Here is a 55470-nt window from a genome sequence, read left to right on the forward strand (position 1 = left end):
CTCCACCGTCACCGCCGGTGCCCTGGTGATCGGGGTCGCGGCGTCGATCCAGGTCATCCTCAAGGACGCCCAGATCATCGATACCATCGTCCACGCCCTGAGCGGCCTGGTGGGCGACATGCCGACCGCCCTGGCGGCGGTGGCCGCCAGCGTCATCCAGGGCATCATCAACCTGTTCGTGCCCAGCGGCTCGGGCCAGGCGCTGGTGACCATGCCGATCCTGATTCCGCTGGCCGACCTGATCGACATGAGCCGCCAGCTGATGATCACCGCATTCCAGGTGGGCGACGGCCTGACCAACCTCATCGTGCCCACCTCGGGCGGCACCCTGGCCATGCTGGCCCTGGGCCGGGTCTCCTATGCCCAGTGGCTGCGCGTGATCATGCCGCTGATGGTGCTGGTCTATGCCATGTGCTGGATCGCGCTGATCGCCGGTCACTATCTCGGCTACTGAACTCGGCGGCCGAGCCGGAGGAACTCCCGGCCCGGCGTTACCGGGTATCACGAACGGGGCGAGCGTCCGCATCAGCGGATGCTCGCCCCGTTCGTTTCCGCGCCGTCCAGGGTGATCGGGCGGGGGCACGGGAGCGCTGCCGACGAGCGATCCGCCGCGTCAGCGGCGGCCATTCCCCCGAGTTCGTTCAGTCCGTGGCGTCAGTTGGCGTCGCCGGCTCGGTCGCCATCAGCGCCCGCGAGGCCGCCAGCAGCTCGCCGTTGGCCAGGGTCTCCATCACCGAGAAGTGGTGGGTGCCGGGCACGCTCGAGACCACGATGCCGTCGAGGGCATCGCCCCAGCGCTCGGCCAGCCCCCGGGACTGCCAGTGGAATTCCTCGCTCTCCCGCTCGCCGACGGCCAGGTGCAGACGCAGGCCGGGGTTGGGGGTGGCATGCAGCGGGCTCAGCGTCCGCGCCGTCTCGGCGTCCGGCAGGCCAAGCAGCGGGCCGAAGCTCATGTGGCGCATCGGTTCGAGCTCGTACAGCCCACTGACCAGCAGCGCGGAATGGATGGGATCCCCCGGCATGGCCGGGTCCATGGCAGGCCAGTCGGTGCTGGCCAGGCAGGCCCCCAGATGCCCTCCGGCGCTGTGCCCGCAGACCTGGATCCGCGACCGGTCGAAGCCGTAGCGCTCGGCCCGGTGCCAGAGGTGGCGAAGCGCCAGGTGCACGTCGTCGACCTGGTCGGCGATCGTCGCCTCGGGGCACAGCCGGTAGTTGAGCAGCGCCACCGCCCAGCCGGCGTCGAGATGGCCCTCGATCAGCTGCGCGTGCTCGGCCTTGTCCATGGCCTGCCAGTAGCCGCCGTGGAGGAACACCAGCAGCGGCGCGTTCGGCCGAGGCGCGGGAAAGAAGTCGAAGCGCTGCAGCGGCGCCTCGCCGTAGGCCAGCTCCCGCTGCACGTCTCGCGAGGCCAGGACACGCTGCCCCGCGTCCCGCCAGCGCTCGAAGATCTCCAGGTGCTCCGGCACGGCCGCCCGGGCGCTGTAGGCCGCGTCGATCTCGGCCGGGGTCAGGCCATGCCAGACCGGAGCCGCCTCGGAGGCGGGAGGCGACGCCGTCGCCAGGGTGACCGCCAGGCCGATGGTCGGCGCCTCCCCCGCCCGAACCTCAACGCTTGCCGGCTGGAAGCCGCCGAAGACCTCGCGCCAGAGCCGGTCGCAGGCCGGGTCTCGGGGATCCAGCCAGGCGCCCGGCGAGGTCACGGTCAGCCGCTGCATCCCGGCCGTCGAGCAGTGGGCGGCCTTGAGGCGGCCGAGCAGCGCCACCGCCGCCTCGCGATAGGCGGCCACCATGGCCGCGGCAGCGTCGTCGTCCAGGGCCGCCTCGGCCCTGAGGGTCGTCATCGTCATGGCGGTCATCCGATCAGCACCAGGGTCAGCCAGGGCTGCCAGGCCAGCAGCACCAGGGCCACCAGGCTCATCAGCAGGAAGGGCCAGAGCGCGCGGAAGATCCGCCCCGGCGGCACCCCGGTCATCGACGAGCCGATGAACAGGCCCGCCCCCACCGGCGGCGTCAGCAATCCCAGCACCAGAGTCAGGCAGACCACCACACCGAACTGGTAGGCACTGATGTCGAACTGGTTCTGGGCGATCGGCAGCAGGATCGGCACCACCAGGATCAGCGCGGCGATACCGTCGACGATCATGCCCACCAGCAGCAGGATGCCGACCACCAGCATCAGGAAGGCGAAGGGATCCTCGGTCAGCCCGGCGATCCAGGCCGCGGCCATCTGCGGCAGTTCCTCGTAGACGATCACCCAGCCGAACACCCCGGCGGCGGCGATCAGCATGATCACCAGGCCGGCATTGAAGGCCGTGCGCCTGAGGATCTCGGGTAGCCGGGCGAAGCTCAGGTCGCGGTAGACATAACGGCCGATCAGCAGCGCCGCCAGCGAGGCCAGGGCCGCCGACTCGGTGGGCGTGGCCAGGCCGGCGAGGATGCCGCCGATGATGATCAGCGGGATGCTCATGGCCGGCAGGCCCATCAGCAGGAAGCGCCGGGCCTGCGCGCGGGTCGGCCACTGGCCCTGGGGATACTGCTGGACCAGCCCCACCGCGGCGATGGCCAGGAAGAACAGTCCTCCCATCAGCAGCCCCGGGAGGATGCCGGCGATGAACATGTCGGCGATCGGCACCTGGGCCATCACTCCGTAGAGCACGAACAGCATCGACGGCGGGATGATCGGCGACAGCAGCCCGCCGGCGGCGGTGATGGCCGCGGCGAACGGCTTGTCGTAGCCGTCCTCTTCCATGGCCGGGACCATGGCCCGCGACATGATGGCGATCTGCGAGGCCGCCGAGCCGACGATCGCGGCCATCATCATGTTGGCGACGAGGTTGATGTAGACCAGCCCGCCACGGAAGCCGCCGACCAGGATCCGCGCCAGGTCGATCAGCCGCCGGGTCAGCCCGCCCTCGTTCATCAGCTCGCCGGCGAGCATGAACAGCGGGATGGCCAGCAGGCCGTAGTTCTCTATGGCCCCATACAGCTGTTGGGGATAGGAGGCGAACAGCAGGATGTTGCCGGAATCGGCGATGTACCAGGCGGCGGTGAGCGCCAGCACCAGGGCGATGGGCACCGCGCCCAACAGCAGGACGGCGAAGACGACGAGAGTCATGCGAGCCTCCTTTCCGCGCCCACCAGGCCCTTCACGCCGTCGATCAGGTTGACGACGGCATGCAGGGCGAGCGAGACGGCGAAGATCGGCAGGCACAGCCAGGCCCAGAACTTGGGAATGCCCAGCGTGCGCGAGGTTTCGGAGTAGATGAAGTTGAAGGTCTCCCCCTGGAAGGCCTGGAGATCGAAGCCGGTGGCCCACAGGGTCGCCGGGTCGTACCAGCGCCAGCACAGCACGGCCAGGAAGAGCGCGAAGAACAGCACCATGGCGTCGACGAAGAGGTGCAGCCCTTGGCGCATGCCATCCGGCAGGGCATCGACCAGCAGGGTCACGGCGACCCCTTCGCGGCGCTTGAGCACCGCCGAGGTGGTGAAGAAGGTCATCCAGATCATGGCGTGGATGGCCAGTTCGTCGGTCCAGTAGAGGGCATGGCCGAGCGAGCGGGTGGCGATATTGAGCAGGATCAGCAGGCTGATCAGCGCGGCCAGTCCCGCCGCGATCGCCCCTTCACAGCGGGCGATGCCGGACGAGAGTCGTTTGAACATGACGGCCTCCAGGGGCCCCTGCGCATGGCCGGGGCGGTGACGGGTCAGGCGGGAATCACTCGGCGAGTTCGGCAGCCGTGTCGCGCAGGGCGGCCAGCGACGGGGCCTTGGGCGCCCAGACGCCTTCCCACTTCTCGATGGCGTCGGCGAAGAACTCGGGACCGATATCGGTGACGGTGATGTCCTGGCGGCGCAGGTCCTCGCCCCAGGCCTCGTGGTTCTCCTGGAAACGGGTCATGACGTTGTCGGCATGCTCGGCCATGGCGGTGCGGATCAGTTCGCGATCCTCGCCATCGAGCTGGGCCCAGACGCGACCGGAGACCACCGCCACCATGGGAAACATCATGTGGTTGGAGACCACCAGGTTGTCGGCCTGCTCGTAGAATTTGAGCAGCCGGATGGCGTCGTAATCCATGTCGATGGCATCGACCTGACCGTTGGCCAGGGCGTCATAGACGGCGGGCAATGGCAGCGGTGTGGGGGCGGCACCGGCGGCGGCGTAGAAGTCGCGGATCGGGTCGAAGGGCGTGATGCGCACCTTGAGCCCGCTCAGGTCCTCGGCGGACTCGATGGGCTCGCGGCTGAGGATCTGGCGCATGCCGGCCATGCCGTAGCCCACCCCGACCAGCCCGACCTGGGCCGGCATCTTGTCGAGCAGGCCCTCGGCGGTGTCCGAGTGCAGCAGGGTCACGGCATGATCGATGTCCTCCACCAGGAAGGGCGCGTAGAGGGCGCCGAAGTCCGGGATGCGGTTGGAGATCTCGGCCAGGGTCAGGAAGGCCATGTCCAGGGAGCCCGCCTGGAGCTGCTGGACCATCTGCGCCTCGGTGCCCAGCTGCTGGGCGGGGAAGATGCTGACGCTGTGTTCGCCGCCGGAGCGCTCGGCCAGGGTTTCGGCGAAGCCCTCGGCCTCCTGGGTCCAGATGTGCGGCTGGGGGGTGATCAGGCCCAGCCGGAAGTCACGGGCCTGGGCGCTGAAGGCGGTGACGGAAAGCGACGCCGCCACGGCAGCGGTCATCAGGGTCTTGAGCGTGTTCATGGGGTTGGTCTCTCTTGTTGTAGTCTTCGCTGGTGGCACCGGCCCCGGAGGGCCGGCTATCGACGCGGGGCGCGTTACACCTTGGCGGTAGCGGCCTGCTGGCTGGCCTGATCCTGCTCGTCTTCCTTGGCCCGCGGGCGGTTGTGGCGATGCTGAAGCTCGGGATTCGCGGTCGCCGACAGCTCGATGTCGAACACCACCTCGGTGAAGGGTCCCTCGAGGCCGCGCTTGTCGGCCTCGGCGGCGTCCTCGATCCGCTGGCCCGGCACCACCAGCTCCTCGCGGGTGGCGAAGGCGAAGTCGTCGTAGGTGTAGGGATCGCCGGCCAGATTGATCTGGGTGGTCAGGTGCTGGTGCCCCGGCGCCGAGATGAAGTAGTGGATGTGCGCCGGCCGCTGGCCGTGACGGCCGAGCAGGTCGAGCACCTGCTGGGTCGGGCTGTCCGGCGGGCAGCCGTAGCCGGAGGGAATGATGCTGCGCACCGCGTAGCGGCCCTCGGCGTCGGTGATGATGGTGCGGCGCAGGTTGTACTCGCTCTGCGAAGGATCGAAGAAGGAGTAACCGCCCTTGGAGTCGGCGTGCCAGATCTCGACCCTCGCGCCGGCGACCGGGTTGCCGTCGGTGTCACGCACCTGGCCGGTCAGCCACATTGCCTCGGCGTCGGTGTCGGTGCCATCGTCCATGCGTCCGGAGCCCTGAAGCTCGGGGGCGCCGGCCACGTACAACGGGCCCTCGATGGTGCGCGGGGTGCCGCCGGTGCGACCGGCCTCGGCGTCGGCGGCGTCCATGCGCATGTCCAGGTAGTGATCGAAGCCGAGCCCCGGGGCCAGCAGGCCATACTGGGTGCCCTGGCCAAGCGCGTTGAGCACGCTGACGGCGGACCAGAACTCCTCGGGGGTGACGTCGAAGTCGTCGATCAGCTTGAACAGGTCACCGACCAGGCGATGCAGGATCCGCTTGGCGCGCTCGCTGCCACCGTCCTGGTCGAAGCCGGCGACGGCCTTCAGGAAGTCCTGCACCTCGGGGGTATCGAAGATCTTCACGGTCATGGTCGTTTCCTCGGTTGTTGTCGTCTGTTGGACGGCCGGCGACGCTGGCCGGCGTGCCCGTGATTCAGGAATCGTCGTCGCGGATCGCGGACGGGTGACGGCACAGCGGCGTGACGCGGATCTCCATGTAGGGGAACAGCGGCAGGTTGCCGACCAGCTCCTGCAGTTCGGCGTTGTCCTCGACGTCGAAGATGCTGACGTTGGCGTAGCTGCCGGCGACCCGCCACAGGTGCCGCCACTTGCCGGCATGCTGCAGCTCCTGGGCGTAGGCCTTCTCGCGCGCCTTGATCTCGGCGGCCCGCTCGGCCGGCATGTCCGGCGGCAGCTTCACGGTCATTTCCACCTGGAAGAGCATGGGCGTCTCCTTGGGATGCAGGGCGCGGCTCAGGCGCGGCGCCGATAATGGTTGAGCTTGTCCTCGTCGAGGCTGATGCCGAGGCCGGGGCCGGCCGGCAGGTCGACGCCGAACTCGTGGTAACGCAGCGGCTCGGCGACGATGTCGTCCTTGAGCAGCAGCGGGCCGAACATCTCGGTGCCCCAGGTCAGCTCGCCGAGCGTCGCCCAGGCATGCAGGGAGGCGGCGGTGCCGATGGTGCCCTCGAGCATGGTGCCGCCGTAGAGGCTCACGCCGGCCGCCTGGGCGACGTGAGCCAGCTCGAGGACGCTGCGCGGCCCGCCGGCCTTGGCGATCTTCAGGGCGAAGGCATCGCCGAAGCCGCCGGCGGCCAGGGTGAAGCCGTCGCGAGCGTCGTGGACCGCCTCGTCGGCCAGCATCGGCACCACGAAGCGCTGGGCCAGCCGGGTCAGGCCGGCGAACTCCCGGGCCGGGATCGGCTGCTCGATGAGATCGATGCCGGCGGCCTCCAGGGCGTCGATGCCGCGGGCCGCGGTGGCCTCGTCCCAGGCCTGGTTGACGTCGACCCGCACGCTCGCCCTATCCCCCAGCGCCGCCTTGATGGCGCCGACGTGACGCACGTCCTGGTCCACCGGGTTGGCGCCGATCTTCAGCTTGAAGTCGCAGTGACGGCGCTCCTCGAGGCGCTGGAAGGCCTCGTCGATGTCCTTGCGGGTGTCGCCGCTGGCCAGCGTCCAGAGCACCGGCAGGTGAGCGCACTGGGCGCCGCCCAACAGTGCCGCCACCGACAGGCCGCGGCGCTTGCCCTCGGCGTCGAGCAGCGCGGTCTCGAGGCCCGACTTGGCGAAGCTGTTGCCGCGCACCTGGCGGGCCATGCGGGCCCGCAGGGCGTTGAGGTTGTGGGCCGGCTGGCCGACCAGCAGCGGCGCCAGGTAGGTGTCGATGGTCTGCTTGATGCCCTCGGGGCTCTCCGGGCCGTAGGCCAGGCCACCGATGGTGGTGGCCTCGCCCAGGCCCTCGGTGCCGTCGGACAACCTCAGGCGGATGATGACCAGCGTCTGGCAGGCCATGGTGGTCATCGAGAGCTTGTGCGGCCGGATGGTCGGCAGGTCGACCAGCAGGGTCTCGATCTCGTGGATCAGGATGTCGGACATCGGGGTCTCCAGGCGGCGCGCCGAGGGCCACCGCTCACGGGGTCAGGGTCGGGTGGACTCCGGCCGGCGGCGAGTCGCCCACCGGCCGCAGAGCGATCAGCTCGAGACGAACTTCTCGAAGAACAGCCGGTGTTCGCCGACCTCGCGCTCCTCGAGCCACTGCTTCGAGGCCTCGATCATCGGCGGCGGCCCGCACAGGTAGGCGTCGAAGGGCCGGGCCAGGAAGTCCAGGTCGAAGAGGTCGCAGACGACCCCCTTCCTGCCCTGCCAGGCCTCCGAGGGATTCATCACCACGGTCTCGTAGGCGAAGTCCGGCAGGGTCTCGGTGAAGGCGTCCAGGCGGTCGAGCTCGCTGAGGTCGGCCTCCTGGGTCACGCCGTAGCACAGCCGGATCGGCTGGGCGCAGTCGCCCGCCTCCTCGAGCCGCTCGAGCATGCCGAGGAAGGCCGAGAGACCGGTGCCCCCCGCCACCATCAGCAGCGGGCTCTGCACCTCGCGCAGGTAGAAGGCGCCCAGCGGGGCCTCCAGGGAGATGGCGTCGCCCGGCCGGGCGCGATCGCGCAGGTAATCGCTCATCACCCCGCTGGGCAGCAGGCGAATCAGGAAGCGCAGCCGGCCCTCCTTCACCGAGGCGGTGGCGAAGGAGTAGGCCCGCCAGGCGTCGGTGCCCGGGATCTCGAGGCGCGCATACTGCCCGGGCAGGAACTGCAGCGCCTGGGCGGGATCGTCGAGGGTGATCTCGAGGATGGCGGCCGCATCGGAGACCTGCTTCACGGCGCTGACGGTGGCCTCGTGCACCTCGGTGGCCACGCTGCACACGTCGGAGTCCACGTCGAAGTAGAAGGAACCGTGGGCGGAACGTAGTCGCGTCTGGCAGGCCAGCACGTGGCCCTCGGCGATCTCCTCCTCAGTCAGCGCCTCCTCGTCGATGTACTCGACATCGACCTCTCCGGCCTCGCGCAAGCAACGGCAGGTCCCGCAGACACCCTCCCGGCAGTCCACCGGCAGGTTGACCCCGTGACGCTGGGCGGCGTCCATCAGCAGCTCGTTGTCGTCGACCTTGACGAAGCGCGTGGTGCCGTCCCGAAAGACGATGGCGGCTGTTTTATGCATGACTCGCCCTCCAGCGAAACTCAGACGTGGTAGAAATCCAGCACGGAATCGATCTTGTCGTTGAGCAGCACGCTGTGCTTGCGCAGGACCTTCCAGCTGTCGCCCTCGCCACGCAGGGTGTAGTCGGCGGTGCCGAAGAAGTGGCCGCTCTCGCCGAAGCGATAGAAGTGGGTCACCCAGTTGACCCGCACCTGGACGATGCCATCGCCCTGCTCCGTGCAGCGCACGTTGTCGATCAGGTGCAGGGTCCGCGGCAGCGGCGTGGAGGCCGCGGACTTGCCGGTGCGCAGGCGGAAGACGCGGTCCTCGATGCCGGTGCGGTCGGCGTAGTACATCAGCGACATCTCGCGCTTGGGATCGCGGGTGAGCTCGTCCTCGTTCTTCCACTGCGGGATGTGGAACTCGCACTCCGGCGCGAACTGGTCGAGATAGCCGTCCCAGTCGCGGTCATCGCAGAGCTCGGCCAGGCGGTACATGAACTGCTCGACGGATTGCTGAAGATTCATGGCTTACACCTCCTGGAGCTTGAGTGCTTTCTTCTCGAGGCCCTCGAGCAGCAGCCGCTGCCAGGTGCCGTGCTGGTTGACGTAGAGGCCCTCGTGGGTGAACTCGGTGCCGGTGATCACCGGCTTGATGCCGAGCACCCGGCTGTTGTGGGTCTCGCCGTACTGCCAGTCCTGATGCCCCCGGGAGATGTCGCTCCAGCGGGAGGCGCGCGCCTGGAAGCCGCGCTGCTGCTCGCGGAACTCCACCAGATCGTCGGGTGTGCCCATGCCGGAGACGTTGAAGAAGTCCTCGAACTGGCGGATGCGGTTTTCGCGGTCGGCATCGGACTCGCCCTTCACGCCCAGGCACAGGCTGATGACCTCGGTCTTGTTCCAGGCCACCGGGCGCACGATGCGCAGCTGCGAGCTGATCTGGTCCATGAAGAACAGGCTCGGGTAGATGTTCAGGTTGCGCAGGCGATGCATGGTCCACTCGGCGCGCTCCCGGGGGTGCTGCTCGAGCATGCGCGGCATCACGGTGGCGTAGCCGGGCCGCACCTGGGGGTTGGGCATGTCGCTGAACAGCAGGCTGTGGCCGTTGGCGAAGGAGAACCAGCCGTCGTCGGTGTCCTTGTCGCCGGCACCGAGCTTGCTGTAGTCGAGGGTGTCACCGTTGTCGCCGTGCTTCTGCGCCTCGAGTTCGCGGCGATGCTTCACGGTGGAGACGTAGTTGTAGTGCACGGTGCTGACGTGATAGCCGTCCAGGCCGTTCTCGTTCTGCAGCTTCCAGTTGCCGTTGAAGGTATAGGTGGACTTGCCCGGCAGCACTTCCAGTTCGCCGTCCTCGGCCTGCTCGACCATCATGTCGAAGAACAGCCGGGTGTCGCCGAGGAAGTCCTCGAGGCTATCGGTGCCCTCGGTGTCCAGGCTGATGAACACGAAGCCACGGTAGCTCTCGATGCGTGCCTGCTTGAGGCCGCGACTCGACTTGTCGAAGTCCGCCGGGTACTCGCTCGGCGCCTTGACCTTCACCAGGCGGCCGTCGGACTTGTAGCACCAGGCGTGGAAGGGGCAGGTGTAGGTGGACTGGTTGCCGCACTCGGTGCGCACCAGGGTCGCGCCACGGTGCTGGCAGGTGTTGGCCAGGGCCCGCAGCTGCCCCTTGCCGTCGCGCGCGATGATCATCGGCTGGCGACCGGCCTGCATGGTGATGAAGTCGTTGTTGTTCGGGACCTGACTCTCGTGGCAGGCGAAGATCCACTGCTTCTCGAAGATCAGTTCCATCTCCAGGTCGAACAGGGCCTCGTCGGTGAACATCTCCCGGGCCATCTGGTAGACGCCGTCATCGGGGCGGAAATCGAGACAGTTCTCGACGAATTGCTGCCACTCGGGGATAGAGCGTTGTGCTGTCATCGGTCATCACCGTCTTGTTGCTTGTCGTGGTGTGACCCAAGTTAGGCAGGCCTTCGCCTCGCCACTATTCGCTTCTTCGGCCAAGGCTATGCACTTTTTCGGCGTCGCGCAGGAACCCGCCTGCCAGGCCGACTCAAAACGCCTAGACTTTAGTCGCGACCCCAGCAAAAAGCCGTCCTGGCCTTGGCCCAAGCCAATGGAGATGTGGCATAAAGGTGCTATAATTCGCACAATAAAGTTCGCAATGCGCACAATACGCCGACATGCGAACAACAAAGACCTCTGACAACGGGTTTCGACGCCCCCACAAGAAGCCGTAACCAGCGGCCAGCGCCGAGAGGCGAGGAGACCGCATGACACTCGCGCCCCACGCATCACCCCGCCGCAGGATTGCCACCCTGATCCACGAGCCCGACGACGCTTGCCGCTGGATGCGCGGCATCAATGGCCCCCATCGGCTCGAGGTGCCCCGGCCCCGCGACCTGGCCTTCCGCCACGAGGGCACGGCGCTCGGCAACGTGGCCATCGGCATCATCGAGTACGCGACCCGGGTCACCATCAAGGTCGACGACCTGGCCCAGAGCTACAGCATCAGCCTGCCGCTGTCCGGCGAGCAGCACATCGAATACGCGCGACAGGAGTTCGCCTCGGATGCCCGGGTGGGAGCCATCATCTCCCCCCACCAGCCGCTGCACCTGAACATCGGCGAGGACTGCCGCAAGCAGCTGGTGCGCCTGTCCCGGGAGGCCGTGCATCACCGCCTCGGCCAGTTGCTCGGGCGGAAGGTGACGGCACCGGTGATCTTCGACCCGCGGATGCCCCTCGAGGGCCATCTCGGCGACTGGTGGAAGACCGTCGCCCACCTGCAGGACCTGCTCGGCGCGGAGGGCTCGCTGTGCGACCTTCCCGAGGTGTGGGGCAACTTCGAGAGCGGCCTGATCACCAGCCTGCTCTATGCCCAGCCCCACAACTATTCGGGAGAGCTGCTCGGCCGCCAGCAGGAACGCCCCGGCTACCTCGACCAGCTCGACGCCATGATGCGCGAGTCCCTCGACCAGCCGCTCACGCTGGAAGATCTCGAGAAGCTCTCCGGCGTCTCCCGGGAGCGCCTCTACCAGGACTTCCACGCCCACTTCGGCGCCGCGCCCATCGCCCACTTCCGCAACCTGCGCTTCGAGTGGGTGAAACGCCGCCTGGAGCACGCCGGTCCGCGAGAGAGCGTCTCCAGCATCGCCATGGACTGCGGCTTCCTGCAGCTCGGCCGCTTCTCCAGGGACTACCAGAAGCGCTTCGGCGAGCGGCCCTCCCAGGCCATCGGCCGCCACGCCGGGAGCGGGGTGCCTGCCGTCCATCACTGACGGCCTGTCGAAGGCGCCGCCGAGGGAAGCGCCGCCCCCGGCCATCCAACGGAAAGGGCACGGACCATCAGCGATGGCCCGTGCCCTTTTCGGTTTCTTCTACGATGCCGCCTAGAGCGGCCAGGCGGCCTTGATCCACCAGGCGTCGCCGTCCGGCCGGTTCTCGACGAAGAACTCCCGCTCGTACTTCAGCGCCACGAAGGCCCCCTCGCCGGCATCCCACTTGATGGACGGCCCGATGGAGAAGGCCTGCCCCTCGTTGCCGATATCCACGCCGTTGAGCCGGTCACCGGTGACCTGCTTGTAGGCATAGCCGCCGATACCGACCACCCAGTTCGGATGGATGCCATAGCCCAGGGCATAGTCCGCATGCAGCTCCTGGCCGGAACGGTAGTCGGTATCCTCGTTCTCGAAGTTGTAGTCGTACATCAGCTTGATGTCCCAGTTGAGGCCGGCCGGGTCGACACGGGAAGCGGCATACACCCCCTGTACCGTCCAGTAGTTGCGGCCGATATTGGCCAGCTCCCCGGCGTCAAAGCTGCCGGTTGGGGCGATCACGTCGAAGCCGAAGGCACTGTGCTGCTCGGGACTGTGGTGATAGGCCAGGGCCGCGGTAAGGTCGATATCGCCGATGCCCCGGTCGCTGTCGCTCAAGCCATTGACCGAGACATCCAGGTCCACCAGCGGCAGCAGCGCCGCGAAGGCCAGCTGGCCGCCCAGCAGGCGCCGTTCGGTCACCCAGAGCAGCCTCGGCGCCAGCACGTCGGCGCGCAGGCGGAAGTCCACCGGCAGACTGTCGCCCGCGTCGTCCCGGAAGTCGTCGGCGGCATAATGGTTGGCATAGAGCAGCGAATAGAACCCCGGCGGCGGCAGCGCCCCCATCAGGTAGTTTTCCGCGCCCATGGGGTAGTTCGAGCCGCCCCCCTCGGTTGCCTGTGCGGCCGTCGCCAGCGACAGCGCCAGCCCGGCGATGCCGGCCGCAACGCCTTTCTGAACATGTGTCATGAGGATCATCCGATCGTTGTTGTTGTGATGCGGGCTCCGACGAGGCGGAGCCCGTTGATGCTCAAGCGCTGAGGCGCTGAAACCCGCCCTGATAGAACAGCAGGGGCTCGCCCTCCTCGGCCGAGATGGCCTGCACCCGGCCGACGATCAGCAGGTGATCCCCGGCGATACGGGTGAACTCCACCCGACATTCGAGCCGGGCCAGCGCCCCTTCCAGCAGCGGCACGCCCGCCGCATTGTCGTGATGAGCCACGCCATCGAACTTGTCATCCGACGGCCGGGCGAACTGCATGGCCAGGGCATCCTGATGATGGCCGAGGATATTGACCACGAAGGCACGCCCCTCGGCGAAGGCCGCCAGGTTGGGGGACTTGAGGGCCAGGCTCCAGAGGATCAGCGGCGGATCGAGCGACAGCGACGAGAAGGAGTTGGCGGTGATGCCGACCGGCGCCCCCTCCCCGGTCCTGGTGGTGACGATCGTCACGCCGGTGGCGAAGCGGCCCAGGGTGTCGCGCAGGGCACGGCCATCGATCGCCGGAGTTGCCTCGGCGCGAGGCGAAGCCGTCAGGATCGTCATGTCAGGCCCCCTTCTTCATGTGGTCGTTGACGAAGTGATCGCAGGCTCGGGCCTCCAGCCACCAGGGCAGGAAGTCGGGTGGGTTGTCGAAACCGTTGGCGAGCACCGCGGCCAGGGATGGGGACTCCTGCGCCGCCCCGAGCAGGTTGAGGATGTGCTCCTCGGGGGGCAGCAGCAGGCTGTTGGTCCAGCTGACCACGTCCTTGGCATAGTCCCAGTACGCCTCGAAGGTGGCACGCATCCAGTCGGCATCGAAGGCCGCCTCCCCCCGCGCCAGGATGGCGTCCAGATAGACGCGGCTGCACTTGGCGCCGTTGTTGGAGCCCTGGCCGGTGATCGGGTCGTTGACCACCAGCGCATCGGCGATGCCCAGGACCTTCCGCCCAGAGGGCAGGGTCGCGACCGGCTGGCGCACGGTCGGCGGGAAGCGCCCGGCGAGGATGCCCTGGTCGTCGGCGAGCTGGACGTCCCGGCAGCGCTCGGCTTCCCAGGGCGCGAAGGTACGCAGCAGCTCCACGCTCCTGGCCAGGTGCTGCCCGGGGGTCGCGACGTCCTGCCAGCAGTCCAGGGGGCCACCGGGAATCCCCTCGAACACCATGATCTCGCAGGGGCCGTTCAGGGTCAGGGCCGGGAAGGCGAAGTACTCGCCGACGCCGGGGATCAGGTTGAAGGCCACCCGCGAGAAGGGCTCCCGGGGCGCCATGCCCTGCACATAGGTCAGCGCCAGGGCCCGCTGGGGCTTGTCGAAGCGGGAGCGCTGGGCGTCGCGCTCGAACAGGCGCACGATGTCACCCTTGCCGGCGGCCACCAGTACCAGGTCGTAGGCAGCGGCCAGCTCCTCCAGGTCGTCGATTCCGGCATCCTGGATCACCAGTTCGCCGCCGAGGCGGACGAACTCGTCCATCCAGACCGGCATCTTGAGACGCTGGTCGACCGATTGCGCCGGGCGGTCGAGGCGCGCGGCCCAGTCGATGGCCTTGGCCCCTTCCCGGTCGGGATCGGGCACCGTCATGCCGATGCCCTCGACCGGCGGGCAATCCTGCTCCCAGAAGTTCAGGCCCAGATCGCGCTCGGTCTGCAGCGCCCGGTCGAACATGCACTGGCTGGACATCACCCGCCCGCCGCGGATCTGCTCGGCGGTGCGGTTGGACAGCAGGGTCACCTGATAGCCGTGCTTGAGCAGGCCGATCCCTGTCTGCAGGCCGGACTGGCCGGCCCCTACGATGGCAATGCGTCGGGTCATCATCATCTCCACGATCGTTTGTTGTTGTTCCAGCCGGGGGCTGGGGTAGTCGGACTCAGCCGGCCAGTCGGGGAATCGCCGGCACGCGCTGCTCGGGCCCCAGGGCCGAGTAGCCGCCGTCGACGGCGTAGTCGGCGCCGGTGACGAAGCTGGCGCGCTCGGAGCACAGGAAGAGCACCACCTGGGCGACCTCCTCCGGGTCGCCGGCGCGGCCGAGCATGTGGAAGTCCCCCGCCACCCGGTCGGTGCGCTCGCGGTCGCCACCGCTGACCTCCTCGATCAGCCGCGACCAGGTCCAGCCGGGGGAGACCGCGTTGACGCGAATGCCTTCCTCGGCGAAGTCGAGGGCCATGCTGCGCGTCAGCTGGCGGATGGCGGCCTTGCTGGCCGGATACAGCCAGCGGCCGGTCTGGGCGGCCTGGGCCGAGATGCTGCTGAAATTGACGATGGCGCCGCCTCCGCGCCGCCGCATCGCCGGCAGCACGGCCTTGGACGCCATCACGGCGCTGACGAGGTTGATGTCGAGGGCCTTGAGCCAATCGGCGCGCGAGGAGGCGACGCCCTCGTCCAGATAGCTGCAGGCCAGGTTGATCAGGGCATCGATGCCGCCGAAGCGCGCCTCGACCTCCTCGACGGCTTGCTGCAGCCGGGCATCGTCGGTGATGTCGGTGGCCAGGAAGCAGGCCCCGGGCCCCAGGCGATCCGCCAGGGCAGCCCCGGCCTCCGCATCGATATCCAGGATGGCGACACCGGCCCCGGCGGCGACGAAGGCCTCGGCTACCGCCTGGCCGATCAGGGTGGCGCCACCGGTGATGATCACGGTGCGTGCGTGAAAGTCTTCCATCTCGGTTTCCTCCCCGTTCAGCGCTCGGCGCTCTCGGCCCACTTGGCCATGAGCTCGTTGGACGGCAGCGTCTCGTCCAGCAGCTTGGCGGCGGTGGCATACCCGGCCACCGGCAGCCCTTCGGGATCGAGCACCCCGATCTGCACCAGCACCGAGGCCTGATCCCAGTAGATGTGCTCGTGGTAGAGCTTGTCGCCGCGGAACTTGACGATCGCCACCAGGGGGATCTCGACGTGCTTGCCGGTGGGGGCGATGCCCGGCAGCAGCCAGTCGATCTCGCGGTCATGGGTGAAGCAGAACAGCAGCTCGTCGACGATCTGGGTCTCGCCGATGGTCCGCGAGATCGGGATCAGCTGGGTGTCGGCCGGATTGCTGTCGACGAAGTGGTGCTTGTAGAAGCGGTACAGGTCCCGGTAGCCGACGCCGCCGGTGAGGGTCGGGATGTGGTTGACGTAGGGCTCGCCGACCATGGTCGCCATGGTGTCGTCGACGTTACGGGTGGAAAACTCGTATTCGCAGTGCTTGTCCCACAGCGCGGAGAGGTCATAGTGGGGCCCCATGGCCTTGCGGAACGCCGCCACGGAGCGCTGGTGCGCCATCAGCGCCGACGGCTTGTGATGGTGCTCGGAGGCCGGACGGGCAAAGGCGTGATCCACGCCGGGGTAGAGATACAGCTCGACGTTGTCGCGGCTCTCCAGGGTGGCCTGGATGTCCTGACGCGCCGCCGCCGGACAGTACTCGTCGTTCTCGGCGAAGTGCAGCACCAGCCGACCCCGGATGTTCTCCGCCTCGTCCAGGTGATGCTCGATGCCCATGCCGTAGTAGCCCACGGCGGCCTCGACGTCGCAGCGGCAGGCGGTGAGATAGGCCAGCCGCGCACCGAGGCAGAAGCCCAGCGCCCCGACCGGGCCGCTGCACTCGGGGCGGGCCCTCAGCGTCTCGATGGCCGCGCCGATGTCCGCCACGCCCAGGTCCTGGTCGAAGCCCTGGTAGAAGCCAAAGGCCTTCTGCCAGTCCTCGGGCCCGTAGCCCAGCTCCACCCCCGCCTCCTGGCGCCAGAACAGGTCCGGCGCCAGCACCACATAGCCTTCCTCGGCATAGTAATCGGCAATCTCGCGGATGGTGCCATTGATGCCGAAGATCTCCTGCAGCAGCACGATGCCGGGCCCGCTGCCGGCGGCCGGGACCGCGAGATACCCGCCGAAACTGCCGCTGCCATCCGCCGCCTGGATCTCGATGGACGTGCCCATGGTCGTACCTCCTCGGTTGTTGTTGGCATTGACGAGGTTCACCTTAGGCAGGCCCCCCCGGCGGCACGAGCCGGCCAGTGCAGCGGCTATCCGTTCCGTGCAGAAAGTGCATCCCCAAGGCCTGGATCAAGGAAACGCGGCCTTATACTGGGCACACCCCTGAGCCCCCCGACAACACCGGGCGGATGACAACAACAACAAGGGAGCACCCATGACACCGGAAGAACTGTCACCCGGCTGGCTGAGGTCGGCCCTGATGGAGGACGACCGTCGGCTGATCTTCAGCTCCGACGCCCTGGAGGAGGCCCAGGAGAGCGTCTCGAACGTCTTCAAGCCGCACCGGCTGGACACCCTGCGAGGCGATGGCCCCCTCAGGGCCCGGCTGCACTCCGTCGGCCTGGGCAAGGTCTCGTTCAACCGCCTGACGTACGGCCGTGAGGTGCGCATCGATCCCGAGCGGCTCGAGCGCTTCTATCTGATCCAGATGCCCGTCTGCGGGCAGGCCGAGATCCTCACCGATGGACGAGCCATCGCCTCGAACGAGGCCCTGGCCTCGGTGCTCAACCCGACGGCGCCACTGGAAATGCGCTGGAGCGGCGACTGCGACCAGCTGATGCTGCGCATCGAGCGCGAGGCGATGGAACTGGCCTGCAGTCGTCACCTCGGCCACCCGCTGCGCGAGCCGCTGTGCTTCCAGCCGGAACTGCGCTGGCGGGACGACCCGAGCTGGTTTCACCTCATTGCCTACCTGGCCCGGCTGCTCAAGGAATCCCCCGGCGCCCCCGCCCAACCGATACTCGCCCCGCAACTCGAGCAGCTCGTCATCGGCACCTTGCTGACAATCCAGCCTCACAACTACTCCGAGGCGTTGCAGCACGGCGAACGACGCCTGGCACCACGCCACGTCAAGCGGGTCGAGGAGTACATCGAGGCACATACCCAGGAGCCGTTGACCCCGGCCCTGCTGGCGGAGGTCGCGGGCGTCAGCCTGCGAACCCTCTATGCCGGGTTTCGCGACTTCCGGCACCAGAGCCCGATGGACTATCTTCGCCAAGTGCGCCTGCAGCGGGTACGGACGGCCCTGCAGACGGACGATGGCAGCGGTTCGATCACCGAGACCGCCATGCGCTGGGGGTTCACCCACATGGGGCGCTTCAGCCAGCGTTACCGCCAGGTCTTCGGCGAGACGCCGAGCGAGACCAGGCGCCACGCCGGGGGGTGAGGACAGGCCGGAAGCCACACGCTTCGAGTTCCGATTCCGGCTAGTCGCCGCTGCCCAAGGCGATACACTGGAGGGCATGACCCCACGCCGAGGAGCGCCGCCATGCTGGACCCCGCCCAGTGCCGCCAGGCTCGCCTGGCCCGGGATGCCCGCTTCGACGGCCGCTTCTTCGTCGGGGTGACGACCACCGGCATCTACTGCCGCCCGGTGTGCCCGGCGACACCGCCCCGGGAGCGCAACGTGCACTACTTCGACAGCGCCCTGGCCGCCGCCGAGGCCGGCTTTCGCCCCTGCCTGCGCTGCCGGCCGGACAGCGCCCCGGACTCGCCGGCCTGGCGCGGCACCCACACGACGCTGGAACGTGCACTGCGGCTAATCGACGAGGGCGCCCTGCAGGAGGCGACGCTGACGGCGCTCTGCGACCGGCTGGGCATCGGCGAGCGCTACCTGCGCCGGCTCTTCCAGCAACGCATCGGCGTCTCGCCCAAGGCCTACGCCCAGCACCGCCAGTGTCTGTTCGCCAAGCAGCTGCTGCACCAGACGACGCTGCCGGTCACCGACATCGCCTACGCCAGCGGCTTTCGCAGCCTGCGCCGCTTCAACGACGCCTTCCACAGCCGCATCGGCCTCACACCCCGGGACCTGCGCCGTCGTGCAGGCGACCCCGCCGAGGGCCTGACGCTCCACCTGGCCTATCGCCCGCCCTACGCCTGGGAGACGCTGCGCGACTTCCATGCCAGCCGCGCCATCGAGGGCCTCGAGTGGGTCGGCGAGCGGCACTACGGCCGCTGCCTCCGCTGGGGTGAGGCGACGGGCCGCTTCACGGCCGAGCACCTGCCCGACCGCCACGCCTTCCGGGTTCGCCTCGAGCTCGATGACCTGCACGCGCTGGCCCCGGTGGTGCGGCGCATCCGCCGGGTGCTCGACCTGGACGCCGACACCGCCACCATCGAGGCCCACCTGAGCCATGCCCTCCCTGGCCTGGCGCTGACCGAGGGACTGCGCCTGCCCGGCGTCTGGTCGCCGTTCGAGGCCGGCGTGCGCGCCATCCTCGGCCAGCAGGTCGCGATCGTCGCCGCCCGTCGGCTGGTCACCGAACTGGTCGCGGCCCTCGGCGAGCCGGGCGGNNNNCGGCGCCCGCCACTTCCCCACGCCCGCCGCCGTCGCCGGCAGCGACCTGGCCTTCCTCGCCATGCCCGGGGCGCGACGCGAGACCCTGCGCCGCTTCGCGGCCTGGTACGCTGAGGGGGACGCGAGCGACGACCCGGCCGCCTGGACGACGCTCAAGGGCATCGGCCCATGGACGGCGAACTACGCGGCCCTGCGCGGCACCGGCCACCCCGATATCTGGCTGGCCGGCGATGCCGGCCTGCGCCGGGCGCTGCCGAGGCTCGAGGGCGCCGACCCGGCGAGCGCCTCGCCCTGGCGCAGCTACCTGACCCTGCAACTCTGGTCGCGAGAATCCTGAGAACCAAGGAGCAAGCCGATGACTGACCACGCCCTGGACTACTACCAACCGCCGGAAACCGGCGCCCTGGGCCTGATCCGCCTGCGGGCCACGGCCGCCGACCTCACCGAGATCGCCTTCGTCATGGAGGCCGACGAACCGGCCCGTCCCAACGCGATCACCGAGCGCGCCCGCGCCCAGCTGGCCGAGTACTTCGCCGGTACGCGCCAGGCCTTCGACCTGCCGCTGGCGCCCGAGGGCACCGACTTCCAGCGCCGCGTCTGGCAGGCGCTCGAGACCATCCCCTTCGGCGAGACGCGCTGCTACGCCGAGATCGCCGAACAGCTGCGCTGCAAGGGTGGCCAGCGCGCCGTGGGCGCGGCCAACGGCAGGAACCCGCTGGCCATCGTGGTGCCCTGCCACCGGGTGATCGGCAGCGACGGCCGGCTCACCGGCTACGCCGGCGGCATCGGCCGCAAGCAGTGGCTGCTGGCCCACGAGGCCGGCGAGATACCCTTCGCGCTGGGGTGAGCGCCCCGCGCCAGCCCAGGAAGTCGCCCATGACACCGTTCTGGTGAGATCCGGGGCTGCCGACGTTCTCGTGAAGGGTGCGTCGGCCTCAGTGCCCTGGCGCTTCCAGCCATTCGCGCTGTTCGATGACCAGCTCGCTTAGGAAGTCGGCGAGCGCCCGCACCCGCGGCGCGCGCGACAGGTCGGTCTGGATGACCAGGTAGATGTCCTGCGCGACGCCGAGGTCCGCCTCGAGGCAGACCAGGCCGGTGTCGCGCGCCAGCAGGTGTGGCAGCACCGCCAGCCCGAGCCCCGCCTCGGCCGCGACGACCTGGGTATGCAGCGAGGTCGTGGTGAGCGCGGCTTCCCGGCCGTCGAGCACGCCTTCCACCCAGCGGGCGGCGGGCAGGTGCGCCTGCCGCTCTCCCCAGGTGATAAAGGCATCGTCGTCGTAGCCGCCCGCCAGTGAACCGGCCAGGCGCCGCGCCAGGTAATCGGCGCTGGCGTAGAGCCCGTAGCCCAGGCTGCCCAGCCGCCGGAGCGAGACGTTGCCCCGCTCGGGCTTGACCATGCGGATCGCCAGGTCGGCATCCCGGCGCTGCAGGTTGGCGGTCGCGATGTCCGTCACGAGGTCGATCGAAAGCCCCGGATGGCGCTCGCGAAAGGCCGGCAGGGCCGGCAGGATCAGCCGGGTCGCCAGGTTCTCGGCGGTGGCCAGGCGGACTCGCCCGGTCAGCGCATCGTCCGCTTCGATGCCCGAGGCGAAGGCATGGGCGGCGGCTTCCAGCGCCTCGGCCTTGGCGACCAGGGATCGGCCCTCAGCGGTCAGCGGGTAGCCCGACTGCTGGCGGACGAAGAGCGGAATCCGCATCGCGGCCTCCAGGCGTTCGATGCGTCGCGCCAGGGTGGCGATGCCCACGCCGAGCGCGCCGGCCGCCCCACTCAGGGTGCCGTGGCGCGCCACGGCGAGGAAGGCCTGGGCATCGTTCCAGTCGACCCGGCGCGAGGCCGGCTTTTCATTCCTGGAAATCCCCTTTCCGGAGTCGTGCATGTTTCCCGCCTCTGGTGTGTGTGACGCTGCCTTCCGACGCTTTCCGCAACTCGCAAGGCCAGGAGATTCAAGCATGCAAAGACGCACCCTCGGAAAGGACCTGACGGTCTCGGCCATCGGCCTGGGCTGCATGGGCATGAGCGAATTCTACGGTCCACGCAATGATGACGAATCCCGGCGCGTATTGGCCAGGGCGGTCGAACTCGGCGTGGATTTCCTCGACACCGCCGACATGTACGGCTCCCACCACAACGAGACCCTGATCGGCGACGTCCTGTCCCGCCAGCGGGCCGAGGTGAAGATCGCGACCAAGTTCGGCATCGTGCGCAACCCCGGCGAGTACCGGCGTAGTCTCGACAACAGCACAGGCTATGCCCGCGAGGCCTGCGACGCCTCGCTGCGCCGGCTCGGCGTCGAGCGGATCGATCTCTACTACGTGCATCGCATCGACCCCGAACGGCCGATCGAGGACACCATCGACGGGCTGGCGCGTCTCGTCGAGCAAGGCAAGATCGCCCGCATCGGCCTGTGCGAGGTCAGCGCCGACACCCTGCGTCGGGCCCACGCCGTGCATCCGATCAGCGCCGTGCAGACCGAGTACTCGCTATGGACGCGCGACGTGGAAGACGAGGTGCTGCCCACCTGCCGGGAACTCGGTATCGGCTTCGTGCCCTACTCGCCCCTGGGCCGCGGTTTCCTGACCGGGCGCTTCCGGGATGCGACGGCATTCGACGACGGCGATTTTCGTCCCAACCTCCCCCGTTTCACGCCGGAGGCGATGGCGGCCAACCGTCGGATCGCCGAGGCGATCGCGGACATGGCGGCACACAAGGGCTGCACGCCGGCGCAGCTGTCGCTGGCCTGGCTGCTCTCCAAGGGCCCCGATATCGTGCCGATTCCGGGCACCAAGCGACTGCGCTACCTGGAGGAGAACGCCGCGGCGGCGAGCCTCACGCTGACAACGGAGGAAAGCGAGCGGCTGGACGCGATCACCGCCCGTCTTCCGGTGACCGGCGAACGCTATACCGCGGAAGGCATGAAGGGAGTGAACGCATGAGCGATGCCCAGTCCAGTCGCCGCGACGCTGCCCTGGCCCTGCTGGCACGCCTGGAGCCGGACGCCCCGGCACGGGTCGCGCGCAACCTGGACGACTTTCATGCCGACGCCACCGAGATCCTGCTGGGCTTCGCCTTCGCCGACGTCGTCGCCCGCGACGGCATCGACCTCAGGACCCGTGAGATGCTGACGGTGGCGATGCTCGGCGCCATGGGCACCGCACCGGGTCAGCTGGAGTTCCATCTGCGCGCGGCGCTCAACTCCGGCGTGACGCGCGAGGAAGTGGTCGAGATCGTCATGCAGGTGGCGGTGTATGCCGGCCTCCCCGCGGCGATGAACGCGATGAGCGCGGCCAAGACGGCCTTCCGGGCACAGGACACGCGCTGACGGCTGAAACCACGCTGATGTGTCGCGCCTACAGCGGCAGATGCAGGATGGCTCCGCGCAGGGCCGTCTCGTCGGCCCACAGCTGGCCCAGGGTCAGCGGCAGCGAGAAGCGGCGCCGACCGGCGCCGCCAGGGTTGAACAGCAGCCGGCCATCGCGCCATTCGTTGCGCGCCTTGTGGGAGTGGCCGTGGAGCACGGCGTCGCAGGGCGTGGCGGGATCGAAATCGGCGATATCGTGCACCAGGTGCAGCCGCCAGCCGTTGACCACCAGCTCGCGGCGCCACGGCAGCCGCTCGGCCCAGGCCGCGGTGTCGACGTTGCCGCGCACCGTGAGTAGCGGCGCCAGTTCGGCGAGCCGCTCGAGGATCGCCGCGTCCTGCGCCCGGCTGCCGACATCGCCGAGATGCACGATCAGCCCGCAGCCCTCGAGCATCGCCAGCGCCTCGTCGCGCAGCGTGCCGTGGGTATCGGCGATCACGCCGATCGGGGCGTCGAGCTCGAAACGCTCGGTATCCATGGGCAGGCTCCCGTCATGCGATTCGGCCCCATGGTGACGCCGATCGGCCTAGTCGGCCAGCGCTGCTGCGTCAGGGCCGCGTCCAGTCCGCCTCGCCCTCGCGGTCCAATGATCGGGCATCCAGCCCCAGCAGGGGCGCCAGCGCCGCCCAGGCGTCGTCCACGGCGTCCGGCCCGAACAGGTAGGCGTTGACGATCATGCCGTCCAGGGTCACCTGGACGAGGCGCGCCAGTTGCGGTACCGCCTCGCCACGCCACTCGGCGAGGATGTCCTCGACCAGTGACTTCACTGCGGCCTTGTGCCGCCGCGACAGCGCCAGCAGGGTCTCCGGCTCGCGGGCATATTCCTCGGTCGCCTTGAGGAACATGCAGCCATGGAACCGCTCGGAGGCGAACCAGCGGGCATGCCAGTCGAAGACGGCGCGCAGCCGTGCTTCCGCCGTGCCCGCCGACTCGACCGCCGCGCCCAGGGAGGCCATGAAGCGCTCGTGGCGCTGTTCCAGCACCGCCTCCACCAGCGCCTCCTTGCCGGGGAAGTGATGGTAGAGCGTCATCTTCGAGACCCCGGCCTCGTCGCGGATCCGGTCCACGCCCACCGCGTGATAGCCGTGTTCCCCGAACAGCCGGGTCGCCGTCGCCAGGATGTCGTCGCGCTTGGCCATGAACACACCTCCTCGTCATCGGGTGCCTTGCTCCCATGCGTTGATGCTACTACTGTACAGACCTGTCTGTACACAACCCCGACAAGGCGATTCCCATGCTCCACAAGATGAAGGGCGGCGGCACCCTGCCGGCGCGAGCCGATACCTTCCAGATCCTCACCGGCCTGATGGGCGGCATCAGCGGCATCGGCCTGGTGGCCTGGCTGACCCGGCTCACCGAGGTGCCGCTGCTGATGGCCCCCTTCGGCGCCACCTGCGTGCTGCTGTTCGCCGCCCCGGGGGCGCCCCTGGCCCAGCCGCGCAACGTGGTCGGCGGCCATCTGGTCGCGGCGCTGGTCGGCCTGGTCGTCATGCAGCTGATGGGCACCGGGCCGCTCGCCATGGCGGTCGGCGTCGGGCTGGCCATCGCCCTGATGCAGGCCCTGCGCGTGGTGCATCCCCCGGCGGGCGCCAATCCGCTGGTGGTGATGATGTCCGGCGCGGTGGGCTATGACTTCCTGCTGATGCCGGTACTGGCGGGCTCGGTGAGCCTGGTGCTGGTGGCGCTGCTGATCAACAACCTGGGGAACGAACGCCGCTGGCCATCGTATTGGCTGTAACGCGCAAGCGAGCATGACGCCGGCTTCATGCCCCCGGCGATTTGCGGCACCATGAAGGCCCGTTTCATCGCCGCGAAGGATTCGCCATGCTCGCCACCGCAGAGACAGCCCTGACGCCCGGCTTTATGGTGGTGCACGGCAATCGCCTGGAGGCGCTGCGCGACCTGGCGGTGGAATGGCTGCGCCACCACCCGCTGGGGCCGCTGGAAGACGAGGTGATCCTGGTGCAGAGCAACGGCATCAGCCAGTGGCTGAAGCTGGCGCTGGCCGCCGATCCGCCCGCCGGCGCCGGCATCGCCGCGGCGATGGACGTCACCCTGCCGGCGCGCTTGCTGTGGCAGGCCTATCGGGCGGTGTTGGGAAGCGAGGCCGTGCCACCGGCCTCGCCGCTGGACAAGCCGCGGCTGACCTGGCGACTGATGCGCCTGCTGCCCGAGCTGCTGGACGATGAGACCTTCGCGCCCCTGGCCCGCTTCCTGGCCGACGACGAGGACCTGCGCAAGCGCCACCAGCTCGCCGAGCGCCTGGCCGACCTCTTCGACCAGTACCAGGTCTACCGCGCCGACTGGCTGGCCGCCTGGGCCGAGGGCCGCGACGAGCTGATCGACGCCCGCGGCCAGGCCAAGCCGCTGGCCGAGGACCAGCGCTGGCAGCCGGCGCTGTGGCGGCGACTGCGCGACGATATCTTACAAGGACAGGGCGAGGACGGCCTGGCCACCAGCCGCGCCTGGGTGCATACCCGCTTCCTCGAGGCCTGCCGGGAGCTCACGCCAGAGACTCGGCCCGCCGGCCTGCCGCGCCGGGTGGTGGTGTTCGGCATCTCCTCGCTGCCCCGCCAGACCCTCGAGGCCCTGGCCGCGGTGTCGAAGGTCAGCCAGGTGCTGCTCTGCGTGCACAACCCCTGCCGCCACTACTGGGCGGACATCATCGAGCACAAGGACCTGCTGCGGGCCGCCCGCCGGCGCCAGCGCCACCGCCCGGGCATGCCGCTGGAGCTCGACGACACCCAGCTCCACCTCCACGCCCAGCCGCTGCTCGCCGCCTGGGGCAAGCAGGGCCGCGACTACCTGCGCCTGCTCGACGAGTTCGACGACCAGGACGCCTACCGGGCGCTGTTCGACGCCGAGGCACTGCGCATCGACCTCTTCGACTCCCCGGCCGAGGGCGCGGCCCCCGGCCTGCTCCAGCAGCTGCAGGACGACATCCTCGAGCTGCGCCCGCCCCAGGAGACCCGCGACGCCTGGCCGGCGGTGGACCCGGCCCGCGACCACAGCCTGCGCTTCCACGTCGCCCACAGCGCCCTGCGCGAGGTGGAGATCCTCCACGACCAGCTGCTCGCCGCCTTCGACGCCGACCCCACGCTGCGCCCCCGCGACGTGCTGGTGATGGTGCCGGACATCGACACCTACGCCGCCGCCGTGCAGGCGGTGTTCGGCCGGCTGCCGCCGGACGACCCGCGGCATATCCCCTTCACGCTCTCCGACCAGACCAGCCGCCACCGCCAGCCGCTGCTGGTGGCGCTGGAGGCGCTGCTGCACCTGCCGGAATCGCGGCTCACGGTGAGCGACCTGCTCGACCTGCTGGAGGTGCCCGCCCTGCGCGGGCGCTTCGGCCTGGATGCCGAGGCGCTGCCGGTGCTGCGCCGATGGATCGAGGGCGCCGGCATCCGCTGGGGGCTGGATGCCGAGCAGCGCGCCCGGCTCGACCTGCCCGGCGGGCTCACCGCCAACACCTGGGCCTTCGGCCTGCGCCGGCTGATGCTGGGCTACGCGGTGGGCCACAGTACAGAGAACGAAAGCGCCGCGGGCCCCTGGCACGACATCGAGCCGTTCGGCGACATCGGCGGCCTGGAGGCGGCGCTGGCCGGCCCGCTGATGGACCTGCTCGACGCGCTCGAGACCCAGTGGCGCGCGCTCAGCGAGCCCGCCGACGTGACCACCTGGTGCCGGCGGCTGCGTGAGCTCGTCGGCGAGTGCTTCGCCGCCGAGGACGAGGCGGACCTCGCCACCCTGAGCCGCCTGGAAGAGCTGCTGGAGGACTGGCAGGAGACCACCGAGGACGCCGGCCTCACCGAGGCCCTGCCGCTCTCGGTGGTGCGCGAGCACTGGCTCGGCCAGCTCGACGAGGCCAACCTCTCCCAGCGCTTCCTGGCCGGCGCGGTGAACGTCGCCACCCTGATGCCGATGCGCGCCATCCCGTTCCGCCACGTCTGCCTGCTGGGCATGAACGACGGCGACTACCCGCGCACCCAGCGCCCGCTGGACATCGACCTGATGGGCCACGACTACCGCCCCGGGGACCGCTCGCGCCGCGAGGACGACCGCTACCTGTTCCTCGAGGCGCTGCTCTCGGCCCGCGACCGGCTGGTGATCAGCTGGGTGGGGCGCAGCATCCACGACAACGCCCCCCGGCCGCCCTCGGTGCTGCTCGGCCAGCTGCGCGACCACCTGGCCGCCGGCTGGCGACTCGCCCCCCACGAGGACGACGACGGCCAGGCCCTGCTCGACGCCCTGACCACCGAGCATCCGCTGCAGCCCTTCAGCCGCAGCTACTTTGCCGACGATGCGCGGCTGTTTACCTACGCCCAGGAGTGGCGGGCGGTGCACCAGGCCGCGCCGGACGCCGTGGCGGAGGGCGAGCTGCCGCCGATGGCGCTCGACACCGCCCTGCCCCTGGCGCGCCTCAGTGGCTTTCTCAAGGACCCGGTCAGGGCCTTCTTCACCACCCGGCTCGGCGTGTTCCTCGAGCGCGAGGCCCTGGAGAGCCCCGACCACGAGCCCTTCGCCCTGAACGGCCTCGACCACTGGCAGCTCCAGCAGGCGCTGGTCGAGGCCGGGCGCCGCGCCGTGGACGAGGGCGCCTCGCCCACCCCCGCCGTCCACGACACCCTGGAACGCCTGGAGCGCGAGGGGCGCCTCGCCATGGGCGGCTTCGCCGAGCTGATGCGCGAGGCGCTGGTGGAGCCGCTGGACGCCCTCTTCGAGGCCTATGCCGAGAAGCTCGCCGCCTGGCCCCACGCCTGGGAGACCCCGGCCCCGGTCTCGCTGGAGCTCGCCACCGATGCCGGCCCGCTGCTGGTGGAGGACTGGCTGGACGGCCTGCGCGAGAACGACGCCGGCGAGCGCTGCCGGCTGGTGCTGATGACCAGCAGCCTGGTCAACAAGGGCAAGTACCACTGGAAGCACTGGCTGGCCCCCTGGGTCGCCCACCTGGCCGGCCAGCTCGCCCTCGGCCCCATGACCACCGAGCTGCTCTCCCGGGCCGGCGGCGGCACCCTGCCACCGATGGACGAGGCCACCGCCCGCAAGCACCTGGAGGCCATCGCCAAGGCCTGGCGGGCCGGCATGACAGCCCCCCTGCCGCTGGCCCGGGACACCGCCTTCGCCTGGCACGAGAAGGGCGGCGATGCCAGCGCCCTGGCCCGCTGCCTGGGCGATGCGGGCTCTTCACAGACAAGCAAGGCCGAGGAGGCCGACCTCAAGGCATGGAAGGCCGCCGTCACCGCCTTCCATGGCACCGGCTTCAACGGCGATCACGGCGAGCTGGGCCGCGATCCCTACCTCGCCCGCCAGTGGCGCGACCTGGAAGGCCTGGTGCGCCACCAGGCCGCCGGCCGGCGCTTCACCGAGCTGTGTGAGGCCCTCTACGCCCCGCTGCACGATGCGGTGAAAGCCAAGGGCGGCGAGAAGAAGAACGCAGGCAAGCGCCAGGGAGGCCGCTCATGAACGCGCCCGATTCCGCGCGAGTGAACTCGCCAGAGACCGCCCAGGCAGCCGAGACGCCGCGCCTCGACCCGGTGGCCCTGCCGCTCACCGGCAGCCGGCTGATCGAGGCCAGTGCCGGCACCGGCAAGACCTTCACCATCGCCCTGCTCTACCTGCGCCTGGTGCTCGGCCCCCGCGACGCCGAGGACGCGGCCAGCTTCCCGCGGCCGCTGACGCCGCCGGAGATCCTGGTGGTCACCTTCACCAACGCCGCCACCCAGGAGCTGCGCGACCGCATCCGCGCCCGGCTGGTGGAGGCGGCGGAGGCCTTTCAATCGGGGACAGCCCCCGATTTCTCGAGCGGCCCCGGCGAGACGGGAGATCTCTTCGCCGAACCGCCGGCAGCCGAATGGGGGACAGACCCCAGTTCCTCCGGAAATGGGGTCTGTCCCCCATTCGACCCGCTGCTGGCCCTGCGCGACAGCTATCCGCGCGAGAGCTGGCCGACCTGTGCCCGCCGGCTGCGGCTGGCCGCCGAGTGGATGGACGAGGCGGCGGTCTCCACCATCCACTCCTGGTGCCACCGCATGCTGCGCGAGCACGCCTTCGACAGCGGCAGCCTGTTCGCCCTGGAGATGGCCCTGGACCAGTCGGAGATGGACCTGGAGATCGCCCGGGACTACTGGCGCAGCTTCTACTACGACCTCGACCCCGAGGCGCTGGCGATCATCGCCCGCTACTGGACGACGCCGGACACCCTCAACGACACCGCCGCCCGGCTGCGCACCCACGCCGCCGCCCTGCCCGCGGCCCCGCCACCGGCCGAGGCCCTCGCTGACTACCGCGAGAAGCGCGCCGCGGCGCTGGCCGCGCTCAAGGCGCCCTGGCCGGCCTGGCTCGACGAGCTGGAGGCGATGCTCGAGGACGCCGCCAAGCGCAAGGCGTTCAACGGCCAGAAGCTCAATGCCCGGAGCCGTGCCAACTGGCTCGGCGCCCTGCGTGAGTGGGCGAGCGACCCGGAGCTTGCCAAGCCAGCGCTCACCGACGCCGCCTGGAAGCGCCTGACGCCGGAGGGCCTGGCCGAGATCTGGAAGGAAGGCCCGGCGCCGAATCTGCCGGCGCTGGAGGCGCTCGCCGAGCTGCCGGACAGGCTCGCCGAGCTGCCCGATCCCTTCGCCGACCTGCTCGCCCACGCCGTGCACTGGATGGCCGCGCGGCGCGAGACCGTGCAGCGCCGCCGCGCCGAGCTCGGCCCCGACGACCTGCTGCATCGCCTGGACGCCGCCTTCGCGGGCGAGGCCGGCGAGACGCTGGCCGCACGCATCCGCGAGCAGTTCCCGGTGGCGCTGGTCGACGAGTTCCAGGACACCGACCCGGTGCAGTACCGGCTCTTCGACCGGGTCTACACGCTGGCCGAGAACCGCGACGACAGCGCCGTGCTGCTGATCGGCGATCCCAAGCAGGCGATCTACGCCTTCCGCGGCGCGGATATCCACACCTACCTCCAGGCCCGGCGCGACACCGCCGGCCGCCACGTGACGCTCGGCACCAACTTCCGCTCCGCCGAGCCCATGGTCGAGGCGGTCAACCGGGTGTTCGCCCACGCCGAGCAGAGCGAGGCCGGCGCCTTCCTGTTCCGCCGGGGGGACGATAACCCTGTTCCGTTTTCTCCAGTGGATGCCAACGGCAGGAAAGACTCACTCACGCGCCAAGGCAAGACCCAGCCCGCGCTGACCCTCTGGCACCAGCCCGCCGAGACGCCGCTGTCGAAGTCCGCCTACCTCGCTGAGCTGGCCGGGCGCTGCGCGGCCGAGATGGCCGCCCTGCTGCGCGAGGGCCAGGCCGGCCAGACAGGTTTTGAGCAGGACGGCGAGCTGCGCCCCCTGGCGCCGTCGGACCTCGCCGTGCTGGTCAACAACGCCTCCGAGGCCCGCGCCATCCGCGCCGCCCTGCTGGCCCGCGGCATCCGCAGCGTCTACCTCTCCGACAAGGAGGGCGTGTTCGAGACCGAGGCCGCCGCCGAGCTGGAGGTATGGCTCGCCGCCTGCGCCGCCCCGGACGACGAGCGCAGCCTGCGCGCCGCGCTGGCCACGCCGAGCCTGGGGCTCTCGCTCGCCGAGCTCGACGCCCTGAACGGCGGCCCCCAGCAGGACGAGCTGGCCTGGGAGGCGCGGGTGATGCAGTTCCGCGACTACCACCGCCAGTGGCAGCGCCGCGGCGTGCTGCCCATGCTGCACCGCCTGCTGGCCGACTTCGCCGTGCCCGGCCGGCTGCTCACCGTGCCGGAGGGCGAGCGACGGCTCACCGACCTGCTGCACCTGGGCGAGCTGCTCCAGGAGGCCAGCGCCGAGATCGACGGCGAGCACGCCCTGCTGCGCCACCTGGCCGAGTCCCGCGCCCGGCCCCAGGAGCAGTCCGACGCCCACCGCCTGCGCCTGGAGAGCGACGCCGACCTGGTGCAGGTGGTGACCATCCACAAGTCCAAGGGCCTGGAGTACCCCCTGGTGTTCCTGCCCTTCATCGCCGCCTGCCGCCCGGTGAAGGCCGGCGACCTGCCGCTGCGCTGGCACGACGACGCCGGCCGCCTGCGCCTCTCGCTGGAGGCCGACGAGGCCATCCTGGCCCGGGCCGACCACGAGCGCCTGGGCGAGGACCTGCGCAAGCTCTACGTGGCGCTGACCCGCGCCCGCCACGCCACCTGGCTGGGCCTGGCGCCGCTGGAGGCCATGGAGCGCAGCGCCATCGGCCGGCTGCTCAAGGGCGGCGAGCCGCTGACCCCCGAGGCCCTGCGTCCGGCGCTCGAGGCGTTGGCGGACGCCGATGGTCACGACAGGGGCCGGGTCACGGTGACCGACGCCCCCGAGCCGGACCCCACGCCGGTGCACTTCGCCGCCGAGCAGGCGCCGCTGGGCGAGGCCCGCGCGCCCACCCGCGCCATCCGCGAGCACTGGTGGATCGCCAGCTACTCGGCGCTGCGCGCCGGCGCCGCCCCGGACGACGCGCTCGAGCCCGCCGCCACCGTGGAGGCCGAGCCGGCCCCCGAGCCCACCACCGCCATTGAAGCCACCGCCCGGGAGGTGATCGACGAGCCGAGCGACAGCGGCGTGGCCGCGGTGAGCGAGGGCTCGCTGCATCGTTTCCCCCGCGGGCCTGCTGCGGGCACCTTCCTCCACGGCCTGCTGGAATGGGCCGGCGAGGAAGGCTTCGCCCGGGTGGCCGGCGACGCCGCCCTGCGCGAGGACACCCTCGCCCGGCGCGCCAACCGCCGCGGCTGGGAGGGCCAGATCCCGGCGCTCGCCACCTGGCTGCCGGAGCTTCTGACCACGCCGCTGCCCGTGCCCGGCGAGGCCGCCCCGCTGCGCCTCGATGCCCTGGACGGCTACCGGGTGGAGCTGGAGTTCTGGTTCGCCGCCCACAAGGTCAACACCCGCAGGCTCGACGCCCTCGTCAGCGCTTACACGCTGGACGGTCGGCCCCGGCCCGCGCTCGAGCCCGATACCCTCAACGGCATGCTCAAGGGCTTCATCGACCTGGTGGTGGAGCATCGGGGCCGCTTCCACGTGCTCGACTGGAAGTCCAACCACCTGGGCGCGGACGACGCCGCCTACACCGAGGCGGCGATGAGCGAGGCCGTGCTCGAGAAGCGCTACGACGTGCAGTACTGCCTCTACCTGCTGGCCCTGCACCGGCTGCTCGAGGCCCGCCTGCCGGACTACGACATCGACCGCCACCTGGGCGGGGCGCTCTACGTCTTCCTGCGCGGCACCCGCGCGCCCTCCCGGGGCGTGCACGCCGAGCGCCCGCCGAGCGAGCTGATCGCCAGGCTCGATGCCCTGTTCCGCGCCGCCGAGGAGGCCAGCGCATGACCCCGAGCAACCGAAATCCCGTCCCCGAACGCGCCTCTGATCGAGCGCCCGAACATGCGCTGGCGGATCACGCGGCGCTGTTCGCCCTGCTCGACCGCTGGGTAGCGCGCGGCTGGCTGCGCTCGCTGGACCGCGCCTTCGCCACCTTCCTCGGCCGCGAGGTGAGTGAGGCCTCCCCCCTGCTGCTGCTGGCGGCGGCGCTGGCCAGCCACCAGCTCGGCCGCGGTCATGTATGCCTTGACCTGGCCCAGACCCTGGCCACCCCGGACCTGGCCCTCTCGCTGCCGCCGGAGGGCGACAGCCTGGAGGACCCGCCGCCGCTGCCCAGCCGGGTGATGGCCGCCCTCGACCTCGACGCCTGGCGCGCCGCCCTCGACCAGCCCGAGCTGATCGCCAGCGGCCCCGGCAGCACCCCTTTGGTGCTCGCCGGCAGCCGCGACCGCCCCCGGCTCTACCTGCGCCGCTACTGGAAGCACGAGCAGGATATCCACACCCGGATCGGCGACCGCCTCGCCGAAGGCGCCGACGCGGATGGCATCGAGGCCCCGGCCGCGGCTCGCCTGCGCCCGATCCTCGACGCCCTCTTTCCGCCCCGTCCCGATCTCGACCGGCAGCTCGACTGGCAGAAGGCCGCCTGCGCCCTGGCCGGCCGCTCGCGCTTCGCGGTGATCACCGGCGGCCCCGGCACCGGCAAGACCACCACCGTGGTGCGCCTGCTGGCCCTGCTCCAGGCGCTGGCCCTGAGTGAGGAAGAGAGGGAAAACGAGAGTGAAGGCGAGCAGGCGCTACGCATCCGCCTGGCCGCCCCCACCGGCAAGGCCGCCGCCCGGCTCAACGAGTCCATCGCCGGCCAGGTGGCGAGCCTCAGGCTCGACGGCCTGGCCGACGATCCCGAACGGCTACGCGACGTTATCCCCAAGGACGTCAGCACCCTGCACCGGCTGCTGGGCTCGCGCCCCGACACCCGCCGCTTCCGCCACGACCGCCATAACCCGCTGCCGCTGGACGTGCTGGTGGTAGACGAGGCCTCGATGGTGGACGTGGGCATGATGGCCGCGCTGCTCGAGGCGCTGCCGCCCCGGGCACGGCTGGTGCTGCTCGGTGACAAGGACCAGCTCGCCTCGGTGGAGGCCGGCTCGGTGCTGGGCGACCTGTGCGCCCGGGCCGAGGGCGGCCACTACACCCCGGCCACCGCCGAGTGGCTGGCCCAGGCCACCGGCCAGCCGCTGCCCGGCGACACCCTCGACGCCGACGGCCAGCCGCTCGACCAGGCCATCGCCATGCTGCGCGTCAGCCACCGCTTCACCGCCGACAGCGGCATCGGCCAGCTGGCCGCAGCGATCAACGCCGACGCCGAGCCCACCGCCAAGCGTCGCGCCATCACTACGGCGCTGACCGCAGGCTTCACGGACCTCTCGCACCTGAAGCTTTCCGCCGACGACGAGCGCGGCCTGGCCCGCCTGGCGGTGACCGGCTGCCCCGAGCGCTTTCCTCAAAATCAGCCGAATGCCCGCGCAGCCGCCGAACCGCCGGTGGGCTACCGGCACTTCCTGAGCGTGATGGCCGAGCGGCGCCCGGCCGACGACGCGGATCAGGACGCCTTCGATGACTGGGCACGCGCCGTGCTGGCGGCCCACGGGCACTTCCAACTGCTGTGCGCGCTGCGCCGCGGCCCCTGGGGCGTGGAAGGCCTGAACGAGCGGGTGCGCCAGGCGCTGGAGCGGGAGAAGCTAATCGACAGCCAGGACGGCCGCCAACGCTGGTACCCCGGCCGCCCGGTGCTGGTGACGAAGAACGACTACGGCCTGGGGCTGATGAACGGCGATATCGGCATCACCCTGGACATGCCGCGCCCGGGCGCCGCGCACTCTGCACAGCGCCCGAACACTGCGCCTGCCGACGGCAGCCGCCGCCTGCTGCGGGTCGCCTTCCCCGCCGGCGACGGCACCGACCGCATCAAGTGGGTGCTGCCCTCGCGCCTGCAAGCGGTGGAGACGGTGTTCGCGATGACGGTGCACAAGTCCCAGGGCTCGGAGTTCACCCACGCCGCCCTGGTGCTGCCCGACGCGCCGAACCCCATCCTCACCCGGGAGCTGGTCTACACCGGCATCACCCGCGCCCGCCACTGGCTGACGCTGGTGGAAACCGGCCGCGGCCAGCTTATGGACGCGGCGCAGCGGCGAGTGATGCGGGTGAGTGGATTGGGGGGCTGATGGGAATCAGCCCCTTACTCAAGCAGCAGTAGAGGCCTGCTTTCGACACCAAGCGGGAGAGCTGGTAGCAATAGTTAACCTCCGCAAGCATAAGATATCAGCAGCGTCACTTAGACAAATAGATAAAATATCTAGAGATTTTTATCATCCACAACAGCAACACTGCACTTGAAAAAGGTTTTATCTAATATACAATTATTCCCCAACCCCCTACATCAGCAATCTCTTTCTCTATAAAACTCACAACCTACGCAGGCCCAAGAATGAACCCAGTAGTGCGCGCACAACTAAAAGCATTTGGAAATGCACATCCATCAAAGAACCTACCTGAAAATGAGTTATTTGAAGTTTTTTCAATATTCTCAATCTCAAATGGCCTACTGACGGATGACATAGATCCTTTCTCAGCCCATCTTGAAGGAAGTGAATTTGGAATTGACGGAATTTCTCTAATTATTCAGGGCGAACTATGCACCAACTCCGACGAGGTGGAAGGTGCTCTATCATCAGGGAAAAATCATACTGTCGAATTTAACTTTTTCCAGTCCAAGACAAGCGAAAAGCTTGACTATGGGGAAATATCAAAGTTCTTTGATGCAACGCATGACTTCTTTAACAATGAGTTTCTATCTCCATCTAATCAGATAATAGACCTAACAGCAGCAAAAGATACTGTATACGGCTCCTTATTAAAGAAAAACCCTGAATTAAGACTTTTCTTCGTATCTACTGGGAGCGGAGATAAAAGTCGCCAAATAAAAAAACTCATAGAAGAAAACAAACATAAGCTTCTTAACCTTAATATTTTCAGCGAAGTAGACATCGAAGTAATTAGCGCAAAAGATTTGCAAAACGGCTATCGCTCTGCAACAAACTCTATATCTGAACAAATTGACATCCACAAACCCATAACTCTTCCGGACCACCCCTCAGTCCAGCAAGCATTTCTTGGTTTTGTATCTGCGGAACAGCTTGTCAGGATCGCAACCATAGCTTCTAACGACTCTTCTACCAGAAGAATTAACAAAGCAGTATTCTTTGACAATATACGCGATTTCAACCCCAACTCACCAATAAACAAAAGCATTTTAAATGAAGTAAAAAATGGAAATCGAGAGTCGTTCATCTTCAAAAACAACGGTGTTACCGTCGTATCAAAAGAGATTAATCGAAAAGGTGACACATTTCATCTAGAAGATTACCAGATTGTAAACGGCTGCCAGACCAGCAATATCCTTTTCTTGGCAGAAGAACATGCGAGAGACATATATGTTCCATTTAGACTTATCGGTAGCAACGACCCGGAATTTGTGTCAAGCATAATAATTGGGACAAACAAACAAAACGAAGTAAAAGATGATCAGTTCTGGGCGCTGACATCATTTATGAAGGATCTAGAAGAGTATTGCCGAGAGCAGTCTGGGGACCTTCAGCTTTTTGTTGAAAGGCGAGAAAACCAATATCGCGGTGAATCCATTGAGAGGACAAGAGTCTGCCGGCCAAGCGACTTGGTAAAATCCGTATCGGCAATGTTTCTCTTCCAACCTCACAGATCTGCGCGTGATTACAGAGGCATTAGGAGGGAATTTTCAAATAGAATATTCCAAGACTCACACTCTGTCGTACCCTATCATACTGCGGCATTTGCCGCTTACCGGACCGACTTCGCCATTCGTAACAAACGAGTACCCAACGACTGGAGTATATACAAATACTACTTTCTTTCCGCAATCGGAAAGAATTTAACTGGCGGCAATGAAGTTTTCATAATGAACAAAAGAAAACAACAGGAAATATGCAAGAAAATTATCGATATTTTCTCGGACGAGGTGATCTTAACAAGAAGATTCCAAGAAGTCGCCGACACGCTAGACAAAATACTAGAAAGCAACAATATAAAAACAAGGGAAAAGAGCCGAGACTTTTTGAGAGCAGAAACGGTGACAGCTCAATTCGACAAAATATACCACCAATAAATATATAAACTGGGGAGCTTGCTCCCCAGTTTAATACTCAGACATATCGATCACTAAACTTTTCTACGCTAGCACTAAATATAATTGACTTAATCACACGTCTTGCTGCGCGGCATCTCGGAAACAATCGGGGCGGCCCCTTCCTACCATTGCAGCTAGAAGCACAAATTCACCTTTCTGATCAACTCAATACCTCGTTTCATCCCCAGTTCTGAATTTCATAAAACGAAACTCAGTTTCAATCGATGCGACCACTGGCCGAAGATACTCAAGGGCGGGACAACGCTTAGGGAGATAAAATCCAACGCCTTGTTAATTTTCCCGATGAGACCCATGCCTAAAAAACTCCTTATCCGTCTTATTTCCTTTACTTAAATTACAAGATGCGCAAGCAATAGTGAGATTGCTTCGCCGATTTGTTCCACCGCGCGACAGTGGGCGTTTATGTTCAAGGTGTGATTTTTCAGCGGCTATGCGCTTCCCGCAGTAATAGCAGGAAAGAACTTCACCTGATTGATGCTTTTCCTTTAATAAATGTTCCTTGAGTGTCTTTGATGCACTACGCAATGCTGTTGATTTCTCTAGGTAACGCAACCGCTTTTCATATTTCTGATTAGCTACTCTTTCGGCGCGCTCCTCTGCCTCTTTTTTTCGTGATGCGTGGGATTCTAAGTAATCGGCTTTTCCTTTTTCGGCCGCCTCTTTTACATCCTTACTTCTCTGCTCAACTAGCCTTTGCAGCTCTTCGACCACGCGATCAATATTTTTCTCTATCGGGACCATGAAGTTTTGGCGATATAATGTCTCTTTACCAAAAACGGATAACAATTTGGACACAAAAGACTCATGCTCTTTTGCTTTATTCAAATCTTCTTTAAGCTGGTCACGGAAAGAGCGGAGCCTATTTATTTTAGGCTCATACTTCGACTGCACTCTTTCGATAGCTGATTTCTGGCTTTGCTCTAGATGGTATTTATACCACTGTAGCCGCGTTCGTCTTTTCATATCCACCCCGAAAGTTGGAAACCGGAGACCGATGACATTTCTTTAATTCGCTAGAGAACCTCGACATATCCACACCCTCTCTCGGCACATACTGACGATGTGGATAGCCACACTCGCTCAGTTCGATGCCATTACGTGTATCCGCAATCAGGGTGTTTCCATCAAGGATGCGTAACCGGCGGTTATGCGGATGCAGGGTAATGCAGGGGTCAGTGGAGTAGTCGGCCATCGGCAGTTCCCTTGCGAATCGGCTGAACCATCAGCCTAGAATGAGGGATACAGAATGTCACTCCTTGGTGACAATTTCACTTAGGCTTTTGATCTACGTCAGTCTTACAGAAACGGGCAGCCCAGCACCAACCGGGCCATCGCGCTTGGCGCCAACGCCCCTGCCCGCCATGATGGTGGCGATCATGGACTGCAGGAGACTCTCGGGATGAACCAGACACCACGCGCACCGGCGCCACTGACGGACCTGGGCGGCCGCTCCGTGCTCTTCGTGATGGCGGCGGATGCCGAATACGGCCCGCACCTCAGGGAACGTTTCACCCCCTTCATGACCGGCGTGGGGCCGGTCGAGGCGGCGGTCGAGCTCACCGCCGCGCTGGCCGAGCTGGAGGCGCGCGGGCGCCTGCCGGACCTGGTGGTGTCGCTGGGCTCGGCGGGCAGCCGACATCTCGAGCAGACCGAGGTCTATCAGGCCACCTCGGTCGCCTACCGCGACATGGACGCCTCGCCGCTGGGCTTCGAGAAGGGCGCCACGCCCTTTCTCGACCTGCCGGCGATCCTTCCGCTGCCGCTGCGCATTCCCGGCATTCGCGAGGCGTCGCTGTCGACCGGCGCCAATATCGTCTCGGGCGCGGCCTATGCCGCCATCGCCGCCGACATGGTGGACATGGAGAGCTATGCCTGCCTGCGCGCCTGCACGCGCTTCGACGTACCGCTGGTCGTGCTGCGCGGCATCTCGGACGGCAAGGCGGAACTGCACCACGTCGATGACTGGACGGAATATCTCCATGTCATCGACGAGAAGCTGGCCGCCGCCGTCGACCGCCTCGGCGAGGCGATCGGCCAGGGCCTGTTGCAGCGCTGAGGCGCCGGGGCATGGCAGGCCCGTGGCCGGTGTGGGGCAGCGCGCCGCGCGGCGGCATGCCGTGGCCTTGCCCACCACCGGTGAAGGTGTCATCGTCCCCGGACCCCCTACGCCGCTGACGACAAGGAGCCCCACCATGTTCATCGCCATGAACCGTTTCCGGGTCAATCCCGAGAGAGTCGAGGAATTCGAGCAGATCTGGCTGGAGCGCGAGACGCACCTGCAGGGCCTGCCCGGCTTCGTCGAGTTCCATATGCTGCGCGGTCCCGAGGAAGAGGATCACGTCCTCTACGCCTCCCATACCGTCTGGCGCTCGCGCGAGGACTTCGAGGCCTGGACGCACTCCGAGGCGTTCCGCGCCGCCCACGCCAATGCCGGCCAGAGCCGTCGCGAGGGACTGTACCTGGGCCCGCCCAAGTTCGAGGGCTTCGAGGTCATCCAGACCGTCGGTGACGCCAGCGACGGCTGATCGTGCCCCCGCCCGCCTGGCGCCGGTGATGCCGCCGTACCACCCGCCCCGCTGCCAGGGAGAAGTGCGGCACGCTCGAGGTGTCGCCGACGCGCCGACCTTCTAGGCTGGAAAGAACCTTTCCGGCATAGAGCTCAAGGAGGCGCCATGCCCGCCACCCGCACGACCTCGCCCGCCCTGGAGCGGGCCCACCTGGTGTGGGATCTGCTCATCATCGTGCTGGTGATCGCCAACCTGGCCCTGCTGCTGTTCGACAGCCTGTTCCTGCTGCCCCCACTGAACGCCGCCTTCGAGGCCGTCGCCCCCGGCCTGCACGCCGCCTACGACCGGCACATCCATGCCAACTTCATCACCATCGACCTGATGTTCGTGGCCATCTTCCTGCTCGACGTGCTGCTGGGCTGGGCGGTGGCCATCGCCGAGCGGCACTACCACCGCTGGTTCTTCTACCCCTTCGTGCACTGGTACGACGTGCTCGGCTGCATCCCGCTGGGCGGCTTCCGGCTGCTGCGCATCCTGCGCGTCATCTCGCTGCTGCACCGCCTGCAGCGCATGGGCCTGATCGACGTGCGCCGCTGGCGCCTCTACGCCGTGGTCGCCAAGTACTACGACATCCTGCTGGAGGAGCTCACCGACCGCATCGCCATCCGCATGCTCGACAACGTCCAGCAGGAGATCCGCGCCGGCGACGGGCTGTCCACCCCGGTGATCGAACGGGTGGTGCGGCCCCGCAAGGAGGCGCTGATCCGCGAGATCAGCCAGCGGCTGGAGGCCATGGCGGGCGACGCCTATGCCCGCAACCGCGACGACACCCTGCGCTACGTGCGTGGGCTGGTCGGCCGCACCCTGGCGGAGAGCCCGGAGCTCAAGCGCCTCGGGCGCCTGCCGCTGGGCAGCCAGCTGGCCCGGGGGCTCGAGGCCTCGCTCTCCGACCTGGCCTGCCACCTGGTCGACGAGGCCCTGGCGGGGCTGAAGTCGGCGGAGTTCTCCGCGCTGGTGGAGCACCTTGCCGAGAGCGGCTTCGATGCCTGGCTGCGCACCGATGCCCACACCGAACAGATCACCGAGCAGGTGCTGGTGGACATGCTGGAGCTGCTCAAGGAGCAGATCGCGGTCAAGGGCTGGCAGCACAAGTACCAATGAGCCCACCGCCGGCGCGAAGAGCGAAGTCGGGGGACAGACCCGGCTTCACCGGAAGCTGCCCCCGACGATTTCCCCAGGTCCCGGCTAGCGCCGCGGCCGCCCTTATGAGCTGACCGCGGGCTTTTCCGATGCGTCCTCGACGGGCTCCGGCAGCGGCTCGCCCTGCTCGTTCTGGAGCTGGTGGTCGTAGGCCGCCTGCAGGCCGGCGTCCTCCTCGGCTTCCTCCGCGGCCCCATGCTCGATGTGGCCCGGATAGAGGGGCGACAGGATGGCCGCCAGGATGCCGAGCGCGGCGAACATGGCGAACGCATCGGCGTAGCCGAAGCCATTGACCAGCCCCCCGACGACCGGCGAGCCGGTCGCCTGGCCGAGCGATACCGCCATGAAGGGCAGTACCGGCCCCATCGACAGCCGGCCCGGCAACAGGCGGATACCGGTCATCAGGTAGAGCCCCGTCAGGCTCATGTAGGCCAGGCCAAAGACCAGCGCGGAAAAGGCCGCCAGCACCGTCTGGCCGGGGCTGGCCGCGAGCAATGCCAGGCTCGCCGACAGCATCATCAGCATCAGGGAATGCGTGATGGGCGGGTTGTTGCGATCGGCCAGGTCGGCCACCACCGCGCCGCCGAGGCCGGCGATGCCCACCGCGAGCCATAGCCAGCCGGTGGCGCCGGCCGGCAGGCCGCCGAGGGTGACCACCAGGTCGGGCGCGAAGATCCAGTACGCGGAGGAGACGAAGCCCATCACGTAGGCAAACAGCGAGAGCCTGACGAGACGCGACCACGGCAGTTCGCCGAGCGGGGGCGGCGGCGCGGCGTTCGCCGGCGTGATCCGCGAGACCGAGGGCAGGAAGAGCCAAGCGGCGATCACGCCGAGGCCCGCCAGGACGGCGAAGGAGAGGTACGCGAAGCGCCAGGCGCCGACCAGGAACAGCACCGTCGGCACGGCGACGATCACGCCGATGCTGGTGCCCGCGTTCATCACCGAGCTGACGCGGCCGTGCAGCGAGCGTTTCACCATCGCCTGCATGGCCGCCGTGAGCGCCGGCATCATCAGGCCGGTGCAGATGCCGCAGGCGAACACCCCGGCGCCGAGCATCAGCGCGTCGCCGGCCTGACTGATCAGCGCCAGACCGCCGACGCCGAACAGACCGGATAGCATCGCCGCGTTGCGGGCACCGAGATGGTCGGCGGTGAAGGGCGCGATCACCGTGGCCAGCAGGAAGCTGATCAGCGGCAGCGCGCCGATGATGCCGATCACGTCCGGCGTGAGTGCCAGCTCGTCGCGGATCGGGGGCACGAACAGCCCGAAGGCGAAGCGTGCGAGCCCGAAACTGATCGCGACCAGCGCTGCCCCGAAGATCGCGAACCCTGTGCTCGAAAGAGACTTCATGGCACCTCCGCCAGACAAGCATCGACGATTCCGAGCCATTCCGCTGCCATGCGACGCCACGGCTGCTCGATGGCCGCCCGTTGCTGCTCGATATCGCTAGTGTTCTGGATCACCCTCTGCCCCGCCGACACGGTATCGGGGTCACGGCCTATCCGACCTCGGCATGAGCCAACGATAGTTCGCCCTGGGCATTCTGTCGTCTGCCAGGTGATCGGCGAGCCGCCCTCCCCCGAGGGTGGCGTGCGGGAGTGCCGGGGCCGATGCGCGATTCGAGCAGGAGCAGGAGGTCGATCGGCTCGAGGCGACAGGCGAGGAAATCCGCCAGAGGCTCGACGAGCTCAGTGCGCCCCCATGGAAGCCCCGCGCCTCGTCGAAGGCTTCCGCTGCCGTGTTCGCCGTGATGGAATTACCCCCTCCTTGATCTTTTTTCCTTCACCCAGGCTGCTGACTCCATGGCGTATTCGAGCAAGGCACCGTTCGCCTCCTTCCCGCCACTCTGGAAGGGGGCGCTTTCCCGAAGCGACCGTGGCCGGTTGATGGACTCGGCGCGCGAGCCGGTGATGCGGCCAGGGTCGGGCGGCCGATGAAACGCTACGAACGCTTCGCCGCCGAGATCGCCGAGCTGATCCGCGATGGCGTGCTGGCTCCAGGCGAGCGGGTGCCCTCGGTGCGCCAGGCGAGCCGCGAGTACGGCATCAGCCCGTCCACCGTCTTCCAGGCCTATTACCTGCTGGAGGACCGCGGGCTGATCGTGGCGAAGTCGCGCTCCGGCTATTACGTGCGCGAACAGGCCCGGCGCGTGCTGCACGAACCGAGAATGACGCCACGCCGGCAGGATACCGCCGACGTCTCGGTCAGCGAGCTGGTGTTCTCGGTGCTCGATTCGCTTCAGGACCCCCAGACCGTGCCGTTCGGCTCCGCCTTCCCCAGCCCCGAGCTCTTCCCGCTCGCGCGCCTGGCCCGCAGCATGGCCAAGGCGCTGCGCGGAATGTCCGGCGACGACGTGCTCAAGGACATGACGGCGGGCGACCCCGACCTGCGCCGCCAGATCGTGCTGCGCTACACGCTGAAGGGCATGCCACTGCCGCCCGACGAACTGGTCATCACCAACGGCGCCATGGAGGCGCTGAACCTCGGGCTGCAATGCGCCACCTCGCCCGGCGATCTGGTCGCCATCGAATCCCCCGCCTTCTATGCCAGCCTGCAGGTGCTGGAGCGCCTGAAGCTCAAGGCCGTGGAGATCCCCGTGCATCCCCGCGAGGGCATCGATCTCGCGGTGCTGGCGGACAGCCTGGCCAGGATGCCGATCAAGGCCTGCTGGTTCATGAGCCACCTGCAGAACCCGCTGGGTGCCAGTCTCGACCAGGACAAGAAGCGCGCGCTCTACGCGCTGATCAAGCGATACCAGGTGCCGCTGATCGAGGACGACGCCTATGCGGAGCTGCACTTCGGCACCACGCCGCCCAGGCCGGTCAAGCAGTTCGACGACGAGGGCCTGGTCATTCACTGCGGCTCCTTCTCGAAGTGCCTGGCGCCGGGCTATCGGGTCGGCTGGGTGGCGGGCGGCCGCTACGCGGAACGGATCTCGCGGCTCAAGCTGATGACGACCATCTCGCCCTCGCTGCCGGCCCAGGCCGCCATCGCCGACTACCTCCAGCACGGCGGCTACGACCGCCACCTTCGCCGGCTGCGCCATGCCCTGGAGACCCAGCAGGGGCAGATGCTGGCCGCGGCCGCACGCTGCTTTCCCGCCGAGACGCTCGCCACGCGCCCCGCCGGCGGCTACTTCCTGTGGTTCGAGTTTCCCGAGCGGGTGGATGCCCTGCGCCTGTTCCGCATGGCGCTGGAGCAAGGCATCAGCGTCGCGCCGGGCCCCATCTTCTCCGCGACCCGCGGCTTTCGCCACTGCCTGCGCCTGAGCTACGGCCACCCCTGGACGCCGCGCAGCGAAGCGGCCATGGAGCGACTAGGCGAGTTGCTCGACGCCTTCTGAGCCGTTCACGCGCCGGTTCAGCCGGCCGATCTGCTGGATATCGTGCAGGTAGAGGTCCAGCTTCGAGGCCCCGTAGGCCAGCAGCGCCGACGCATAGACCAGTGCCGTCAGCACGAAAACGCTGTTGGCCCAGGCCAGCGAGGGAGCCGCCACCGGATAGGCCGCCGTGAAGATGCTCGCCGCGCCCCAGAACAGCGCCAGAAGGCTGCTGGCCATGACGATCATCAACACCGGCCCCCGCCGGTAGCGGGCCGGCGGGCGGGTCTTCCAGAACGGCAGGTGCGCGATCCTCAGCTCGCCGTTCGTCTTGATCCGCCGCTTGCGGCGCAGCAACGGCTCCGCGAAGGCCTTCTGCCTGCCGGATGCGACTGCCGCCAGCACCAGGCGCGCCTCGACGCCGCTACCGAAGATGCGCCGCACCGCCTGCACGAAGCCCGCTGACGGCTCGCCGTCGGCACACCCCCGAGCCTCGTCGGCCAACGCCTTCAGAGCCTGGTTGACCCGCTCCGGACGCTCCTCCTCGTCCTCGAAGTTGATCGCGTAGTGCACGCTGTACACCTGATAGAGCGCGAGCGTCACACCGACGAAGATCAGGAAAAACGCAACGTATATCACCATGACAACCACTCTCCACCCTGAAAGTTCGGCCCATCATCATGGGCATATTCGGCCCGCTTCGCCCTGCCCCTCTCGTCGGCCCATCGCCTCGCACGAGACGACAAGCCGGGCATGCCTGCGATGCGGCCAAGGTGACAGATAGGCCGAGACCATAACAGGGTCAGAAAGCCGCAAAAAAAGCGTATCAGTCTTGGCAGGAGGGCTCGGTGTCAGGCTGTCAGGGCAGGAAATGGAATCAACCCAGCAGAACCTCGCCCTTTAGCGACTCTCGAAGAACCGGGTCATGAAGAGAGCTTGGGTAAACTCGCTGGTAGCCTCCGTCCCCATCGCTTTTGAGTGCATATTCGTATTTCATAGCATCCTTGCCCGATTCACGTAACCGATCATCCCTGCCTGCCAGCCATGTTGAGCGCTACGGCGGCGCGTATGAGCCCTTCGAAGGCCGGCTCGTCGATGCGGTCGCCCTGGTGGATATCGATGGCACGGCGCACCTTGCCGTCCAGGCTGGCATTGAACAACCCGGCGGGGTCCTCCAGCGAGGCGCCCTTGGCGAAGGTGAGCTTCACGTGGTGCTGGTAGGATTCCCCCGTGCAGACGATGCCGTCGTGAGTCCAGGTGGGCGTGCCTCTCCACTTCCACTCTTCCGTGATCCCGGGATCGGCGGCCTTGATGAGTTCACGGACTCGACGCAGCATCTCCCCGCGCCAGTCGCCGAGCTCCTCGATCCGCTGGTCGATCCGTGCCGAGGGTGACGTCTCGTCTGCCTTGCCTGCCTGTGTCATCACCTGCCTCCCTGTGGACCCGCGCGATCCTCGCGATCCTCGCCATCACATGAGACGTTAACTGGCCTCTTGGTGACACGGCTGCGACAGCGCACCGCTTGGAAACTGAACATTGTCCGCGTCCCGGCTGGACGCGCTCACTCGTGCTGCAGGATATTGACCAGCTTGCCGAACGGGTCGCGGACGTAGAAGCGCCGCACGCCCCAGGGCTCGCTGACGGGGCCGTATTCGATGGGAATGTCCGCCTCCTCGAAGCGCGCCAGCGCCGCCTCGAGATCGTCGACCTCGATGGAGAAGTCGGGCACTGGCGTCCCCGAGCCGCCCTCCGAAGCGAAGCTCACCTGGACCCGCATCCGCTCGTCCGAGCCGTAGGTGCGAAACCAGCCGTGATCCATGAGCCGCTCCAGGCCCAGGAGGCCCCCGTAGAAGGCCTCCGCCTTGTCGAGATCCTCCGTGGCCGTATTGGCCATGATGCGCTTGACCTTCATCCGTCACCTCGGCTGCTGTGTCCCTGGCGGGGTCGAGCATCGCACCCTCCCTGCCGCGTTCGCCGGTCGGATGCGCGCTACTCCCTCAGCCAGACTAGACGGCGATAGCGAGGCTGTCAGGCGACTCGCTATCGGCGCGGCGTCCCGGGAGCAGGCCGGGCTCGGCTTCGTCGCACTTGCGCTTCCTGGCTGTCTGGCTACTTTCCCATGAGAACGGCCATGGGCTGCGAGGGGAGCGCAGGATGCGTGCAGCGCATCGCCTGCCAGGCGAAGCGGCACCACGTCGACGACTGGACGGACTCTCTGCATGGCGTCGACGAGACGCTCGCCTCCGCCGTCGACCGCCTCGGCGAGGCGATCGCCCAAGGCCCGTTGACGCCCTGACCGCTGGCGAGAATGAGCAGAAGGTTGCCGGGTCCGATCAGCCCAGACGGATGCCTCGTTCGACCGGCTCTCGCAGGGGATCGCCAGCCCATCGTGGAGCCGCTGGATACCGAGGAGACGCAGCATGGACCGAGTCACCGGCGGTTGCCTTTGCGGCCGCGTTCGCATCCTGGCGTCGGGACGCCCCTACCGGGTCGGCCTGTGTCACTGTCTCGACTGCCGCAAGCATCATGGGGCCCTGTTCTACGCGTCCGCGGTGTTTCCCCGGGAGGCGGTGACGATCGAAGGCGAGACACGCGACTACGCCGGGCGATTTTTCTGCCCCCGCTGTGGCTCGTCGGTGTTCGCGCGCAGCGAAGACGAGATCGAAGTGCACCTGGGGTCCCTGGATGCCCCTGATCAACTGATGCCGACCTACGAAAGCTGGGTTAGCCGTCGCGAGTCCTGGCTGCCGCCGTTTCCGCACCTGAGACGCTACGAGCGCGATCGCGACGTCACGGGGCGCTTCGAGGAGTAGCCGGCAGGCACGCTGCGAAGGCCCTGCCCGCGTCGAGCCGGCGGTGCGAGGCCCCTGGCTTCGCAAGGTCCCCTCAAGGCTCGCCCGCTGCCAGCGGCAGCCACACGTGCTCATAGCTGATCGATAACGCGACCCACACCAGCAGTGCGGCCATCGCCAGGCTGAACCCCTTGAGAATCGTCGGGTTGTCGATGCGCTGCCCGACCACGGCACCGATCAGCGCATAGCTGCCGGGGGCGCCGAAGGCCAGCGCCGCCAGCCCCAGCGACCAGAGCAGCAGGCTGGCGCCATGGATGCCGGCGGCGGGGAACTGGATGGTGGCGATCGGCAGGGTCGCGATCATGCCCTTGGGGTTGCAGAGTTGCATGATCAGGCCATCGCGAAAGCTCAGCACGCGCGACGCCCGGCGAATGGCCCCCGGCTCGATACTGGAGCGGGCGACCTTAAGGGCGAGGTAGAGGATATAGGCGCATCCCAGCGCCCCCACCCCGGCGAGCATGTCGCCGCGCACCCAGGCCGCACCGACCCAGCCGAACGCCAGGAAGAGTACCAGCATGGCCAGCCCCACCCCGCCGAAGAAGCCGATGGAGGTCCTGGCCTGGCCGTTGAGGCCCGCATTGAGGCCGAGCAGGTTCACGGGCCCAGGCGTGTACATGACGCCCAGGGCATAGGCGACGATCTCTAGCATGGGGGAAGCCTCGGGTTATTGGGTGACGCAGCGCTGGTACTGGAGGGGCGTCATGCCATAGACGCGCTTGAAGCGGCGATTGAAATGGCTGAGGTCGGTAAAGCCATAGCGGAAGGCCACCTGAGTGGGCGCCGCCCCCGCCGCCAGCAGGCGGCGCGCGGCATTGACCCGGCGGTTGAGCACATACTGGTGCGGCGTGATGCCGAACTGCTGCCGGAACAGGCGCAGGAAGTGATACTTCGAGAGGTGTGCGGCCTGGCTGATATCGTCCAGCGACACATCGTCCTCGAGGTGCGCGAGGATGTAGTCCCTGGCCCGCAGCAGCAGCGCATCGGGCCGGCTCAACCTGCCGCCCGGCTGATAATGGCCGGCACGCTGAACGAGGCGTGTCGCCACCTGATGGAGGGCCTGCTCCTGATCGATACGCGTGCCCAACCGATGGGTCACCAGATCGGCGAGGTCCAGGATGGCACGGCGCAACTCGGGATCCGCAATCAGGGTCTCGCCGCACCGGAAGTTGCCGGCACGCTCGCATCCCGCCGCATCGGCGAACAGTGCCTCGAGGTGGGCGGCCGGCACGTAGGTCATGACATACCCCAGTGCGCTGTCGCCCCCCGGGTGCCCATCGTGCACTTGCTCGGGATTGAACTGGATGACGTTGCCCGGCGGGCTGCGGTGGAACTGGCCGCCGCTGAAGAAATCCTGCCGCCCGACGAGAGTGACGCCGAAGGCGTACTCCTCATGGGCATGACGGTCGTAGCTGAAATCGCTCAGCGCCGCCTGCAGTACCGTCAGCTCGGGGATATGCCGGCTGTTGAAGTAGTCGAACCGACTGCGTTGCTTCGCCATGCCCTGCCTCCCGGAACGCCACTCAGGCATAGCCTAGGCCTGGCCCAGGCTACGGGCTTGGACATTATTGCGGAATTGGCCAGGATTCGCCGCTTCAGCGGCAGGCGCCGGCTTCGCGGACGGCGCCTCGTGTCTCACGGGAGGTCGGGAGGGTCGCTCATTCCACGTTGGCGCTCCCCCCCTGTCTCGGCCTGCTCGGCATACAACGCCAACCTGCCCACCATTGCCCCATGCCCTGGCACGGCCGCTCAGCGTCCACGCCACAGCGGTCGGATCGCCCAACGAGACGTACGCGGCATCGCCCTCGAACGGGCAGTGGGTCAGGGCTCCATGTCGACAAAACCCTCACCGCGTTCGAAGCGGGCAAGCTGGTCAGCGGCGAATTCAGCCGCCTGGCTGGTGCTGTGATCGGCGTCGGGCACGATGTAGAAATTCCAGTTGAATGGTACTTCGAGGCGCTCGGCCTGCTCTGCCGACGTTTCGAAGTAATTGATGGCGCGTTCTACGCGGTTCGCGCCCAGCGCCCTCGCGCTGGAGGAGTTTGCAAGATTGGAATGATCGGGGTCGTCGTCATCTTCACCCACCATGATCAGCGCCGGCATGGCGAAAAAGTCGGCCTGATCCGTCGTATCCACATCCAGGGGGTCATCCTTCAATCCAAAGTGCCAATTCATGTTGTCATCCGGAAGCGTCCATACCCCTGCCGCGCTGCATACCAGCGCCTCTACCTTGGTGGTGATATCGAAGGTCAGCAGTCGATGGGCAGCCTGGCATCCGGCACTATGACCGAAAAGATAGTACCCCTCTCTGGTCGAGCTCAGCGTCTCCGCCACGTCCTCGAATAGTGGCTCGATAACGCTGTATGACCATTCCTCCGGTGGGTTGGGCTGCTCGGATTTCCTGTCGACCAGGTTTCCCCTGTTGTAGTTCCTGCTTCCTGGATAGTCCTGTTTGTTGAATTCCGGCGCGATGACAACGAACCCGTACTCTTCGGCCCTCTCTTCCCAGGCGTCCCGGTTGTACCGAGCATTGCGCCCGGCGCCATGCATCACCATGACGATCGGGGACTTGCGGGTCATGTCGTCGGGCAAGTAGGTATAGACATCAAGTTGCTGATCGCTACCCGGGAGGGAGTACCTGAAACGTCCCTCGCCTTCCGACAAGGTGAACGCGGATGCCCCGCAGCTTGCAACAAGCAGCGAAAAGCCCAGGGCGGCAGAAGGGAGAGAAGGAGAAATTCGGCTGAACATGGGGTACCTATTGATTCATTTCCGGCCCTGAGGACGCACTCCCCCCGATCCTCGTTGGTTATTCGGTATCGAGGACAGCTCCGTTGCTGTCATCCGGGCGCCAGTTTCCGAGCCAACTTCAGGAACAGGTCCTGGTCGGGATAGTAGCTGATCGGCGACAGGCGATTGATGGGTCCGAGGGCCCGGCGCCGACGATGAACGCTTCGAAATCCATCGAAGCGCGTGGTGCCGATTCTGTCACGCTGAATCTCCAGATGAAAACCATGTCTCGACGGCATCGACAGAGCCAGCGTGCGTCCGCATGGTCAAGGCCGTGCCGACGCGACGCCGGCGAGGATCGCCGGAGCCTGAGGCCGGTGGGTCGGGACCAGGTCCTGGAATTCAGCGAAGGCGAAATCGGTCGCTGCGCCCTTGCAGGGGGCGAGGCAGCAGTCGTGGGGTAGGCATCGGAGGGGAAGGACGGCCTGGATGCATATGCTGGAGAGGCGATGGACGCCGAGCTCCACCGCTCGAATCGGTAGCGGCCCGCGCATCCGTGTGACGCCGAGGCAGTGCGCGCATGGCGCGGCGACGGCAGGCTACCGTCGCGTATCCACGTCCCCACCCACTCCCCGAGTGCCCATCGTGCACTCGCTCGGGATGGAACCGGATGACGTTACCGGCGGGTTGCGGTGGAGCTGGCCGCCGCTGAAGACATCCTGACGCCCGGCGCTAGCCCGGCCATTGCTCGCCGTTGTTTCAGACAACACTTAGTCGACGATCGCACCGCAGGTCATGTTGGCGACTGTCCCGGTCATCGAACGTGCATGATCTGACGCCATGAGCGCGGCCATGTCGCCGACCTCGGCCAGGGCCGGCAAGCGCTTGAGCAAGGTCATCTCTTCGAGCGAGGCGATGAAGTCATCCCGTGTCATCTTGCCGGCGGCGGCGTGAGTATCCATCGTTTCGGGGATCGACTCCGGGGAGCCGGCCGAACGCAGGCAAACCACCCGCACGCCGTTGGGCCCAACCTCAGCGGCGAGTTGTCGGCATAAGCCTTCCAGCGCCGCACACGCCACGCCGAAGCCTCCACAGTGTGGAATGGCTAGGCGCGCGGGTGTCGCCGTAAGCATCAAGATCACCCCCGCCCCCTGCCTGACCATGTGCCGCGCCGCGGTGGTGGCCGTCAGGAACTGCGACCGCGTCGCCCTGTTGATCGGGCGGGCGAAATCCTCGAGCGACATCTCGACGAGCGGGGTGCCCTGAACGTCGTCCATGCCGATGGCGTTGAACGAGATATCGATAGGTCCCACCTTGCGGATGATCTCGACGGCGTGCGCTTCGATGGCCTGTTCGTCGAGCGCGTCGACAACCGCCGTCTCGGCGAAACCGCCCGCCGTGGAGATTTCCTTCGCGACCGCATCGAGCTTTGAAAGCGTGCGGCCGGCGAGGAAGACGCCTGCTCCCTCCCGGGCAAACGCGAGGGCCACCGCACGACCGATGGCCCCGCCAGCCCCATAAATCACGGCATTCTTGTTGCTAAGCAGCATCTCCATTCTCCGTGCAGTTCGTGGATGGTGGTATCTGGTAGTCGAATGGAGCGCCCCCAAATCTACAAGGAACGCCAAGGAATGCGGGGGACAGCCCCAGGGGATTCCCCAGGGGCTGTCCTCGATGACGCCACGGTGGTCGCCCCTCAGGCCGTGACCGCCGGCTCGCGGTGGGCCAGACTCAGCTCCTGCAGCCGGCCGATCAGCGCATCCACCCGGCGCTCTGCTTCCGCGAGGGAGGCGGCCAGCCGCTCCCCGCCTTCCTCCTGATGCTCGATCGCCACCCGGTGGATGCGGGTGATGCCGATGAATTCCAGCGCCGTGGCCAGGCCGGGCTCCAGATGATTCATATGGGCCAGCTCGCCGCCGGGCCCGAAGCCGGCACCGCCCCGTGACGACAGGATGATGGCGTGACGCGGCCGATCGGCCAGCAGGGGCGTGAAGGGGTCGTCCGGCCGGCTCGGGTCAAAGTCCACCGTGCGCCCCATGCGCACCACCAGGTCCACCCAGGCCTTCAGCGCCGCCGGCATGCCGAAGTTGTACAGCGGCGCGCCGATCACCACGACGTCGGCGGCCGTCAGCTCGTCGATCAGCCGATCGCTCTCGGCGAGCACCTCGGCCATCCAGGGTTCCTGGCGTTCCGGCGGGGTGAAGGCGGCCTGGATCCAGCGCTGGTCGATGAAGGACGGCGGGGTGCCGCCCACATCGCGATGGGTCACGGTGGCGTCCGGCTGGCGGGCCTGCCAGCCGGTGACGAAGCGCTGGCTGAGGCGGCGGCTGAGCGAACCGTGCTCATCGGTGCCGGCGAGGCCGGGGCGGGCGCTGGCGTCCAGTTGCAGGATATGGGTCATGTCGGGCTCCTTGTCTTGTGAGTTGAACTCACTCATCGTTGAGGGTGACTTGAGCCTATGCCCGAGCATTCGGAGCCACAAACGATGAATAGTTGCCGCTATAGATGAGGTGAATTCAACCATGAGCCCTCGCCGATTACCCTCGCTCTCGGCCCTGCGGGCGTTCGAGGCCGCCGCCCGCCACGAGAGCGCCAAGCGGGCGGCCGATGAGCTGTCCGTCACGGCCACGGCCATCAGTCATCACATCCGCGGCCTGGAGGATGCCCTGCAGGTGGCGCTGTTCGTGCGCAAGCCCCGGCAGCTGGTGCTCACGCCCCAGGGCAGAGAGCTCTTCCAGACCCTGGAAGCGGCGTTCGACAGCATCGGGGAGGCCGTGGAGCGGCTGAAGGCGCCGCCCGTGCGTCAGGCGGCCACGCTCTCCACCACCCCGGCGGTAGCCGTGCGCTGGCTGCTGCCCTGGGTGTGCCTGCTGCGGGAGTCGCACCCGGAGATCGACCTGCGTATCCATGCCTCCCACGAGCCGGTGGCGCTGGACGGCGTGACCGCGGATCTGGCGATTCGCTACGGCGACGGCCAGTGGCCGGGGCTGGTGGCGGAGAAGCTGTTCGACAACACCTTCATCCCGGCCTGCAGCCCCCAGCTCAACCTGAACGATCCGTCCGAGCTGCCCGGCCATCCGCTGATTCACTTTCGCCCCCAGGGCGGCTCGGTGACGCCCCTGGACTGGGCCGGCTGGCAGAAGCGGGCCAAGGTGCCGGGGCTGGATGTCGGCGCCGGGCTGGTCTTTTCCGACGAGACCCACACCGTCTCCGCCGCCATCGGCGGTCAGGGCGTGGCGCTGATGAGTCGCCCGCTGATCGCCGATGCGCTGGCGGAGGGGCGCCTGGTGCAGCCCTTCGGGCCGGAACTGGAAGGCAAGCCGTTCTATCTGGTCTATCCGGAGAGCCGTCGCGATGACCCGACGGTGCGGGCGATCCGCGACTGGGTGCTGCGGGTGCCGGGGGGGCTGTGCCCTCACGCAGAGACAGCGCCCCCGTGACCATGGCGGCTACCGGGCCACGCCGCTTGCCCGGCGTGGCCCAGGCAGTCGCTGAACGACGGGAAGCCGTCCCGGTCGATGACGCCGCCGGCCTGGCGCAGCGCCCCCCCCCCCCCGAGGCTGGCGTGCGGGCGTGCCGCGGCCTTGCCACCGCCCTGGGTCGGTGTGCCACCCTGCGGGAAGTCCTCATTCGCCCGACGAGAGGCTATCTTGAAGGTTCCCCATACCGGCAGACGGACAGGAGGATTCCCATGAGCGACAGGAATGCCTACGAGCAGAAGCTGCGCGCCAAGCTGGACGAGCTGCAGGCCGAGATGGACAAGTTCAAGGCTCGTGCCAGGGGGGCCGAGGCCGATGCGCGGATCAAGCAGGAGCAAGACCAGGAGCTCAATCAGCTCGAGGCGAAACGCGACGACATGCGCCAGAAGCTCGACGAACTGCGCAACTCCAGCGACGACGCCTGGGAGGACGTCAAGGCCGGCGCGGAGCGTGCCTGGAGCTCGCTGAGCGCATCCCTCGAGCGGGCGCGTACCCGCTTCAAGTAGTCCATCGCCCCTTTTCCTGGGCGCCCGGCGGCGGCGCCCTGGCCGGCGCCGCGCTGTGCTGGGTCACCAGCAACCTGCTGACCGGCTCGGTCGGCGGCCCCCTCGCCGAGAGTCTGATCTTCCTGACCAACGTGGTTACCATGCTGCGCCTGCAGCGTGATGGCCGCCTGAGCTGCAAGCTATCGAAGGGAGGCGGGCTGATCCGCGATTGCCGTCAGCGCGACATCCGCCTCGCCGCCGGCCTGACGGTCAGCGTGCAGGAGACAACGGGCTCCCAGGTCGCCTTCGCCGCCCTCGCCCACCTGGGGCCAACGATGCCGACCCATGCCTTGCGCTGCATTCTCGATGTGGGCGACATGATCACGCCGGTGACGGCAGACCTCGCGGCACCTTTGGTGGAGGGCGGCAGCTCACCTGCCGTCAACGGCACGCATGACGCCGCAGGCGGCGGTCAGGTGACGCGACTGGTGTTATGCCATGTTCAGACCATGACGTGTTCCCGGTACCACTCGATGGTTTCCTTGATCGCCATGTCATGAGGCGTGCTGTCATCACCAAACCTCTCCGCATATCGCTTGTGCTCGACGATGTATGGCTGCTCCCATTCATACATCATCTCCTTCACCTCCCTCAGCATCGGATTGAACACCCCCAACAACGCCACCATGGACTTGCCGACAGCACGTATCTTGATTGGCCTGCCGATGTGCTGCTCAACCATGGAAACCAGTTGCCGGGTTGTCATGGTCGGCGCATTGGGTACGTGCCAGACCTGACCAAGGGCGTCTTCATGGTCACTGAGCTTGACTAACGCCCCGGCAAAATCCTTGATGTATGTATAGGTATGCGGCAAATCCACATTACCCAGCAGATTGGCAGGTTTACCTGATAACGCCGCCTTGAAGAACGATTCACCAAGCGCGGAATGCGTCACCAAAGGCCCATAGAAATCAGAACCCCTGCCTATCACGACCCTTACGTCTGCCTCGCTCAACAGCAGCTCGGCCATTGACGCCCTCACCTTCCCCTTGCGACCCGTGGCCTTGCAAGGAAGCTCCTCGGTTAGCGGAAGACCTTTGGTATCACCATACCCATAGAGATTGTCACCATAAATCAACTTGCAGCCGGCTTGTTTCACCCCACCGAGAATGCCTCCTGTCAACGAGGGAAACTTGTCTGGCCATTGGGTATAGGGTGGCATGGCACAATGGAAGACCGAATCCGCTCCTTTGCAGATTTCGTAGACCTCTGCCGGATCATCGGCATTCCCGGCAATGACCTGAATCTGACCCGGCACGTCATGGGTCAGCTTTCCGCTTCGATTGACGACCGCGACCTGCCTGCCTTGCCCAGCCAGCACTCGAGCCACCCATAAGCCCAGCGGTCCTGCACCGAAGACGATATTCTCTCGATTTTCCATGATCTTCCCTGAAACAGGTCACAGTGAGTAGACCGCCCGCTCGATGATTCACGCGAACGCAGTGGGGCTCGCCGGAGGACACCGACAGCACCGTGATCTCCGCCTCCCCTTCGGGAACTCACTTCGCAGGTCAGGCCGGTATGGATCGCCACGCTCGCACCGTTCGATGACATTTCGGGTATCGGCGACCCGGCTGTCGCCGTGATAGATGCGCCCCGGCGAGCGAGCGGACGGTGGTTGAGGCAAGCTCTCGGAGGCTGGCGTCCCGACAAGAGTAGGCAGGATGACATCGCGCCTCATCTCGCTCCCTCAACGCAGGGCTCCCTGGGGCGGCCCGCGGGACATTCCGGCCCTGGCGGCCGGGATGCCGGGCACCTGAGGCCACTTCATGCAGCACGGGATCGCCATGCTCCGCCTGCGGCATGATGCCGCCTGCGCTACATCCATGGCCGAGGCGGAATGTCACTTCATCTCGAAGCCGCGCTCGATCAGGAAGCCGCGCATATGAGGGCGCAGCTTGGTATCGAAGAGCGGGGTGAGGTTGCGCGACCAGTCGGACTCCTTGTTGCCGCCACTGCGCTCGCGGTAGTAGCGCTGCATGGCGTCGTCGAAGGCCGCCACCTGCTCGTGATCCTCGTCGTAGTGATCCTCCTTGAGGATCGCCTCCACCGGCAGCCGCGGCTTCACATCGGGATCGTGGGCCGGGTAGCCGAGGCACATGCCGAACACCGGATAGACTTGCTCGGGCAGCCGCAGCAGGTCGCTGATCGCCTGGGGCTGGTTGCGGATGCCGCCGATGTAGCAGATGCCCAGGCCCTCGGACTCGGCGGCGATCGCCACGTTCTGCGCCATCAGGGCGGTGTCGACGCTGGCCACCAGCAGCTGCTCGGTCATGCCGCGCACGACGTTGGCGCCGGTACGCTCGGAGGCCTCGGTGGGGCGCTTCATGTCGGCGCAGAACACCAGGAAGTCGGAGGCATTCGCCACATAGGCCTGGCCGCCGGCGAGTTCGGCGACCTGCTCGCGGTTGGCCGGGTTCGTCACGTGGATGACGCTGTACGCCTGGACATGGCTGGAGGTGGCGGCACTCTGGCCGGCGCGGATCAGCTCCCGCAGCAGTTCCCGGGGGATCTTCTGCTCGGTGAACTTGCGGATCGAACGATGGGATTTCAGCAATTCGATGGTGGGGTTCATGGGTCCTCGCGGAATGCCATCGGGGGAGGGGCCGGGATGTCGGTGCCCCCGGCCCGGAAGCGGACAGGCACCAAGATACCTAGCCTGCTTATCAGCTTCCACCACGAATGCCGACCCCAAGGCGAGCGGACGCGCCGCCGGTTCGGTCTCCCACACCGCGAGCGGGTCGATCGGGCAGACGGCGCCTGTCCCGGAGGAGGCCGTCAATCAACGGCAGAGTCCCGGAGGAGGCTGGACCTCCCGCCTCTCGCCATCGGTGACTGAGCGGCGCGGGCGTGGCGCCTGCAGCTCAGCCGCCAAGCTTGGTGTAATAGGTGATCACCTCGGAACGCACGCCGTTGGCGTCGACCTTGATCAGGCCGCTGCCCTTGATCTGCGTGCCCGGGACGGCCCACCAGCACGACGCCGTGAGGACACCCTCATTCTCCTGGGTGAGCACCTCGGTGAGCTCCATGAAGGGCTCCGGAACC

The 55470-nt window shown here is 67.3% G+C and carries 54 protein-coding genes (2 of these 54 running past the window's edge); 22 read left to right on the plus strand and 32 right to left on the minus strand.

Annotated elements, in window-relative coordinates:
• Window positions 1–454 carry the end of a YfcC family protein gene (locus QWY76_RS19175; RefSeq protein WP_290313139.1) on the plus strand. It extends 965 nt beyond the left edge of the window, so only the last 454 of its 1419 coding nucleotides appear in the window; its start codon lies off the left edge, out of view; it ends in the stop codon at window positions 452–454.
• Window positions 455–641: 187 nt separating this feature from the next.
• Here QWY76_RS19175 and QWY76_RS19180 read toward each other — a convergent pair whose 3' ends face one another.
• From QWY76_RS19180 to antA, 10 genes are all read right to left on the minus strand, one after another.
• A complete protein-coding gene (locus tag QWY76_RS19180; protein WP_290313140.1) occupies window positions 642–1847 on the minus strand; it encodes an alpha/beta hydrolase in 1206 nt (401 codons plus the stop codon).
• Between the two features lie 5 nt (window positions 1848–1852).
• Window positions 1853–3115: a TRAP transporter large permease gene (locus QWY76_RS19185; protein WP_290313141.1), complete on the minus strand. Its 1263-nt coding sequence runs from the start codon at window positions 3113–3115 to the stop codon at window positions 1853–1855.
• A complete protein-coding gene (locus QWY76_RS19190; RefSeq protein ID WP_290313142.1) occupies window positions 3112–3660 on the minus strand; it encodes a TRAP transporter small permease in 549 nt (182 codons plus the stop codon). Before QWY76_RS19190 ends, QWY76_RS19185 begins: the two co-directional genes overlap by 4 nt.
• Window positions 3661–3715: 55 nt before the next feature.
• Entirely contained in the window at window positions 3716–4699 is a 984-nt protein-coding gene (locus QWY76_RS19195) for a TRAP transporter substrate-binding protein (protein WP_290313143.1), read from the minus strand.
• A 74-nt stretch (window positions 4700–4773) separates the two neighbouring features.
• Window positions 4774–5748 (minus strand): catechol 1,2-dioxygenase, encoded by a 975-nt coding sequence (gene catA / locus QWY76_RS19200; RefSeq protein WP_290313144.1) that lies wholly within the window; start codon window positions 5746–5748, stop codon window positions 4774–4776.
• Between the two features lie 64 nt (window positions 5749–5812).
• Window positions 5813–6103: a muconolactone Delta-isomerase gene (gene catC / locus QWY76_RS19205; RefSeq protein ID WP_290313145.1), complete on the minus strand. Its 291-nt coding sequence runs from the start codon at window positions 6101–6103 to the stop codon at window positions 5813–5815.
• A gap of 29 nt (window positions 6104–6132) precedes the next feature.
• Window positions 6133–7257, minus strand: coding sequence for a muconate cycloisomerase family protein (locus tag QWY76_RS19210; protein ID WP_290313146.1), 1125 nt, complete (start codon window positions 7255–7257; stop codon window positions 6133–6135).
• A 96-nt stretch (window positions 7258–7353) separates the two neighbouring features.
• Window positions 7354–8370: an anthranilate 1,2-dioxygenase electron transfer component AntC gene (gene antC, locus QWY76_RS19215; protein WP_290313147.1), complete on the minus strand. Its 1017-nt coding sequence runs from the start codon at window positions 8368–8370 to the stop codon at window positions 7354–7356.
• Window positions 8371–8390: 20 nt separating this feature from the next.
• Window positions 8391–8876 (minus strand): anthranilate 1,2-dioxygenase small subunit, encoded by a 486-nt coding sequence (gene antB, locus QWY76_RS19220; protein ID WP_290313148.1) that lies wholly within the window; start codon window positions 8874–8876, stop codon window positions 8391–8393.
• Between the two features lie 3 nt (window positions 8877–8879).
• Window positions 8880–10268 carry an anthranilate 1,2-dioxygenase large subunit gene (gene antA / locus QWY76_RS19225; protein ID WP_290313149.1) on the minus strand — a complete coding sequence of 463 codons (1389 nt, stop codon included), beginning with the start codon at window positions 10266–10268 and terminating at the stop codon, window positions 8880–8882.
• Window positions 10269–10621: 353 nt separating this feature from the next.
• Here antA and QWY76_RS19230 point away from each other — a divergent pair, with 353 nt between their 5' ends.
• Window positions 10622–11626, plus strand: coding sequence for an AraC family transcriptional regulator (locus tag QWY76_RS19230; protein WP_290313150.1), 1005 nt, complete (start codon window positions 10622–10624; stop codon window positions 11624–11626).
• A gap of 111 nt (window positions 11627–11737) precedes the next feature.
• Here the strand turns inward: QWY76_RS19230 and QWY76_RS19235 are convergent, their stop codons facing one another.
• From QWY76_RS19235 to QWY76_RS19255, 5 genes are all read right to left on the minus strand, one after another.
• Window positions 11738–12631 (minus strand): SphA family protein, encoded by an 894-nt coding sequence (locus tag QWY76_RS19235; RefSeq protein ID WP_290313151.1) that lies wholly within the window; start codon window positions 12629–12631, stop codon window positions 11738–11740.
• Window positions 12632–12692: 61 nt separating this feature from the next.
• Window positions 12693–13208, minus strand: coding sequence for a flavin reductase family protein (locus QWY76_RS19240; protein ID WP_290313152.1), 516 nt, complete (start codon window positions 13206–13208; stop codon window positions 12693–12695).
• 1 nt (window position 13209) lies between these two features.
• Window positions 13210–14451 carry a styrene monooxygenase/indole monooxygenase family protein gene (locus QWY76_RS19245; protein ID WP_290313153.1) on the minus strand — a complete coding sequence of 414 codons (1242 nt, stop codon included), beginning with the start codon at window positions 14449–14451 and terminating at the stop codon, window positions 13210–13212.
• A 55-nt stretch (window positions 14452–14506) separates the two neighbouring features.
• Window positions 14507–15295: an SDR family oxidoreductase gene (locus QWY76_RS19250; RefSeq protein ID WP_290313154.1), complete on the minus strand. Its 789-nt coding sequence runs from the start codon at window positions 15293–15295 to the stop codon at window positions 14507–14509.
• Between the two features lie 17 nt (window positions 15296–15312).
• A complete protein-coding gene (locus QWY76_RS19255; protein WP_290313155.1) occupies window positions 15313–16545 on the minus strand; it encodes a dienelactone hydrolase family protein in 1233 nt (410 codons plus the stop codon).
• A 211-nt stretch (window positions 16546–16756) separates the two neighbouring features.
• Here QWY76_RS19255 and QWY76_RS19260 point away from each other — a divergent pair, with 211 nt between their 5' ends.
• The 4 genes from QWY76_RS19260 (at window position 16757) to QWY76_RS19275 (ending at window position 19745) form a co-directional block, all read left to right on the plus strand.
• Entirely contained in the window at window positions 16757–17767 is a 1011-nt protein-coding gene (locus tag QWY76_RS19260; protein WP_290313156.1) for an AraC family transcriptional regulator, read from the plus strand.
• Window positions 17768–17869: 102 nt separating this feature from the next.
• A complete protein-coding gene (locus QWY76_RS19265; protein WP_290313157.1) occupies window positions 17870–19012 on the plus strand; it encodes a bifunctional transcriptional activator/DNA repair enzyme AdaA in 1143 nt (380 codons plus the stop codon).
• Window positions 18960–19235 (plus strand): DNA glycosylase family protein, encoded by a 276-nt coding sequence (locus tag QWY76_RS19270; protein WP_290313158.1) that lies wholly within the window; start codon window positions 18960–18962, stop codon window positions 19233–19235. The genes QWY76_RS19265 and QWY76_RS19270 overlap by 53 nt, the downstream gene beginning before the upstream one ends.
• 18 nt (window positions 19236–19253) lie before the next feature.
• The gene (locus QWY76_RS19275) at window positions 19254–19745 is read left to right on the plus strand and encodes a methylated-DNA--[protein]-cysteine S-methyltransferase (RefSeq protein ID WP_290313159.1); all 492 of its coding nucleotides are present in this window, start codon (window positions 19254–19256) and stop codon (window positions 19743–19745) included.
• An 88-nt stretch (window positions 19746–19833) separates the two neighbouring features.
• Here QWY76_RS19275 and QWY76_RS19280 read toward each other — a convergent pair whose 3' ends face one another.
• Window positions 19834–20775, minus strand: coding sequence for a LysR family transcriptional regulator (locus tag QWY76_RS19280; protein WP_290313160.1), 942 nt, complete (start codon window positions 20773–20775; stop codon window positions 19834–19836).
• Between the two features lie 73 nt (window positions 20776–20848).
• On the opposite strand from QWY76_RS19280, the gene QWY76_RS19285 reads away from it, so the two are divergent.
• Both QWY76_RS19285 and QWY76_RS19290 read left to right on the plus strand, forming a co-directional pair.
• Entirely contained in the window at window positions 20849–21832 is a 984-nt protein-coding gene (locus tag QWY76_RS19285; RefSeq protein ID WP_290313161.1) for an aldo/keto reductase, read from the plus strand.
• Complete coding sequence (locus QWY76_RS19290) at window positions 21829–22218, plus strand: carboxymuconolactone decarboxylase family protein (protein ID WP_290313162.1); 390 nt, start codon at window positions 21829–21831, stop codon at window positions 22216–22218. The genes QWY76_RS19285 and QWY76_RS19290 overlap by 4 nt, the downstream gene beginning before the upstream one ends.
• A 28-nt stretch (window positions 22219–22246) precedes the next feature.
• Here QWY76_RS19290 and QWY76_RS19295 read toward each other — a convergent pair whose 3' ends face one another.
• Both QWY76_RS19295 and QWY76_RS19300 read right to left on the minus strand, forming a co-directional pair.
• On the minus strand, window positions 22247–22735 hold the full coding sequence (locus QWY76_RS19295) for a metallophosphoesterase family protein (RefSeq protein WP_290313163.1): 489 nt from the start codon (window positions 22733–22735) through the stop codon (window positions 22247–22249).
• A gap of 70 nt (window positions 22736–22805) precedes the next feature.
• A complete protein-coding gene (locus QWY76_RS19300; RefSeq protein WP_290313164.1) occupies window positions 22806–23396 on the minus strand; it encodes a TetR/AcrR family transcriptional regulator in 591 nt (196 codons plus the stop codon).
• A gap of 95 nt (window positions 23397–23491) precedes the next feature.
• On the opposite strand from QWY76_RS19300, the gene QWY76_RS19305 reads away from it, so the two are divergent.
• From QWY76_RS19305 to QWY76_RS19325, 5 genes are all read left to right on the plus strand, one after another.
• Window positions 23492–23995: an HPP family protein gene (locus QWY76_RS19305; RefSeq protein WP_290313165.1), complete on the plus strand. Its 504-nt coding sequence runs from the start codon at window positions 23492–23494 to the stop codon at window positions 23993–23995.
• Window positions 23996–24081: 86 nt separating this feature from the next.
• On the plus strand, window positions 24082–27720 hold the full coding sequence (gene recC, locus QWY76_RS19310; protein ID WP_290313166.1) for an exodeoxyribonuclease V subunit gamma: 3639 nt from the start codon (window positions 24082–24084) through the stop codon (window positions 27718–27720).
• Window positions 27717–31565 (plus strand): exodeoxyribonuclease V subunit beta, encoded by a 3849-nt coding sequence (recB, locus tag QWY76_RS19315; protein WP_290313167.1) that lies wholly within the window; start codon window positions 27717–27719, stop codon window positions 31563–31565. The genes recC and recB overlap by 4 nt, the downstream gene beginning before the upstream one ends.
• Complete coding sequence (recD, locus tag QWY76_RS19320) at window positions 31562–33778, plus strand: exodeoxyribonuclease V subunit alpha (RefSeq protein WP_290313169.1); 2217 nt, start codon at window positions 31562–31564, stop codon at window positions 33776–33778. Before recB ends, recD begins: the two co-directional genes overlap by 4 nt.
• 263 nt (window positions 33779–34041) lie before the next feature.
• On the plus strand, window positions 34042–35754 hold the full coding sequence (locus tag QWY76_RS19325; RefSeq protein WP_290313170.1) for an AIPR family protein: 1713 nt from the start codon (window positions 34042–34044) through the stop codon (window positions 35752–35754).
• Window positions 35755–36066: 312 nt separating this feature from the next.
• Here QWY76_RS19325 and QWY76_RS19330 read toward each other — a convergent pair whose 3' ends face one another.
• Complete coding sequence (locus tag QWY76_RS19330; RefSeq protein ID WP_290313172.1) at window positions 36067–36759, minus strand: HNH endonuclease; 693 nt, start codon at window positions 36757–36759, stop codon at window positions 36067–36069.
• On the minus strand, window positions 36728–36988 hold the full coding sequence (locus tag QWY76_RS19335; protein ID WP_290313173.1) for a DUF427 domain-containing protein: 261 nt from the start codon (window positions 36986–36988) through the stop codon (window positions 36728–36730). Before QWY76_RS19335 ends, QWY76_RS19330 begins: the two co-directional genes overlap by 32 nt.
• 207 nt (window positions 36989–37195) lie before the next feature.
• On the opposite strand from QWY76_RS19335, the gene QWY76_RS19340 reads away from it, so the two are divergent.
• From QWY76_RS19340 to QWY76_RS19350, 3 genes are all read left to right on the plus strand, one after another.
• Complete coding sequence (locus tag QWY76_RS19340; RefSeq protein WP_290313175.1) at window positions 37196–37852, plus strand: 5'-methylthioadenosine/S-adenosylhomocysteine nucleosidase; 657 nt, start codon at window positions 37196–37198, stop codon at window positions 37850–37852.
• 136 nt (window positions 37853–37988) lie between these two features.
• Window positions 37989–38321 (plus strand): heme-degrading protein HmuQ, encoded by a 333-nt coding sequence (gene hmuQ, locus QWY76_RS19345; RefSeq protein WP_290313176.1) that lies wholly within the window; start codon window positions 37989–37991, stop codon window positions 38319–38321.
• Between the two features lie 147 nt (window positions 38322–38468).
• Window positions 38469–39464, plus strand: a complete 996-nt coding sequence (locus QWY76_RS19350; RefSeq protein WP_290313177.1) for an ion transporter — start codon at window positions 38469–38471, stop codon at window positions 39462–39464.
• Between the two features lie 102 nt (window positions 39465–39566).
• Here QWY76_RS19350 and QWY76_RS19355 read toward each other — a convergent pair whose 3' ends face one another.
• Window positions 39567–40853 carry an MFS transporter gene (locus QWY76_RS19355; RefSeq protein WP_290313178.1) on the minus strand — a complete coding sequence of 429 codons (1287 nt, stop codon included), beginning with the start codon at window positions 40851–40853 and terminating at the stop codon, window positions 39567–39569.
• A gap of 583 nt (window positions 40854–41436) precedes the next feature.
• Here QWY76_RS19355 and mapR point away from each other — a divergent pair.
• The gene (gene mapR / locus QWY76_RS19360) at window positions 41437–42846 is read left to right on the plus strand and encodes a GntR family transcriptional regulator MpaR (protein WP_290313179.1); all 1410 of its coding nucleotides are present in this window, start codon (window positions 41437–41439) and stop codon (window positions 42844–42846) included.
• Here mapR and QWY76_RS19365 read toward each other — a convergent pair.
• From QWY76_RS19365 to QWY76_RS19375, 3 genes are all read right to left on the minus strand, one after another.
• Window positions 42820–43464, minus strand: a complete 645-nt coding sequence (locus tag QWY76_RS19365) for a hypothetical protein (RefSeq protein ID WP_290313180.1) — start codon at window positions 43462–43464, stop codon at window positions 42820–42822. The two genes, mapR and QWY76_RS19365, sit on opposite strands and share 27 nt — an antisense overlap.
• A gap of 383 nt (window positions 43465–43847) precedes the next feature.
• The gene (locus tag QWY76_RS19370; protein WP_290313181.1) at window positions 43848–44246 is read right to left on the minus strand and encodes a DUF1801 domain-containing protein; all 399 of its coding nucleotides are present in this window, start codon (window positions 44244–44246) and stop codon (window positions 43848–43850) included.
• Window positions 44247–44383: 137 nt separating this feature from the next.
• A complete protein-coding gene (locus QWY76_RS19375; RefSeq protein WP_290313182.1) occupies window positions 44384–44734 on the minus strand; it encodes a VOC family protein in 351 nt (116 codons plus the stop codon).
• A gap of 246 nt (window positions 44735–44980) precedes the next feature.
• On the opposite strand from QWY76_RS19375, the gene QWY76_RS19380 reads away from it, so the two are divergent.
• Together QWY76_RS19380 and QWY76_RS19385 are read left to right on the plus strand one after the other, a co-directional pair.
• A complete protein-coding gene (locus QWY76_RS19380; protein WP_290313183.1) occupies window positions 44981–45118 on the plus strand; it encodes a hypothetical protein in 138 nt (45 codons plus the stop codon).
• Between the two features lie 124 nt (window positions 45119–45242).
• Window positions 45243–45635, plus strand: a complete 393-nt coding sequence (locus QWY76_RS19385) for a GFA family protein (RefSeq protein WP_290313184.1) — start codon at window positions 45243–45245, stop codon at window positions 45633–45635.
• A 73-nt stretch (window positions 45636–45708) separates the two neighbouring features.
• Here the strand turns inward: QWY76_RS19385 and QWY76_RS19390 are convergent, their stop codons facing one another.
• From QWY76_RS19390 to QWY76_RS19410, 5 genes are all read right to left on the minus strand, one after another.
• Window positions 45709–46323 (minus strand): LysE family translocator, encoded by a 615-nt coding sequence (locus tag QWY76_RS19390; RefSeq protein WP_290313185.1) that lies wholly within the window; start codon window positions 46321–46323, stop codon window positions 45709–45711.
• 15 nt (window positions 46324–46338) lie between these two features.
• Window positions 46339–47172, minus strand: coding sequence for an AraC family transcriptional regulator (locus tag QWY76_RS19395; RefSeq protein ID WP_290313186.1), 834 nt, complete (start codon window positions 47170–47172; stop codon window positions 46339–46341).
• Window positions 47173–47492: 320 nt separating this feature from the next.
• Window positions 47493–48422: a hypothetical protein gene (locus QWY76_RS19400; RefSeq protein WP_290313187.1), complete on the minus strand. Its 930-nt coding sequence runs from the start codon at window positions 48420–48422 to the stop codon at window positions 47493–47495.
• Between the two features lie 749 nt (window positions 48423–49171).
• Entirely contained in the window at window positions 49172–49951 is a 780-nt protein-coding gene (locus QWY76_RS19405) for an SDR family NAD(P)-dependent oxidoreductase (RefSeq protein WP_290313188.1), read from the minus strand.
• Window positions 49952–50097: 146 nt separating this feature from the next.
• Window positions 50098–50802, minus strand: coding sequence for an FMN-dependent NADH-azoreductase (locus tag QWY76_RS19410; protein WP_290313189.1), 705 nt, complete (start codon window positions 50800–50802; stop codon window positions 50098–50100).
• A gap of 121 nt (window positions 50803–50923) precedes the next feature.
• On the opposite strand from QWY76_RS19410, the gene QWY76_RS19415 reads away from it, so the two are divergent.
• The 3 genes from QWY76_RS19415 to QWY76_RS19425 all read left to right on the plus strand — a co-directional run bounded on the left by QWY76_RS19415 (window position 50924) and on the right by QWY76_RS19425 (window position 52925).
• Window positions 50924–51841 (plus strand): LysR substrate-binding domain-containing protein, encoded by a 918-nt coding sequence (locus tag QWY76_RS19415; protein ID WP_290313190.1) that lies wholly within the window; start codon window positions 50924–50926, stop codon window positions 51839–51841.
• A gap of 251 nt (window positions 51842–52092) precedes the next feature.
• Window positions 52093–52386 (plus strand): sll1863 family stress response protein, encoded by a 294-nt coding sequence (locus QWY76_RS19420; RefSeq protein WP_290313193.1) that lies wholly within the window; start codon window positions 52093–52095, stop codon window positions 52384–52386.
• A gap of 53 nt (window positions 52387–52439) precedes the next feature.
• Window positions 52440–52925, plus strand: a complete 486-nt coding sequence (locus QWY76_RS19425) for a YgjV family protein (protein WP_290313285.1) — start codon at window positions 52440–52442, stop codon at window positions 52923–52925.
• Here QWY76_RS19425 and QWY76_RS19430 read toward each other — a convergent pair.
• The 3 genes from QWY76_RS19430 to QWY76_RS19440 all read right to left on the minus strand — a co-directional run.
• Complete coding sequence (locus tag QWY76_RS19430; protein ID WP_290313195.1) at window positions 52868–53806, minus strand: SDR family oxidoreductase; 939 nt, start codon at window positions 53804–53806, stop codon at window positions 52868–52870. The genes QWY76_RS19425 and QWY76_RS19430 overlap by 58 nt on opposite strands.
• A gap of 462 nt (window positions 53807–54268) precedes the next feature.
• Window positions 54269–55000, minus strand: a complete 732-nt coding sequence (gene nfsA, locus QWY76_RS19435; protein WP_290313196.1) for an oxygen-insensitive NADPH nitroreductase — start codon at window positions 54998–55000, stop codon at window positions 54269–54271.
• Between the two features lie 289 nt (window positions 55001–55289).
• Window positions 55290–55470 carry the 3' portion of a nuclear transport factor 2 family protein gene (locus QWY76_RS19440; RefSeq protein ID WP_290313197.1) on the minus strand. The gene runs 197 nt beyond the window's last position, so 181 of the gene's 378 nt are visible here — the last part of the coding sequence; its start codon lies off the right edge, out of view — the gene reads right to left on this strand; its stop codon occupies window positions 55290–55292.

The sequence above is a fragment of the Halomonas maura genome (genome assembly GCF_030409305.1).
Lineage (GTDB): Bacteria > Pseudomonadota > Gammaproteobacteria > Pseudomonadales > Halomonadaceae > Halomonas > Halomonas maura.

Excerpts from the sequence above, each read along its gene's own strand:
- QWY76_RS19415 (WP_290313190.1), top strand. The coding sequence starts at position 50,924 with ATGAGCCCTCGCCGATTACCCTCGCTCTCGGCCCTGCGGGCGTTCGAG.
- QWY76_RS19280 (WP_290313160.1), bottom strand. The coding sequence starts at position 20,775 with ATGCACGACTCCGGAAAGGGGATTTCCAGGAATGAAAAGCCGGCCTCG.
- QWY76_RS19235 (WP_290313151.1), bottom strand. The coding sequence starts at position 12,631 with ATGACACATGTTCAGAAAGGCGTTGCGGCCGGCATCGCCGGGCTGGCG.
- QWY76_RS19390 (WP_290313185.1), bottom strand. The coding sequence starts at position 46,323 with ATGCTAGAGATCGTCGCCTATGCCCTGGGCGTCATGTACACGCCTGGG.
- recC (WP_290313166.1), top strand. The coding sequence starts at position 24,082 with ATGCTCGCCACCGCAGAGACAGCCCTGACGCCCGGCTTTATGGTGGTG.
- QWY76_RS19285 (WP_290313161.1), top strand. The coding sequence starts at position 20,849 with ATGCAAAGACGCACCCTCGGAAAGGACCTGACGGTCTCGGCCATCGGC.
- QWY76_RS19275 (WP_290313159.1), top strand. The coding sequence starts at position 19,254 with ATGACTGACCACGCCCTGGACTACTACCAACCGCCGGAAACCGGCGCC.
- recB (WP_290313167.1), top strand. The coding sequence starts at position 27,717 with ATGAACGCGCCCGATTCCGCGCGAGTGAACTCGCCAGAGACCGCCCAG.
- QWY76_RS19295 (WP_290313163.1), bottom strand. The coding sequence starts at position 22,735 with ATGGATACCGAGCGTTTCGAGCTCGACGCCCCGATCGGCGTGATCGCC.
- QWY76_RS19350 (WP_290313177.1), top strand. The coding sequence starts at position 38,469 with ATGCCCGCCACCCGCACGACCTCGCCCGCCCTGGAGCGGGCCCACCTG.
- QWY76_RS19240 (WP_290313152.1), bottom strand. The coding sequence starts at position 13,208 with ATGACGATCCTGACGGCTTCGCCTCGCGCCGAGGCAACTCCGGCGATC.
- QWY76_RS19250 (WP_290313154.1), bottom strand. The coding sequence starts at position 15,295 with ATGGAAGACTTTCACGCACGCACCGTGATCATCACCGGTGGCGCCACC.
- antA (WP_290313149.1), bottom strand. The coding sequence starts at position 10,268 with ATGACAGCACAACGCTCTATCCCCGAGTGGCAGCAATTCGTCGAGAAC.
- QWY76_RS19400 (WP_290313187.1), bottom strand. The coding sequence starts at position 48,422 with ATGTTCAGCCGAATTTCTCCTTCTCTCCCTTCTGCCGCCCTGGGCTTT.
- QWY76_RS19410 (WP_290313189.1), bottom strand. The coding sequence starts at position 50,802 with ATGACCCATATCCTGCAACTGGACGCCAGCGCCCGCCCCGGCCTCGCC.
- QWY76_RS19430 (WP_290313195.1), bottom strand. The coding sequence starts at position 53,806 with ATGGAAAATCGAGAGAATATCGTCTTCGGTGCAGGACCGCTGGGCTTA.
- antC (WP_290313147.1), bottom strand. The coding sequence starts at position 8,370 with ATGCATAAAACAGCCGCCATCGTCTTTCGGGACGGCACCACGCGCTTC.
- QWY76_RS19305 (WP_290313165.1), top strand. The coding sequence starts at position 23,492 with ATGCTCCACAAGATGAAGGGCGGCGGCACCCTGCCGGCGCGAGCCGAT.
- QWY76_RS19335 (WP_290313173.1), bottom strand. The coding sequence starts at position 36,988 with ATGGCCGACTACTCCACTGACCCCTGCATTACCCTGCATCCGCATAAC.
- QWY76_RS19195 (WP_290313143.1), bottom strand. The coding sequence starts at position 4,699 with ATGAACACGCTCAAGACCCTGATGACCGCTGCCGTGGCGGCGTCGCTT.
- QWY76_RS19185 (WP_290313141.1), bottom strand. The coding sequence starts at position 3,115 with ATGACTCTCGTCGTCTTCGCCGTCCTGCTGTTGGGCGCGGTGCCCATC.
- catC (WP_290313145.1), bottom strand. The coding sequence starts at position 6,103 with ATGCTCTTCCAGGTGGAAATGACCGTGAAGCTGCCGCCGGACATGCCG.
- QWY76_RS19300 (WP_290313164.1), bottom strand. The coding sequence starts at position 23,396 with ATGGCCAAGCGCGACGACATCCTGGCGACGGCGACCCGGCTGTTCGGG.
- QWY76_RS19210 (WP_290313146.1), bottom strand. The coding sequence starts at position 7,257 with ATGTCCGACATCCTGATCCACGAGATCGAGACCCTGCTGGTCGACCTG.
- QWY76_RS19405 (WP_290313188.1), bottom strand. The coding sequence starts at position 49,951 with ATGCTGCTTAGCAACAAGAATGCCGTGATTTATGGGGCTGGCGGGGCC.
- QWY76_RS19255 (WP_290313155.1), bottom strand. The coding sequence starts at position 16,545 with ATGGGCACGTCCATCGAGATCCAGGCGGCGGATGGCAGCGGCAGTTTC.
- QWY76_RS19190 (WP_290313142.1), bottom strand. The coding sequence starts at position 3,660 with ATGTTCAAACGACTCTCGTCCGGCATCGCCCGCTGTGAAGGGGCGATC.
- QWY76_RS19290 (WP_290313162.1), top strand. The coding sequence starts at position 21,829 with ATGAGCGATGCCCAGTCCAGTCGCCGCGACGCTGCCCTGGCCCTGCTG.
- QWY76_RS19260 (WP_290313156.1), top strand. The coding sequence starts at position 16,757 with ATGACACCGGAAGAACTGTCACCCGGCTGGCTGAGGTCGGCCCTGATG.
- QWY76_RS19180 (WP_290313140.1), bottom strand. The coding sequence starts at position 1,847 with ATGACGATGACGACCCTCAGGGCCGAGGCGGCCCTGGACGACGACGCT.
- QWY76_RS19365 (WP_290313180.1), bottom strand. The coding sequence starts at position 43,464 with ATGGTGATATACGTTGCGTTTTTCCTGATCTTCGTCGGTGTGACGCTC.
- QWY76_RS19385 (WP_290313184.1), top strand. The coding sequence starts at position 45,243 with ATGGACCGAGTCACCGGCGGTTGCCTTTGCGGCCGCGTTCGCATCCTG.
- catA (WP_290313144.1), bottom strand. The coding sequence starts at position 5,748 with ATGACCGTGAAGATCTTCGATACCCCCGAGGTGCAGGACTTCCTGAAG.
- QWY76_RS19395 (WP_290313186.1), bottom strand. The coding sequence starts at position 47,172 with ATGGCGAAGCAACGCAGTCGGTTCGACTACTTCAACAGCCGGCATATC.
- QWY76_RS19420 (WP_290313193.1), top strand. The coding sequence starts at position 52,093 with ATGAGCGACAGGAATGCCTACGAGCAGAAGCTGCGCGCCAAGCTGGAC.
- QWY76_RS19370 (WP_290313181.1), bottom strand. The coding sequence starts at position 44,246 with ATGACACAGGCAGGCAAGGCAGACGAGACGTCACCCTCGGCACGGATC.
- QWY76_RS19230 (WP_290313150.1), top strand. The coding sequence starts at position 10,622 with ATGACACTCGCGCCCCACGCATCACCCCGCCGCAGGATTGCCACCCTG.
- QWY76_RS19325 (WP_290313170.1), top strand. The coding sequence starts at position 34,042 with ATGAACCCAGTAGTGCGCGCACAACTAAAAGCATTTGGAAATGCACAT.
- QWY76_RS19270 (WP_290313158.1), top strand. The coding sequence starts at position 18,960 with ATGCCCGGGGCGCGACGCGAGACCCTGCGCCGCTTCGCGGCCTGGTAC.
- QWY76_RS19340 (WP_290313175.1), top strand. The coding sequence starts at position 37,196 with ATGAACCAGACACCACGCGCACCGGCGCCACTGACGGACCTGGGCGGC.
- QWY76_RS19355 (WP_290313178.1), bottom strand. The coding sequence starts at position 40,853 with ATGAAGTCTCTTTCGAGCACAGGGTTCGCGATCTTCGGGGCAGCGCTG.
- nfsA (WP_290313196.1), bottom strand. The coding sequence starts at position 55,000 with ATGAACCCCACCATCGAATTGCTGAAATCCCATCGTTCGATCCGCAAG.
- antB (WP_290313148.1), bottom strand. The coding sequence starts at position 8,876 with ATGAATCTTCAGCAATCCGTCGAGCAGTTCATGTACCGCCTGGCCGAG.
- mapR (WP_290313179.1), top strand. The coding sequence starts at position 41,437 with ATGAAACGCTACGAACGCTTCGCCGCCGAGATCGCCGAGCTGATCCGC.
- QWY76_RS19330 (WP_290313172.1), bottom strand. The coding sequence starts at position 36,759 with ATGAAAAGACGAACGCGGCTACAGTGGTATAAATACCATCTAGAGCAA.
- recD (WP_290313169.1), top strand. The coding sequence starts at position 31,562 with ATGACCCCGAGCAACCGAAATCCCGTCCCCGAACGCGCCTCTGATCGA.
- QWY76_RS19245 (WP_290313153.1), bottom strand. The coding sequence starts at position 14,451 with ATGACCCGACGCATTGCCATCGTAGGGGCCGGCCAGTCCGGCCTGCAG.
- QWY76_RS19375 (WP_290313182.1), bottom strand. The coding sequence starts at position 44,734 with ATGAAGGTCAAGCGCATCATGGCCAATACGGCCACGGAGGATCTCGAC.
- hmuQ (WP_290313176.1), top strand. The coding sequence starts at position 37,989 with ATGTTCATCGCCATGAACCGTTTCCGGGTCAATCCCGAGAGAGTCGAG.